The following is a 57671-nucleotide window of genomic DNA, read 5'->3' as shown; positions in this document are numbered from 1 at the left end:
TCAGCACGTGGCGTTCCAGGAAATGCGCGGTCAGCCGCAGCCCGTCGGCCACCGCGGCAGGTCCGCCGCCGCCGCGCCCGGCCAGGAAATCGGGCAGGGGAAGCAGACGGTCGCGGTAGGGTTCCCCCACCGAGGCGGTCACGGCACGGCCGGTGCGCGGACTGACATAGGCGAGGTAGTCGTTGGCCCCCGACACCGCGCAGCGGTCGAGGTTGAGGCCGAATCCAAGCTCGGCCAGCAGCCCGATTTCCCATCGCACATAGGTCTCCGCCCAGGCCGGCCCGTCCAGCAGGCCGAACAGGGCGAGCAGCCCGTCGAACAGGGCGGGGTGCGCCTCCCGCTCCGGCAACGCCGCCTCCACCAGCGCGCAGGCGCTGATGAGCGCGGCCAGCGCCTGGGCGTCGTCGAAGAAGTTGGCGGCATAGCCCTTCACCGACTCCAGCGTGAAATGGCCGAGATGCTCGGGCAGCCGGCCGCGCCAGCGGGCATGGACCAGGGTCCCCGGTTCCAGCGTGCCGCGCTGGCGCACCGAGCGTCCGCCCATCACCATCCCGGCATGGCGGCCGTGTTCGCGCGTCAGCACGGTCGCGACGGCGGACCCTTCCCCCTGGGGGCGGGAGGACAGAACGATTCCCTGATCGGACCAATCCATCGGTGCCGGTTTCGGAAGAAGTGGCGAGCTATCCTAATATAGGAAAAAATTTCGTAGAAGGAACCCTCGGCAACCGCGATAACGGCGTGCCTGGAGCATTTATGGTTTCTTCACCAAAATGCCCATACCATCTGACCCTCAACGGTGGGAGGCCCCACCAATCGCTGACCGCCGACAGGTCCGACGAGGGGTCTTGAACACCAACATCGACCGATATCTGCTGGCGGAAAAGGCCGGAACCGAAGGCGTCTGGGATTGGGACCTGCGCAGCGACACGCTGTACCTCTCCCCCCGCTTCAAGGATTTCCTCGGTCTGCCGCCGGGCGATTCCAGCCGCGAATCCAACCGGCCGAACGACTGGCTTTCGCTGGTCCATCCGGAGGACGTCGACTGGCTGCATGCCTCGTTCGAGGCGCAGATGGTCGGGCTGTCCGTCCCCTTCCAGATCGAACACCGCGTCCGCCGCGCCGATGCGTCCGCTGCGGCGAAGCCGCACTGGCGCTGGCTGGTCTGCCGCGGCATGGCGGTGATGGACGATTCGGGTGAGCCGATCCGGCTGGTCGGGTCGGTCGCCGACATCACCGACCGCAAGCATGCCGAACAGGAGCTGCGCCGCAGCGAGGAACGCTATGCGCTCGCCGCCGCGGCCAGCAACGACGGGCTTTACGACTGGGACTTGGTCACCGACCGCGTCTATTACTCGCCGCGCTGGGCCTCGCTTCTCGGGCTGTCGCCGGCGGACCTGACCGACGAGCCGCAGGAGTGGCTGGGCCGCATCCTTGCGGCCGACCGCGCCATCCTGACCGATGCGATGGCTTCCCTCGGCCGGGCGGAGCCCGAATCGGAAACCGGGGCGGAGGCGGCCTTCCAGGTCGAATACCGCATGCGCAACGCCGCCGGTGCGATCCGCTGGATGGCCTGTCGCGGCATCGCCGTTCTGGACGCCGCCGGCAAACCGATCCGCCTCGTCGGCAGCCAGGCCGACGTGACCGACCGCAAGACCGCCGAACAGCGCCTGCGCCAGAGCGAGGAGCGCTACGCCCTCGCCGCCGCCGGGGCCGCCGACGGGCTGTGGGACTGGCACATCGACAGCGGCGAGGTCTATTACTCGCCGCGCTGGAAGGCGATGCTCGGCTTCGAGGAGGCGGAGATCGCCGGCTCCGTCGACGAATGGTTCAATCGGGTTCTGCCGGGCGACCTCGACGGGCTGCGCACCGCGATCGGCCTGCACCTGGTTGGCGAACGTCCGCACCTGCAGCAGGAGTTCCGCATCCGCGGCAAGGGCGGACAGGAGATGTGGATGCTGGTGCGCGGGCTGGCCGTCCGCAACGACAAGGGCTTTGCGGTCCGCATGGCCGGCTCGATGACCGACATCACGGCGCGCAAGAAGGCCGAACAGCAGATCCTGTTCAACGCCGTTCACGACAGCATGACCGGCCTGCCGAACCGCACGCTTCTGCTGGACCGCATCGGGCAGGCGCTCGACCGCAACCGCCGTGCCGGCTCCCGTCCCTTCGCCACCATCATCATCGACCTCGACCGCTTCAAGGCGATCAACGACGCGCTCGGCACCAGCGCCGGCGACCGCATGCTGCGCATCGTCGCCGAGCGGCTGGACGTCAGCCGCCGCGTCGGCGATACGCTGGCCCGCCTGTCCGCCGACGAGTTCGCCGTGCTGGTGGACGAGATGGACGATGCTGGTGACGCGCTGGAGGCGGCGGAGCGGATGGCCCGCGCCATCTCGCGGCCCGTCACGCTGGCCGAGGGGCACGACGTGGTGCTGACCGCCTCCATCGGCGTGGCCTTGAGCCAGACCGGCTACGAGCGGGCGGAGGACATGTTGCGCGACGCCAGCCTCGCCATGTACCGCGCCAAGAGCGGCGGGCGGGCGCGCATCGACGTGTTCGACGCCAATCTGCGCCGGCAGGCGATGGCCGCGATGCGCATGGAGGCCGACCTGCGCGCCGCGCTGGAGCAGGGGCAGCTCTGCCTGTATTACCAGCCCATCGTCCTGCTGGAGACCGGTGCCATCGCCGGCTTCGAGGCGCTGATGCGGTGGAACCACCCGGACCGCGGTCTGGTGTCTCCGTTGGAGTTCATCCCGCTGGCCGAGGAAACCGGGCTGATCGCGCCGATGGGCCGCTGGGCGCTGGGACAGGCGGTGCGGCAGCTGGCGGCGTGGCAGGCGCGTTTCTCCAGACCCGTGCCGCTGTTCATGAGCGTCAACGTCTCCACCCGACAGTTCCGTGACGACGACATCGTCGGGGCCGTGCGCGACCTGCTGGACGCGGTGCCGATCCCGCCGTCCAGCCTGAAGCTGGAACTGACCGAAAGCCTGCTGGTCCAGGATCCGGACGAATGCCGGATGCTGATGCAGAGCCTGCGCGACATGGACGTGCGGCTGTCGATCGACGATTTCGGCACCGGCTATTCGTCGCTGGCCTATCTGCACAAGCTGCCGGTGGATGTGCTGAAGATCGACCGCAGCTTCGTCCGCGCGGTGTCGACAGGGGAGGGCAACGCCGCCATCGTCCAGGTCATCGCCGGGCTTGCCACCATTTTGCGGCTGGATTGCGTGGCGGAAGGGGTGGAAACGGCGGACGAAGCGGTGTATCTGCGCGGTCTGTGCCAATACGCCCAAGGCTACCACTTCGCCCGTCCCGCCCTGCCGGAAGCGGTGGAGCGGCTTCTGGCCGCGGAGGACGAGCACATCGCCCTGCCAGCACCGGCGTAGAGCCGCTGCGAGCCGTTGTTATTTGGAGTTTCCGTGATGTCCGACCGCACCTGCGGTGAATGCACCCTGTGCTGCAAGCTGATGGGTGTGCCCGAGCTGAAGAAGCCCTCCGCCAAGTGGTGCGCCTCCTGCGACCAGGGCAAAGGCTGCTCGATCTACGAGGAGCGGCCGCAATCCTGCCGGAACTTCCAGTGCTTCTGGCTGATGGACGAGAATTTCCCCGACGAGTTCCGTCCCGACCGCATCCACGCGCTGGCCGCCTTCAACGACGTGAAGGACAGCTGCGTCCTGCATGTCGATCCCGCCAAGCCGCGCGCCATGGGCAGCCCGGAGGTGCAGGCGCTGACCGATGCGTTGCTGAAGGTCTACTCGAAGGTGTTTTTCCTCTGCGGCAAGGAAAGCGCGATGATGCAGCGCTGAGGGGGGCAGGGGGCGTTGCTGCGCGGAAGTCCGCCCCCCGCTTCTGTTACCGTTGAAGGCCGCTGTTGTGTACGTTCACCGCATCCTCGATGCCGACCGCCAGCATGCGGGCGACGCAGTCGTATCCGGCGTCGTTCCCATGGACGCCGTCCGGCCCGATCAGGTCGGCCATGGTCATCCCACGGGTCTCCACCAGCGACCGCATCACGTCATAGCGGTGGAAGAGTCCGACGCGGTTGTCGGCGGCGATTCCGGCGATGCGGGTCAGCATCGGGGCGACGCCGGTCTTTTCCAGCATCTTCGGGGCGTATTGCAGGTCCATCAGCACCACGTCGATCCCGGCGGCGCGCAGCCGCGCCACGCCTTGGCGGACCGACCGCTCGCTCAAGGACTGGTCGCCGTCGCGCAGCACCGTGTTCGCACCCACCTGCCAGATCACCAGATCGGGCTTGGCTGCCAGCGCGTCGGCCTCGATCCGCTTTTCGGTCTGGTCGTCGGTCTCGCCGTTGATCCCGCGGTTCAGGACCGCGATGTCGGCGTTGCGGAACCGCTCGCTCAGGTAATGGTCGAGCCGGGCCGGATAGGCCTTGTCCGGCGCACTCGCCCCCGCCCCGGCGGTGGAGGAGGAGCCGATGGCGACGATGCGGATCGGCACGCCCGTCGCGATGCGTTGCGACAGTTGCGTCAGCGGGATCGAAAGGGCGGACGCGCCCCGCGGAAGCTGGCAATTGGCGGATGCCGCGGACTCTGCTGCCTGGGCCGGAACGGAAACGGCCAGGTTGGCGATGGTCAGAGTGGCGATCAGCGACAGGATGCGGACGGCGGACGGCAGGACAGACCTCAATTGCTCGCTCCGGTGCGCCGGCCGATCGACAGAGGGTCGATCATCGTCGCGACGCTTTGTGCCAGCAATTGTCCGATGCATTGGTGAACGAATTCATAAGAACGCCGTTTCGCTTCGTCCGATTCGTCGGCGAAATCGACCCGGCCGTCCTCCACCCAATGCCGCATGATGTCGTAGCGGGGGAAGTGAAAGACGTCGGAACTCTGGGACAGCCAGGACATGTAGGACACGTAGGGGGCGAAGTCGATCAGCTGCGCGGTGTGCATGCTGTACTGCATGTCCATGATGACGATGTCGGCGCCGCGGCGCTGAACCTCGGCGATGCCCGACTGCAGCGCCGTGCCGAAACTTTCCAGATCCAGGCTGCGCATGGCGTCGACCGTGCCGGTCTGCCAGACGACCAGCGCCGGCCGCTGGTCCTCCACCGCCTGTGTCAGCGGGGCGACCATTGCCGGGGCCGCTTCGCCGGGAAGGCTCAGCACGGCGGTGCTGACCTCGCGGCCGGGCAGGCGGCGCTTCAATTCGCTTTCAAGCCGGGCGGGATAGCCGACGATGCCGGGCTTGGGCGGGGATTTCGCGGAATGGACGACCAGCACCGACAGGGGCCGGCCGGCGGCCAGTTGCGCCGACACCCGCGGCAGACCACTGCCGGGAGCGAGGATGGACTCCGGCACGGTACAGGCGGGGTCGACGGACGGTGCGGCGGATTGGTCCGCCAGGACGCGATCGGGCGAAACGAACAGCACTGCCGCCAGCAGGATCGCCGTGACGGTCAGCAATCGCCGTCCCCGCCTTTGCCCCTGCCTTCGCGCCATGCACCCCTCATGTGCCCATCTTCGTTGTGGCCGGAACCCGGTGGCGCCGCGCCCGTTCTGCCGACTGGTACCAGTTCAGGAAGCGCGCCATCAGCACCATCGTGGCGATGCCCAGCACCGTAACAAGGAACTGGGCGGAAAGCGAGCCGCTGACATGCACAAGCACCGTCTGGCCGGCGAAGGACAGCAGAACGCCCAGGCAGAACACATGCAGCGACTGCTTCCCGCAGGCGAGCAGCGGGGCGGCCAGCGGTCCGCGCAGCCAGGACGCCCCCGCCGGCACCAGCCACAGCACCAGATAGGCCAGTGCGAAGAAATGCAGCAAACGCAGCGGGTCGAGGTCGGTCTTGCTGATGGGATAGAGGATCTCCGTCAGCCACACCGGGATCAGTGCGTGCAGCGGGGCGAATTTCCAGGACAACGTCAGGAACAGGCTGCCCAGCAGGACGGCCCCGGCGGCGACCGCCACCGGCCGGCGGACGCGGGTCAGCGTCGTCCGAAGATCCGGTTGGAACTGCAGTGACGCCCCCAGCACGAACAGGAACTGCCAGGTGAAGGGATTGAAGTACCAGACGCCGCCATCCGGATATGTCGGCAGGTTCCACCCCCACTGACGCGCCGCCAGATAGAGCACCGCCGATCCCGCCAGCACCCCCAGCGGCATGCGGCGCAGGGCCGGCAGGACGAGTGCGAAGGCCAGCAGAAGCACGATGTAGAGCGGCAGCACATCGAGGTTGGCCGGCCGGAATTTCAGCAGGATGGCCTGGGTCAGGGCGGTGACCGGGTCCTGGAAATAGCCGGCGATGCCCATCTCCTCCGCGAACAGCGGACTGTCGAAGGCGCGGGCGGTGTAGGCGATCTGCGCGGTGTAGGCGAAGAACAGGATGATGTAGGTGGCGTACAGCGTCCAGCAGCGGTGGAGCACCTGTGCCGCCGCCATCGGCATTCCCTGCCGGTCCAGCGTCCGGCCATAGACCAGGGCTGCGGTGTAGCCGGAGATGAAGACGAAGATCTCGGTGGCGTCGCTCAGCCCGAAATTCCGCGGCGTGGCCCACGAGATCTGGTTGGCCGGAATGTGGTTCACGAAGATGAACCACAGGGCCAGACCGCGGAAGAAGTCCAGCCGCAGGTCGCGCGCCGCCGTCTCGTTCCCGCTGTCCGCCAAAGTCGCGTTTTTCATGGCCGCGCCCCTCATGGCCGTTCAACCCGCAAGTGTCTGCTCCGCCCTCATCAACAATTCAGCCGGGCCCGGTTCCCGGGGCGCGCCTTGCAAAAGATGGGGGTGCGGGCGCCGGAGTCGAGACACTAAGCGCCGAATGGGTCGGGAATGGGGTTGGGCCGTCGTCGGGGCCAATGGTTGAATGGAACCCGCGGCTTCGCGCCGCAGCCTTAAACCTCTGAAATACAGACCTCAATTCCCGTTCGCACTTGATCCGGACCGTTTGCTTCCTGCATAATCCGGACAGCAAAAGAAAGCTGGGGCGGATCGGCCGGAAGGCCGGCGGCAATCCCGGATGGACGGGAGGAAACGCACACCAACGCCGGGGAACCGCGGGACCGGACGGGATCGCCTTGCGCAGGCGCCCTCCGCTCCCGCGGTTCCCCGCGGTGCGACGTCCGGGCTGGTCGAGCGTGCATCCCACTCATTCCCGCTTTCCCCGCTCACCCGGTTTCGTCCTGTCCTGTGAAGGACCGGGCCTTGACGGGTGCGGCCCGGCCGCCCCCAGCGCGGGGGCTCTGCCGGTCCGGCGACAAGAACTCATAACTCATAACGAGAATGGACAAGGGAGCTTCTGGATGAAACGTCGTGCATTTCTGACCTCCGCCGGTGTGGGCGTCGCCGCCAGCACGCTTGCCGCCCCCGCCATCGCCCAGTCCGCGCCCGAGATCAAGTGGCGCTGCGCCTCCAGCTTCCCCAAGAGCCTCGACACCATCTATGGCGGTGCGGAGTTCGTGGCGAAGCGCGTGGCCGAGCTGACGGACGGCAAGTTCCAGATCCGCGTCTTCGCGGCTGGCGAAATCGTTCCGGCGCTCCAGGTTCTGGACGCGGTGAAGGACAACACCATCGAGTGCGGCCACACCGTCTCCTACTATTACGTCGGCAAGGATCCGACCTTCGCCTTCGATGCGGCGATGCCGTTCGGCCTGAACGCCCGCCAGCAGAACGCCTGGATGACCCATGGCGGCGGCAAGGAGCTGATGGCGGAGTTCTTCGCCGGCCACAACCTCGTCGCCATCGGCGCCGGCAACACCGGAACCCAGATGGGCGGCTGGTTCCGCAAGGAAATCAAGACGGTCGAGGATCTGAAGGGCCTGAAGTTCCGCATCGGCGGCTATGCCGGCACCATCATGGCCAAGCTCGGCGTCGTGCCGCAGCAGATCGGCGGCGGCGACATCTATCCGGCGCTGGAAAAGGGCACCATCGACGGCGCCGAGTTCGTCGGCCCCTATGACGACGAGAAGCTCGGCTTCCAGAAGGTCGCGAAATACTATTATTATCCCGGCTGGTGGGAAGGCGGCCCGCAGGTCTCCATGCTGTTCGGCAAGGAGAAGTTCGAATCGCTGCCGCCCACCTACAAGGCGGCGCTGCAAGCGGCCTGCGCCGACGCGACGCTGGACATGCTGGGCAAGTACGACGTCCAGAACATGACCGCGCTGAAGCGCCTCGTCGCCAGCGGCACCCAGCTGCGCCCCTTCCCGAACGAGGTGATGCAGGCCTGCTATCAGGCGGCCATCGAGGTCTACGAGGACGAAGCGGCGAAGAACGAGAAGTTCCGCAAGATCTACGACGCGTGGAAGAAGTTCCGCGAGGAAGAGTATCTGTGGTTCCGCGTCGCCGAATACAGCTTCGACCGCTTCGTCTATGCGGCGCCGCCGCTTGAGAAGAAGAAGTAAGCGTCTGCTGGGAGGGGGTGGATTTCCACCTCCTCCCGGGCGAGACCTAGAGTCTGTTTGATGCTTATTGAAGCGCCAGACAGACTCTAGGCTTTTGGCCTTCCGTGTGATTCACGCTTCAAGCGATTCCGCTTGAACCGATCACACTCTAGACCTCGATCACCAGCCCATCATATGCCGGCTCGACCCCCTCCGGCAGAATCCGCCGCAGGCTATCGTAGTCCATGCTGTTGTCCATGTGGGTCAGATAGGCCCGCCGCGGCTGCACCCGCTCGATCCATTCCAGCGTCAGCGCCAGATGCGCATGCACGGGATGCGGCGGCTCCAGCCGGCCGCAATCGACCACCCAGGTGTCGATCCCCGCCAGCGCCTCGAACGCCCGGTCGTCCAGCCGCACCACGTCGGTCGAATAGGCAAAGCTGCCGAACCGGTAGCCGACCGTCCGCATATAGCCGTGGTCCTGCTCGAACGGCGCGATCTCCATCCCCTTGACGCTGAACGGTCCGTTAATGCGGTGGGTGTTCAACACCGGTCGGTAGAAGGGATAGCCCTCCGGCAGCGGATCGAAGCAGTAGGGGAAGCGCAGCTCGATGTCGCGCAGATGCTCGTCCCAGCCATAGGCGTCGATCGGCGCATGCATGTGGCGGCAGATCTCGCGCAGCTCGTCGATGCCGTGGCAATGGTCGGCATGCTGGTGCGTCCACAACACGGCGTCCAGCCGCGCGCAGCCGCTGTCCAGCAGCTGCTGACGCAGGTCGGGGGAGGTATCGACCAGCACCGATACACCGTCCCGCTCGACCAGGACCGACGGGCGCATGCGCCGGTTTTTCGGGTTGGCGGGGTCGCAGCGGCCCCACTGGCCGCCGGGCACACCGGCGATCGCCGGCACGCCGCGCGATCCGCCGCAGCCAAGGACGGTTACGCGCGCAGCGCCGGGTGATGCGCCGGCTTCACTCATGCAGCGGCCTTGTGCTGGGCGGCTTTGTCGAACAGGCGGAAGAAGTTGTCGGTGGTGACGCGGGCCAGTTCCTCCGCCGAGACGCCCTTCACCTCTGCCACGCAGGCCGCTGTGTGGGCGACATAGGCAGGCTCGTTGCGCTTGCCGCGGAAGGGGATCGGCGCCAGATAGGGCGCGTCCGTCTCCACCAGGATGCGGTCGAGCGGCACGTCCTTCACGATGGCACGCAGCTCCTCCGACTTCTTGAAGGTGACGATCCCCGACAGCGACAGGGTGAAGCCGTACTCCACCGCCTCCTCCGCCAGCGCCCGGCCGGAGCTGAAGCAGTGCAGCAGCCCCTTTACCGGCTGGCCGGCCGCTTCCTCCTTGACGATGCGCATGGTGTCGTCGTCGGCGTCGCGGGTGTGGATGATCAGTGGCAGGCCGGTCTCCAGGCTGGCGCGGATGTGCCGGCGGAAACACTCCTGCTGCTGGTCGCGCGGGCTCTTGTCGTAGAAATAGTCGAGCCCGGTCTCGCCCAGCCCGATCACCTTGGGATGGTGCGACAGCTCGACCAGCGTGTCGACGGTGGTGATGGCGAACTCCTCCGCCGCCTGATGGGGATGGACCCCCACCGTGCAGAGGATGTCGTCGTAGCGTTCCGCCACCGCCAGGATGCGGTCGAAGCGGCTGATGTAGGTGCAGATGGTGACCATCCGCCCGATGCCAGCCTGCTGGGCGCGGTCGACGACCGCATCCAGCTCTTCGGCGAAATCGGGGAAGTCGAGATGGCAATGGCTGTCGACGAGCATACTGGGAACTCAGACTTTCGGTTCTTCGACATAGCGCGGGAAGACGCCCTGCGGCGTCGGCAGCGGCGTGCCGGCGGCCAGCGCCCCGGACGGACCCAGATTGCCGAATCCACGCGCATCCGGACCCAGCGCCAGCAGGTCGAGGATCTTGGCGGAGGCGTCAGGCATCACCGGCTGGGTCAGGATCGCCAGATGGCGGATCGTCTCGGCCAGTACATAGAGCACGGTCGCCATGCGCGCCGGGTCGGTCTTCTTCAGCGCCCACGGCGCCTGTTCGTCGACATAGCGGTTGGCGTCGCCGACCACGGCCCAGATGGCGTCGAGCGCCTTGTGGAAGGCCTGCGCCCTGATCTCAGCCCGGACGATGTCGAGCATGCCGTAGGCCGAGCCCAGCAGGGCGTTGTCGGCCTCGGTGAACGCACCCGGCGTCGGCACGGCGGCGCCGCAGTTCTTGCCGATCATCGACAGGACGCGCTGCACCAGATTGCCGTAATCGTTGGCGAGGTTGCCGTTGATCCGGTTGACCATCTGCTTGTGCGAGAAGTCGCCGTCGTTTCCGAACGGCACTTCGCGCAGCAGGAAATAGCGGGTCTGGTCGAGACCGTAGGTGTTGACCAGCGAGTCCGGAGCGATGACGTTGCCCAGCGACTTCGACATCTTCTGGCCTTCGATGGTCCACCAGCCATGGGCGAACACGCGGCGGGGGGGCTGCAGGCCGGCGGCCATCAGGAAGGCCGGCCAGTAGACGGCGTGGAAACGCAGGATGTCCTTGCCGACCATGTGCAGGTCGGCCGGCCAGTATTTGGCATAGTCGCCGGTGGTGTCGGGATAGCCGACGGCGGTGATGTAGTTCGCCAGCGCGTCGAGCCAGACATACATGATGTGGGCGTCGTCGCCCGGCACCGGGATGCCCCACTTGAAGGTGGTGCGGCTGACCGACAAATCCTTCAGGCCTGACTTGACGAAGGACATCACCTCGTTGCGCTTGCCGGCCGGCGCGATGAAATCGGGGTTCTGCTCGTAGAACTCGATCAGCCGGTCCTGCCAGGCCGAGAGCTTGAAGAAGTAGGACGGCTCCTCGACCCATTCGCACTCGGCGCCGGTCGGGGCGATCTTCTTGCCCTCGGCATTGGTGGTCAGCTCGTCCTCGCCATAGAAGGCTTCGTCGCGGACCGAATACCAGCCGGCGTAGGAGCCGAGATAGATCTCGCCGCGATCCTTCAGAACCGTCCACAGCGCCTGCACCGACTTGACGTGCCGCGGCTCGGTGGTGCGGATGAAGTCGTCGTTGGAATAATTCATCAGCGACACGAGATCGCGGAAGTTCTGCGACACCCGGTCGGTGAAGTCCTGCGGCGCGATGCCGGCCTTCTCCGCCGACTTCTCCACCTTCTGGCCATGCTCGTCGGTGCCGGTCAGGAACTTCACGTCATAGCCGTCGAGGCGCATGAACCGGGCGAGGACGTCGCAGGCAAGCGTCGTGTAGGCGTGGCCGATGTGCGGCACGTCGTTCACGTAATAGATCGGCGTCGTCAGGTAAAAGGTCTTCGGCCCGGCCATTTGCGGCACTTTCTTTCAAGTCAGGTTCAACCGGCAGGTTCTGAAATAACCCTAGGCGGCTGCCGTTTCCAGCGCCGACAGGGCGTTCAGGACCACCTGCTTGCGGTCCAGGTTTGCGGATTCCGCGCGCGCGAAAAGACGCTGAACCTTTTCCCACACCTCCACCCAACGTTCAAGACCGCGGGCGTTCGCCAATCGGGTCATCAGGGCGGCCTCGCCCGGCACCACCTCTGCCGGCCAGGAGCCGCGGGCGAGCGAGCGGGCGAAGCGGGCGAGCCACCAGACCAGCAGCTCGGTCGCCGTCTCGAACATTCCGTCATCTTGGCGGCGGGTCAGCTTGTCCCCGAAGGCATGCGCCGCGACGATGTCGATGCGCGGAAGGTCGGACAGCAGCCCGATCATCTCGCGGTAGAGCGCCAGCCCACCCGCGTCGGCAAGATCGATGGCGCGGCCGACGCTGCCCTCCGACAGGCGGGCCAGCGCCGGGCGGTCGTCGGCGGCGATATCGGGCCGGTGCTGGCCCAGCAGGTCGATCACCGTGTCTTCGGCCAGCGGCTTCAGCGTCAGCTTGCGGCAGCGCGAGCGGATGGTCGGCAGCATGCCGCCGGGATTGTCGCTGACGAGCAGCAGCAGGGCGCCGGGCGGCGGTTCCTCCAGGATCTTCAGGATGGCGTTCAGGCCGCTGAGATTCATGCGGTCGGCGCCGTCGATCACCGCGACGCGCCAGCCGCCTTCCGCCGAGGTCCGACGCAGGAAGGGGCCGATCTTGCGCACGTCGTCGACGGCGATGTCCCGCTTCAGCCGGCCTTTCTTCTCGTCGCGCTGGCGTTCGATGGTCAGCATGTCGGCATGCCCGCCCGACGCCACCCGGCGGAACACCGGATGGTTGGGACCGATGTGCAGCGAGGTGACTGGAGCCGCGCCACCCAGGGAGTCACCGAACAGGCTGTCGCCGGGCGGCTCCTGGGCCAGGACGAATCGGGCGAAGCGGAAGGCCAGCGTCGCCTTGCCGATGCCCGGGGTGCCGCCGATCAGCCAGGCATGCGGCAGCCGGCCGGAGTTCCAGGCCTCCAGCAGCAGCCGTTCGGCCTCGTCATGCCCGACGAGGTCCGGGTTGCGCCGTGGGGCGAGCGCCTCGTCCGCGGCGGGGCCCGCCGGGGCCGGGGTGCGTGCCTTGCTCACGACGTCTGCCCCTGGGCCAGCCCCAGCCGGCCGGCGACGGTGTCCCAGATGCGCGCCTGCACGGTATCGAGGTCGGCGTCGGCATCCACCACGGCGCAGCGCTCCGGCTCCTGCCGGGCGATGTCGAGGAAGCCGTCGCGCAGCCGCTGGTGGAAGCCGATGTCCATCCGCTCATAGCGGTCCTCACCGCCATGGCGCGCCACGGCGCGGCGCAGGCCGGTTTCCACGTCGATGTCGAGGATCAGCGTCAGGTCGGGACGGAAGCCGCCGAGCGCCGCCGTCTGCAAGGTCTCGACCAGATCGCGCCCCAGCCCCAGCCCATAGCCCTGATAGGCCATGGTGCTGTCGAAGAAGCGGTCGCACAGCACCCAGCTTCCAGTCTCCAGCGCCGGCCACACCGTGCGCTCCAGATGGTCGCGGCGGGCGGCAGTGTGCAGCAGGGCCTCGGTGGTCGCGCTCCAGCGGCCGGTCTCGCCGGTCACCAGCAGGCCGCGGATCTCCTCCGCGCCGGGCGATCCGCCCGGCTCCCGCGTCGTCACAAGCTCGACGTCGCGGGCGCGCAGGGAGACGCGCAAGCTGTCCGCCAGACGGCGCAGCTGCGTCGACTTGCCGGCCCCTTCGCCGCCTTCCAGAGTGATGAAGCGGCCGCGCTTGGCGGAAGGAGCCGGGGCGGTCAGCATCGTCGTCACGGTCACAGGCTGTTGCCGAAGACGAGATACTTGGCGGCGGCGAAGGCGCGGCCGAACATGCCGGCCTTCGGCACGTCCTGGGCGGCCACCACCGGCACCTCCTTGCCCGGGAAGCCGGGGGCGGAGATCACCAGCTTGCCGACCGTGTCGCCCTTCTTGATCGGCGCGGCGACCGGGGCGTTGCTGACCAGCGATACCTTCATGCCGGAGCGGTCGGCGCGGGCCATGGTGACGCTCAGGTTCTGCGGCACGGCGACCGGCACCATGTCCTGCTCGCCCAGCCAGACCGGCACCTGCTCGATGGTCTCCCCACCCTTGTAGAGGGTGTAGGAGGCGAATTCGCGGAAGCCCCACTCGATCAGCCGGGCCGATTCGTCGGCGCGCGCCTGCATGTTCGGCAGGCCGTTGACCACCAGCAGCAGTCGGCGCCCGTCGCGCTCGCCCGACGCGGTCAGGCCGTAACCGCCGGCGTCGGTGTGGCCGGTCTTCAGCCCGTCGACATTCATGTTGCGGTAGAGCAGCGGGTTGCGGTTGCCCTGGGTGATGCCGTGATACTTGAATTCCCGGATTGAATCGTACTTGTAGAATTCGGGAAAGTCCTTGATCAGCCGTTCGGCCAGAAGCGCCAGATCGCGGGCGGTCATATAATGGTTGGGATCGGGCCAGCCGGTGGAATTGGCGAAGTTGCTGTTCTTCAGCCCCAACTCCTTCGCGCGCTTGGTCGCCTGTTCGGCGAAGGACTGCTCCGACCCTGCCAGCCCCTCGGCCAGCACGATGCAGGCGTCGTTGCCGGACTGGACGATCATGCCCTTCAGCAGGTCGTCGACCTTGATGTTGTTGTGAAGCTCGACGAACATCTTCGAGCCCTGCATCCGCCAAGCCCGCTCGCTGACCGGCAGGGTGCTCTCCAGCGTCAGGCGGCCGCCCTTGATCGCCTCGAACACCATGTAGGCGGTCATGATCTTGCTCATCGACGAGGGCGCCATGCGCTCGTCGGCGTTCTTCTCGAACAGCACGGTGTCAGAGGTCAGATCGACAAGGATCGCCTGCTTGGCGATGGTGTCGAGGGTCGCGGCCTGGACCGAGACCGCGGTGAAGCCGGCGCCAATCGTGGCCCCGGCCATCGCTATTCCGGCCGCGACAGCAACGGAACGGCCGAAAACGGCACACAGGCGGACGACAACAGCGTTCATGGCAACAATCCTCCAAGGGCACTCGGTACAGGCATAGGGTCGCCGGCGCTCATAGGGAACGCCGGGGGTGGTGTCGGGTGGCCGGATCAATCCACCACGATTTTGGCCTCCGTAAGGCCGGCCTGGATGATCTGGTTCAACAGGGTATCCGCCCTGTCGACGCTGTCCAGCGGTCCGACGCGGACGCGGTGCAGGGTCAGGCCGGCGGTCCGCGTCTGGCTGACGCTGGCGCGTTGGCCGATGGACGACAGGCGGGCGCGGGCCTTCGCCACATTCTCCTCGCTGCCGAAGGCGCCGACCTGCACATAGATGGCCTCCTGCGCCTTCACCGGCAATTGCGCCACCACCGGGGCCGGCACGAAGCGGCCCTCCGCCATGCTGCCGGCGACGGTGGCCGGCGGCGGGATCGGCGCGCCGACCACCGCCGGGCGGGGCGCACCGGTGGAGGCGGCGAGAGTCGTCGCCGGTCCGGATGGGCCGCTCACCTCGATCCGGCCGCGCGGGGCTGCCTTCGGCGGCGGGCCGTCGACCTCGGCCAGCAGCGGGGCGGGCGTACCCTGGCGCGCGGCAGCGGCGATGGCCCGGCTTTCTTCCGCCAGGATCTGCACGCGCACTTTGGCGGTGCCGGGACCGTCGAAGCCCAGCAGCTGGGCGCCGCGCCGCGACATGTCGATGATGCGGCCGTTGGCGTAGGGGCCGCGGTCGTTGACCCGCACGACGATGGACCGGCCGTTGTCGAGATTGGTGACCCGCACCAGGCTCGGCATCGGCAGCGTCTTGTGCGCGGCGGTCAGCTCGTTCTGGTCGTAGATCTCGCCGTTGGCTGTGTTTTTCTCATGGAAGCCGGGGCCGTACCATGAGGCGATGCCGGTCTCGTCGTAGCTGAAATCTTCCTTGGGGTAGTACCAGACGCCGTTGATCTGGTAGGGCTTTCCCACCTTGTAGACGCCGCTGGTGGGAAGGCCCGGGCCGGTGCCGGTGGGCTTCTGCGCGCAGGCGGCGAGCGCTGCCACGCCGACCAGCACGACGACCCTGCTCACCCCGCGCCAGCGACGCATCCGCCAATTTCCTTCTTTCCTGACCCGCCCCCACCACCAGGGCGGCGGCACTCTAGCGGGTTGCCATCGCCGCGCCAATGGCTCGAACGCGGCGGCGGTACGATGACACAGCCCGCACAAGGGTCGAACCGTCAGGGGGCGGGGAACAGGCTTTCGGTGCGGCCCATCAGCCAATAGGCGGTCAGCCCGATCCACTCGCGCACAGCGTCGTCCAGGATCACCAGATTCTGCCCAAACTCGAAGCGCAGCCAGGGCGTAGCGTCATGCTTGGTGCGGTAGTCGACGGGGTAGGGGGTCACCTCCCACCCGATGGCGCGGAAGATGCCGACCGACCGCGGCATGTGCATGGCCGAGGTGACGAGGACCCAGCGTTCGCCCGGCGCCGGCTTGACCATCTCCTTGCTGAAGACCGCATTTTCCCAGGTGTTGCGCGATTCCGTCTCGTAGAGCACCCGCTCGGCGGGGACGCCGGCCTGGAGCAGGGCGGCGCGGGCGGTCACATCCTCCTTCAGGTCCGGCGCCAGCAGCCGGCCTGATCCGCCGGTGAAGACGGCCTTGGCCTCCGGATAACGGCGGACGAGGTCGGCGAAGCCGAGGATCCGCTCGGCCGCATCGTTCAGCGACGGGTCGCCGCGGTCGGCGGTGATCGGCGGATTTTGGGCGCCGCCCAGCATGATGATGCCGTCGATCCGCCCCTCCGGCTCCGCTCGTGGGAAGCGGTTCTCCAGCGGCAGGGCGACCAGCGCGCCGAGACCGGTGTACATGACCAGCAGAAGCACCACCGCCGCCAGCGTGACCAGCCGCCGTCCGGCACCCTGCCAGCGCCGCGTCCGCAGCAGCAGTGCGCCCAGCGCCACCGCCAGCACCAGGGCATTGCCGGGCGCAAAGACGCCCCACAGCAGCTTCGACAGGATGAAGGACATCGCCGGCAGGCTCACGATGGTGGACGGGAGGGCGGACCATAAGCGCGGCGGTCGGGGCAGGGCAACCGCGCCGGCCCCGCGCTGCCGTCAGCCACCGACCGGCGTGCACAGCTCCACCAGCGTGCCGTCGGGGCAGCGGATGAAGGATACCGTCTGCCCCCACGGCATGGCTTTCGGCGGCGCCAGTTCGCTGGCGCCGGCAGCGAGCGCCGTGGCGTGCGCCGCCTCCACGTCGCCGGTGACCAGCGCGATCTCGACGCCCAGCGGCTTCTCGCTGGCGCTGGCGAAGACATAGCCGGCGGGGTGGTGCGACAGCGCCAGTTCCTGGCTGGCGAAGGACAGGGTGGTGGAGCCGGTGTCCAGCTCGCCATAGTCGCCCGTTTCGGCGAGGAAGCGGCGGCTCAGCCCGAACGCCTTTTCGAAGAAGGCCAGCGACGCCGCGACGTCGGGAACATAGAGGATCGTGTAGCCGAACTTCATGGAGGCTCTCGCTGGTTATGGGTTTCGGGCGCTGGACCCTATCACTCTCCGGCGCGGCGGTATCCCCATACCGACGCCGGCGGCAGATTTCGCAGGGTGAAGCCCAGCCGCTTCCCGGTTAGCCCCAGCGCCTCGCGGTTCAGGGGCGAATGCGGCATGAAGCTGTAGAGCAGGAAGCGCCCGCCCGGCCGCAGGATGCGGAAGGTGGCGTCCAGCACCTCGCGCTGGAACTCCAGCGGGAAGGTGATCATCGGGATGCCGATCACCACCGTGCCGACCTTGCCGCACAGTGCCTCGCCCAGCAGTTCCGGCGCCTTGCGGCAGTCTTCGGCAATGACGGTGACGGCCGGGCAGCGGGCGCGCAGATGGCGGGCAAGGTCCGGGGCGACCTCGAAGCTGTAGAGCCGGTCGGCCGGGATGCCGGCCTCCAGCATCGCCGCGGTGATGGGGCCGGTGCCGCCGCCGAACTCCACCACCGCCTCGTCGGATTCGCGCCGAATCTCGCGGGTGATGCGGCGGCGTAGCGCCTGGGAAGAGGGGGCGACGGACCCCATCGCCCAGGGATCGGCCAGCCAGCGGCGGAAGAACAGCCAGGACTCGGAAAGCGTGGCGGATGCCGTTTCGGTCATGTGGGCCTCCCTGGATCGGGACGACCTGCACCCATGGTTCCGACGCAGCCGTCCTAATGCAGAGTTGCTGCCAGAAGTTGATGACCTGCGTATGACAGGCTGCTCGCCACCAGCGTCAAAAACACCAGCGCCGCCGCGGTCAGCCCCAGCCCGATGCCGATGGCGCCGCCGTCGCGCTCGATCAGCCCCAGCGAGATCAGCACCAGCGCGAAGCCCGGCAGCCAGCCGGTCAGCGGCAGCGGCACGATGCAGGTCAGCGTCAGGATGAACAGCAGCAGACCGAACCAGCGTTCCTCGTCGATGCGGGCGAGGCGGTGCAGCCGCGGCTTTAGCATCCGCTCGATCCAAACCAGCCGCGGCATGGCGGCGTCGAGCGTCCGCGCCGCCAGCCCGCTGCCGATGGAGCGGCGCAGCAGCCAGTCCGGCAGCCCGGCTCCGCGCCGGCCGAAGGCCATCTGCGCGGTGTAGAGCACGATGGGCAGGTCGAACAGGCAGGATACGCCGAGCGGCACCGGGGCGATGGTCGGCAGCGCCAGCGCCAGCAGGATGGTGCCGAGCGAGCGGTCGCCCAGAGCCCGGATCAGGTCGCCCAGTGTAACCCGTCCCGCCGGCAGATTGGCGCGGAAGCGGGCCAGCACGTCGGATGTCCGCTCCTCCTCCTCGCCGTCGCAGACGGTGGGCAAGGCGATGGTGCCGTCATGCTCCATTTCCGCCCGCTCCATCTCCGCCTGACCGTGGGCGCCGGAGTCGTCGATGTGCCTGCGGGCGTTCAAACGCCGGCCTCCGCCGCGGCGCTCTCGTAGAGTTCGAGCGCCTCCAGCCAGGTCTCCTCCGCGGTCGCCAGCTTCTTCTCCACCGTGCCCAGCTCGATCTGCAGCTTGGTCAGCTTGTCGGACGGGCCGGTGTAGAGCGCCGGGTCGGACATCTTCGCCTCGATCTTGCGCTTCTCCTCGCTCAGCTTGGTCACCAGCGCCTCGGCGTCGGTGGCCTTGCGCTTCAGCGGGGCAAGCGCGGTGCGCGCCTCGGCGGCGGCGCGGCGCTGGTCCTTCTTGTTGGGGCCGGCGTCGCGTTCGGCTCCACCCTTCGCCACTGCCCGTTCCGCCTTGGCGCGGTCGAGCAGATAGCGGCGGTAGTCGTCCAGATCGCCGTCATAGGCCTGCACCGTACCGTCGGCGACCAGCAGCAGCCGGTCCACCGTCATCTCGATCAGATGGGGATCGTGGCTGATGACGATGACGGCGCCGGGGAAATCGTTGATCGCCTCGATCAGGGCTTCGCGGCTGTCGATGTCCAGATGGTTGGTCGGTTCGTCCAGCATCAGGATGTGCGGGACTTCCCGGCTCATCAGCGCCAGCAGGAGCCGCGCCTTCTCCCCGCCGGACAGGCTGGAGATCTTGGTCTCCGCCTTCACCTGCGGGAAGCCGAAGCGGCCGAGATGGGCGCGCACCTTCTCCTCCAGCGCCAGCGGCATGATGCGCTGGGTCTGCTGGATCGGCGTCAGCGACAGGTCCAGCTCCTCGGCCTGATGCTGGGCGAAATAGCCGATGCGCAGCTTGGACGGGCGCCGCATCTCGCCGGCCATCGGTTGGAGCCGGTTGGCCAGCAGCTTGACCAGCGTCGATTTGCCGTTGCCATTGGCACCCAGGAGGCCGATGCGGTCCTCCATGTCGATGCGCAGGTTGACCCGCCGCAGGATCACCTTGTCGCCATAGCCGATGCTAACTCCCTCCAGCGCGATCAGCGGCGGCGCCAGCTCGTCCGGGGCGGGGAAGTTGAAGACGACCTCGGGATCGTCCTCCATCAGCGTGATCGACTCCATCTTCTCCAGCAGCTTCAGGCGGCTCTGCGCTTGGCGGGCCTTGCTGGCTTTGAAGCGGAAGCGGTCGACATAGGCCATCATGTGCTTGCGCCGCGCGTCCTGCTTGGCAGCCATCGAGGCCAGCCGTTCCTGGTTGGCACGGCGCTGCGCCAGGAACTGGTCGTAATTGCCGCTGTAGGTGACGAGCTTGCCCTGGTCGATGTGGATCGTCGTGGTCGGCACCGCGTTCAGCAACTCGCGGTCGTGGCTGACCAGCAGGATGGTGTGCGGATAGTTCTTCAGATAGCCCTCGAGCCAGATGGTGGCTTCGAGGTCGAGGTGGTTGGTCGGCTCGTCCAGCAGCAGCAGGTCGGGGCGGGAGAACAGCACGCCGGCCAGCGCCACGCGCATCCGCCAGCCACCGGAGAAGTCGGAGCAGGGCCGTTGCTGCGCTTCGGCGTCGAAGCCCAGGCCGGACAGCACCTGCGCCGCGCGCGACGGGGCGGAATGCGCCTCGATGTCGGCGAGCCTTGCATGGACCTCGCCGATGCGCATCGGGTCGGTGACGGTCTCCGCCTCCGCCAGCAGGGCGGTGCGTTCGGTGTCGGCGGCCAGCACGGCGTCGATCAGCGTGGTCGGGCCGCTGGGGGCCTCCTGCGCCACCATGCCCATCCGCATGCCGGCCGGCAGAGTGATGGCGCCGGCATCCGTTTGCAGCTGGCCCGAGATCAGCTTCAGCAGGGTCGATTTCCCGGTGCCGTTGCGCCCGACCAGCGCCACGCGATGCCCCTTGGGCACCACCGCCGTCGCATGGTCGAACAACACTCGGCCGCCGAAGCGGAAGGTCAGGTCATTGATGTGCAGCATAGCGCGCGAGGATGTAGCACGAGGGGCCACCGATTTGAAGCGGGGCAGGGCGGATGGCGCGCGAATGGCACGGCTTTGTCCCGCGCAGGTCAGCCCGTTCCGCCCTGCTTGGGCTTGGTGCCGGCCATCGGGTTTGTTTGAACACGACCAATTCAAGGAACGGAATCGCCACCCGTTCTTTTTTAATTGAACGTTCAATCAATAAAAACCACGCTGACTCCGGCAATCGAATTGCTGCCATTCACTGCACCCTCTGGACCTCGGATCGGGGAGACGCGACATGACGCGGTTCGGACGTCTGGCCCATTATATCCACGGCCGTCCCATCGAAGACGAGGGAGCGGAGCGTTTCGCCACCGTCAACCCGGCGACCGGAGAGGTGTTGGCCGACGTTGCGCAAGCGACATCCGCGGACGTGGACCGCGCCGTCGACAGCGCGCGGGCCGGACAGGCGGTATGGGGGGCGATGACGGCGATGGAGCGCGCGCGGGTGCTGCGCCGGGCCGTTGCCCTGCTGCGTGAGCGCAACGAAGCGTTGGCCGAGATCGAGACGCTCGACACCGGCAAGCCGCTGAGCGAGACGCGCGCGGTCGACATCGTCACCGGCGCCGACGTGCTGGAATATTACGCCGGCCTCGCCCCGGCGCTGGAAGGGCGGCAGATCCCGCTGCGCCCGACCTCCTTCGTCTACACCCGGCGCGAGCCGCTGGGCGTGGTCGCCGGCATCGGCGCCTGGAACTATCCGATCCAGATCGCGCTGTGGAAATCGGCCCCGGCGCTGGCCGCCGGCAACGCCATGATCTTCAAGCCGAGCGAGGTGACGCCGCTGACCGCGCTGCATCTGGCGGCGATCTACAGCGAGGCCGGGCTGCCCGCCGGTGTGTTCAACGTCGTCCAGGGCGACGGCCGGGTCGGCGCCCTGCTGGCCGCCCATCCCGGCATTGAGAAGCTGTCCTTCACCGGCGGGGTGGAGACCGGCAAGCGGGTGATGGCCGCGGCCGGCGGATCGACGCTGAAGGAGGTGACGATGGAGCTTGGCGGAAAGTCGCCGCTGATCGTCTTCGCCGACGCCGACCTCGACCGCGCCGCCGACATCGCCATGATGGCGAACTTCTATAGCTCCGGTCAGGTCTGCACCAACGGCACCCGCGTGTTCGTCCACCGCAGCATCGCCGCGGCGTTCGAAGAGCGGCTGATGGTCCGGGTGCGCCGCATCCGCATGGGCGATCCGCTGAATCCCGACACCAATTTCGGCCCGCTCGCCAGCTTCCCCCACCGCGACAAGGTGCTGCGCTACATCGAGGCCGGCAAGGCGGAGGGCGCGCGGCTGCTGGCCGGCGGTGGGGTTCCGGAAGGCGCCGCCTTCGCGCCCGGCGCCTATGTGGCGCCCACCGTCTTCACCGACTGCCACGACGGCATGACCATCGTTCGCGAGGAGATTTTCGGTCCGGTCCTGTCGATCCTGACCTTCGACGAGGAGGACGAGGTCGTCGCGCGCGCCAACGCCACGAGCTACGGCCTCGCCGCCGGGCTGGTCACCAGCGATCTGGCCCGCGCCCACCGGGTGATCCACCGGCTGGAGGCCGGCATCTGCTGGATCAACGCCTGGGGCGAATCGCCGCCGGAGATGCCGGTCGGCGGCTACAAGCAATCGGGCATCGGCCGTGAGAACGGCGTCGAGACGCTCGACCATTACACGCGCCTCAAATCGGTCCAGGTCGAGTTGGGATCCTACTCGTCGGTGTTCTGAAACCGTCTTTCAGGGAAGCCCGCTTTTTCAAAGAAGGGGTGTTCGATGTCGAACCAACCGACCTCCGGAGCCGCTGCGCCGGAGAACGGCGCCGCTATGCCCGCCGCCACATCCTCCTTCGCCCCTGCGGTGCGCGAGTACGACTACATCGTCGTCGGCGCCGGTTCGGCGGGCAACGTCCTCGCCTGCCGCCTGACCGAGGATGCCGGCGTCAGCGTCCTGCTGCTGGAGGCCGGCGGACCCGACCACCGGCTCGACTACCGCACCCAGATGCCGGCGGCGCTGGCCTTCCCGCTCCAGGGCCGCCGTTACAACTGGGCCTATGAGACCGAACCCGAACCGCACATGGACAACCGCCGGATGGAGTGCGGGCGCGGCAAGGGGCTGGGCGGGTCGTCGCTGATCAACGGCATGTGCTACATCCGCGGCAACGCGCTGGACTATGACGGCTGGGCCGGGCTGCCGGGTCTGGAGGACTGGAGCTATCTCGACTGCCTGCCCTATTTCCGTAAGGCGGAGACGCGCGACATCGGTCCCGACGCCTATCACGGCGGCGACGGCCCGCTGTTCGTCACCACCGCCAAGCCGGGCGTCAACCCGCTGTACGAGGCGATGGTGGAGGCGGGGGCGCAGGCCGGCTACGGCCGCACCGCCGACCTGAACGGCTACCGCCAGGAGGGCTTCGGTCCGATGGACCGCACGGTGACGGCGCAGGGGCGGCGGTGCAGCACGGCCCGCGGCTATCTCGACCGGGCGCGGGAGCGGCCGGGGCTGACCATCGTCACCCACGCGCTGACCGACCGCATCCTGTTCGACGGACAGCGTGCCGTCGGCGTCGCCTATCTGCGCAACGGCAGGCCGGTGACGGCGCGGGCGCGGCGGGAGGTGCTGCTGTGCGCCGGGGCCATCGCCTCGCCGGCGATCCTGCAACGGTCGGGGGTGGGACCGTCGCCGCTGCTGCGCGAGCTGGGGGTGGAGACGGTGATCGACCTTCCGGGCGTCGGCGGCGATCTCCAGGACCATCTGGAGATGTATATCCAGTATCACTGCCGTCAGCCGGTGTCGCTCTATCCCGCGCTGAAATGGTGGAACCAGCCGGCCATCGGCGCCGAATGGCTGTTCCTGGGCACCGGCATCGGCGCCAGCAACCAGTTCGAGGCCGGCGGCTTCATCCGCACCGGCGACGATGTGCCCTGGCCCAACATCCAGTATCACTTTCTCCCCGTCGCCATCAGCTACAACGGCACCAACGCGGTGGAGGCGCACGGTTTCCAGGCCCATGTCGGCTCCATGCGTTCGCCCAGCAAGGGGCGCGTCCATGCCCGCTCGCGCGATCCGGGGCAGGCGCCCAGCATCCTGTTCAACTACATGGCCGATCCGCAGGACTGGCGGGAGTTCCGCGCCGGCATCCGCATCACGCGCGACATCATGCGGCAGCGCGCCCTGGCGCCCTATCGCGGCGAGGAGATAAGCCCCGGTGCCGATTGCGTCACCGACGCCGACCTCGACGCCTTCGTCCGCCATCACGCCGAGACCGCCTACCACCCCTGCGGCACCTGCCGGATGGGGACCGACGACGGCGCGGTGGTCGACGGTCAGGGCCGGGTGCATGGGCTGGAGTCCTTGCGCGTCATCGACGCCTCGATCATGCCGCGGATCATCACCGGCAACCTGAACGCACCCACCATCATGATGGCGGAGAAGCTGGCCGACGCGGTGCGCGGCCGTCCGCCGCTGCCGCGCGCCGACGTGCCCTATTACGTCGCAGATGCCGCCATGACGCAGAAGGAGATGCAGAAGGACCAGCGTCTGCGGGCCTGAGACCCGCACGCCCACAATGATAACCACAAGCAAGGAGAACAGGGACATGGCCAAGACATTCGGTAAATTCTCTGCCGGTAAATTCTCCGCCGCCAAATTCTCCGGCCTCGCCGTCGGCCTTATGCTGGCGGCCGGGTCCGCCGTCCTGCCGGCAGGGACGGCGCTTGCCGCCGATCCGGCCTCCTGCAAGGCGGTGCGTTTCGGTGACGTGGGATGGACCGACATCGCGGCGACGACGGCGCTCGCCTCCGTCACGCTCGACGCGCTGGGCTACAAGCCGTCCACAAGCGTCTCGTCGGTGCCGGTCGTCTATCTGGGGCTGAAGACCAAGTCGCTGGACGTGTTCCTCGGCAACTGGATGCCCACCATGGAGACCTTCATCAAGCCTGTGCTGGAGGACGGCTCGGTCGAGGTGACGCGCGTCAACCTGGAGGGCGCCAAATACACGCTGGCCGTCCCCACTTACGCCGCTGAGGCCGGGCTGAAGAGCTTCAAGGATCTGGCGAAATACAAGGACAAGCTGGACGGCAAGATCTACGGCATCGAGGCCGGTAACGACGGCAACCTGATCATCGACAAGATGCTGAAGGCCGACGCCTTCGGTCTCAAGGATTTCAAGATGGTCGAGTCCAGCGAGGCCGGCATGCTGGCCGAGGTGAAGCGGGCGGTCCGGGCCAAGAAATGGATTGCCTTCCTGGGCTGGGCGCCGCATCCGATGAACAAGACGATGGACATCACCTACCTGTCCGACGGCGACGACTGGTTCGGCCCGAATTACGGCGGCGCCACCGTCAGCACCAACGTGCGCAAGGGCTACGCCGCCGAATGCCCGAACATCGGCAAGTTCCTGTCCAATCTGGTCTTCACCGTGGACATGGAAAACTCGGTGATGGACGGCATCATGAACGGCGGCCGCAAGCCCGAAGCGGTTGCGGCCGACTGGCTGAAGAAGAATCCCGCCGTCCTGAAGACTTGGCTGTCCGGCGTCACCACGCTGGACGGCAAGGACGGTCTGGCCGCTGCTCAGGCCAAGCTGGGTGCCGCCAAATCCTGACCTGACGACTGCTTTCCCAAAGCCTCCTCGACTCCGGCCGCGCTGGGATGCCATCGCGGCCGTATTTTTTGCGAGGATCGGGGAGTGTGGCCCCAAACGAACGCCTTGCCGCGCCGTGAAAGCGCCTCTATAAAGCCGCCCATCCGGCGCCCCGGTCATCCGGCGGCGCCTGCGAGTTTTTCAATCGGCGAAAAGCCCCATTCCCGCAGGAGTCACCACCATGGCCGTCGAACGGACCCTCTCGATCATCAAGCCCGATGCCACCCGCCGCAACCTGACCGGCAAGATCAACGCCAAGTTCGAAGACGGCGGCCTGCGCATCGTTGCCCAGAAGCGCGTCCAGCTGTCGAAGGCCCAGGCCGAGCAGTTCTACGGCGTGCACCGCGAGCGTCCGTTCTTCGGCGATCTGGTCTCCTTCATGATCTCCGGCCCGGTGGTCCTGCAGGTTCTGGAAGGCGAGAACGCCATCGCCCGCAACCGCGAGATCATGGGCGCCACCAACCCGGCCAACGCCGCCGAAGGCACCATCCGCAAGGAGTTCGCCGAGTCGATCGAGGCCAACTCGGTCCACGGTTCGGACGCCCCGGAGACCGCCGCCCAGGAGATCGCCTTCTTCTTCGCCGGCATCGAGCTGGTGGGCTGATCTTTCGGGTCTGACCTCCCGTCAGGCTTGGCGAAAGGGCCGCTCCCGATAAGGGGGCGGCCTTTTTTGCGTTTTGCGTCAGGCTCTGTCAGTATCGGGAGCCGTGAACCTTTTGCCCCGCAGATGCCGGGGTCGATCCCGACAGGAGTTGCCCGCGATGGAATCCCAATCCGCAAAGCCGATCATCGCGGCGCTGCTGCAACCGCTGCCGGTGCTGACCCAGCCGCAGGCCCGCAACGACCTGTCCGACGAATCCGTGGTCCGGCTGCTGGTCCGCCAGTTCATCGACCTCAGCCTGGACGCCTTCAATCAGGTTCTCCAGGGCAACCTCGACCAGGACGAGGCGGTCGACGGCATCAACCGTCAGGCCATCGCACTGAACTCCGTCTTCCTCGGCACCAGCGGCTTCGAGACCGTCATCACCCACCCCTGGAATTCGCCGGACCAGCTCGGCGCTTTCCTGAAGGACGTGGTTGCGCTTGAGTATCCGGAAGACGACTGCGTCCGCGCCATGCTGATCCATCTGGCGACCCAGCTGATGCACGCGCTGCGCCTGCCCGACGAGGAGCGCAACGAGGAGGTCGAGGCACTGACCCTCGATGCCGCCGACCTGCTGCTGGGCCGGGCGCCGGAAGACGACGACGAGATCGACATCGATATCGGCGTCTGACCTCACCCTGCCGGGTTCAAATTCACCTCGATCAGCACGGTATCCTCGACGAAATCGGCGCTGTGCCAGGCACCGGGGTCGAAGCGGATGACCATGCCCGGCCGCAGATCCACCGGCCCCGCTTCGCAGGTCAGCAGGGCGCGGCCTTCCACGACGATGACGAACTGCTCATGCGGGTGGTCGTGGCGTGGGGCGGAGGTGCCGGCCTTGATGACGATATGCTTCAGCGATGCGCCGGTGCCGGGAAGGCTGCGGCGCTCTACCCCTTCGGCGGTCTGGGCCGGCAGATTGCTCCACGTAATCACGTCTGCTTTTGGGGGAGCCTCGGGAGTGGCCCCAGGAGTCATGGGCGGCATGGCGTGGTCCTTTCGAAACCGGCCGGCTTTGGAGCGGCAATCGGTTTTTACGTGTTTTGCAGCCTCCCGGATCTCCTCCCCATCGCCCCTACCGCTTCCGGCTGTCGCGGCTGTGCGAAAGCTTAGCTACTAAACCTGCTGTTAACGCCTGACAGCCTAAGACGGGACGATCCGGTGATGATGTCACCGGACAACAGCTCTTCCGGCACCCTTTCGGACAGACGGAGGCCCCGTGGACGTTGCAGGCACCGACCGACCGCATCCCACCGGGGGTGCCGCCAGACCGGTGTCCGGTCCGTCGGGTCTTTCCGCATCGTTTCCCGGCCTGCTGGCCGGACTGACCGGCATCGGCACCCTGGCGGCGCTGTCTGCAAGCGGGCAGGTCGGCTGGCCGGTCGCCGGCGCGCTGGCCGCCGCCGGCGGTCTGGCCCTGTGGAGCGCCCGGCGTGCCGGGGCCGCCGCCACCGCCCTGGCCCGTTCCGACGCCGCACTGCGCCGGGCGAAGGACGAGTTGGAGGGGCTGCGCGACCGCACCCGCGACTTCGCCGTCGTGACGCCCGGCTGGTTCTGGGAAACCGGGTCGGACCACCGCTATCTCTCGCTGTCGGGCGGGCTTACCACGCTGCTCGGCTGCGATCCGCGGACGGTGTTCGGCGATTCCCTTCTCGACCTCGGGGTGCTGGTCGCCGACGAGGCGACCTGGGCCGAATACCGTGCCGACATCGAGGCCGGCCGGGCCTTCCGCGACCTGGAGCTGAGCTTCGAGGGGGTGGACGGGCGCGACCTCGTGCTGCGGCTCAGCGCCGTGCCGGTGCGCGGCGCCGACGGGCGTTTCCGCGGCTATCGCGGCTGCGGCGTCGATGCCACCGCCGAGACGCTGGCGCTGGTGGAGGCGCGCTTCATGCAGGCGGTGGTGCATGACGCCATCGACAGCGTGTCGGAAGGATTCGTGCTGTTCAGCGCCGACGGCCGGCTGCTGATCTGCAACGAGCAGTATCGCCGCGCCTATCCCACCATCGCCGATATGCTGACCCCCGGCCGCAGCTTCGCCGAGATCCTGCGCGCCGCCGCCGAGCGCGGCGGGTACGAGGGGGAGGGCGACATCGGCGCCTGGGTGGAGCAGCGGCTGACCCGCCATCTCCAGCACTCCACCCCGGTCGACGGTCGGCTGTCCGACGGGCGCTGGTACCGCATCAGCGAGCATGCCACCGGCACCGGCGGCGTGGTGAAGATCCTGATGGACATCACCGAGCTTAAAACGCGGGAAGAGCAACTGGCCGGCCAGACCGCACGGCTGGAGCAGACCGTCGGCGCCCTGCGGGAAAGCGAGTTGCGCTACCGCCAGCTCGTCGAGCTGGCCCCCTACGGAATCGTCATCTGGGACTGCGCCGCCATCCGCTTTGTCAATGGTGCCGCCGCGGCGATTCTTGGCGTCGCCGCCGATGCGTTGGAAGGCCAACTGCTTGCCGGATTTCTGGCGGAGGGCGAGGCGTTGGCCGAGACGCTCGCCGCCGCTGCCGAGGGGGAGGAGCGCCGGCTGGAATGCGATGCCCTCCGCCCGACCGGCGAGCGCCGCCGGCTGGAGGTCGCGGCCAGTCAGGCCGTCTATGGCGGTGGGCCGGCAGTGCTGCTGGTGCTGAACGACATCACCGACCGCCGCCGGGTGGAGGGCGAGCTTCAGCGCGCCCAGAAGATGGAGGCGGTGGGCCGCATGGCCGGCGGCATCGCCCATGAATTCAACAACATGCTGACCGCCATCGGCGGCTTCGCCCGGCTGGCGGAGCGCAATCCGGCCGATCCCGACCGCGTGCTGACCTGCGTGCAGGAGATCGCCAAGGCATCCGAACGGGCGGCGGCGCTGACTGCCCAGCTCTTGGACTTCTCCCACCGCCGGGTGACCGATGAGCGCGAGGTGGTTGCCGTCGCCCCGCTGGTGCGCGATCTGCGCGTCTTCCTCAAGCCCCTGCTCAGCGCCGGCATCGACGTGGCGATCCTGGCCAATGACGAAAGCGCACACGCGCTGGTCAACCCGGTGACGCTGAACCAGGCTCTGCTGAACCTTGCGCTGAACGGGCGCGATGCCATGCCCCACGGCGGCACCCTGACCATCGCCCTGGCGGTGGAGGCGCCGGACGACGCTTTCTTCGCCCGTCACCGCGGCCTGAAGCCGGGCCGCTACGTCGCGATCCGTGTCAGCGACCAGGGGCCGGGCGTGCCGGCGGAGATTCGCGACCGGGTCTGGGAGCCCTTTTTCACCACCAAGGAGCCGGGGAAGGGCACCGGGCTCGGCTTGTGGATGGTCTATGGCACGGCGCAGCAGTCGGGCGGCGCGGTCGAACTGGAGGGCGAGGAGGGGCAGGGTGCCACCTTCGCGCTCTATCTGCCCGCCGTCGAGCCGCCGGCATCCCCGGTTGGACTCGACCCCCTGCAGGTGGCGGAGGGGGAGGGGGCGGTCATTTTGCTGGTCGATGATGAGGACTCGGTGCGCCGTTACCTCCGCCTCGTGCTGGAAGAGGCCGGCTGCACGGTGGTGGAGGCGTCCGACGGGCAGGAGGCGCTTACCCGTTACGACGAGGCCGGCGGCCTGTTCGACGCGGTGGTCAGCGACGTGTCGATGCCGCGGATGAACGGGCTGGAGCTTGCCAGTGAACTGGAGAGCCGCAACCAGCTTCTGCCCATCCTGTTCCTGACCGGCTACGCCTCGCGCGAGACGGCGGCCGGGCTGACGGCGCAGGAGGGGCGGCAGATCGTGATGAAGCCGGTGGCGCCCGAGCGGCTGCTCGGCGCGCTCCGCGACCTGCTGGCCCTGTGAGGGCGGCGATGGAGGAGTCCCGCCACGACACCCCCGCTGCGGAACCGGCCCTGGAGGAGGGTTCGGCCCCCGCCGCATGCCGCGAGCCGGCCGATTTCTACACCCCGGCCGGCCGGGACGGAGTCGGCCGCTTCTGCCGCCGCTTCCTCGACGAGAACGCGCTGACCGCAACGGAGCTGCTGCACCACCCGCGCCACCAGACCGGGCTGTCCAACACCGCCACCTTCGTCGCCATCCTGACCCAGGCCGAGCGGGCGATGGACCGTAAGGGCGGTATGACGCCGCTGGTCAACGAGATCGCCCGGCTGACGCGCGAGCGGCTGAAGGAACACCCGCCGCCCGATTTCCTGTCCGCCGACTATCCCGGCACGGCGGCGGAGCTGCTGTCCGTGGGCGGCTTCCTCGGCCGTTTCCTTCTCGACGCCGCCGTCACCCAGCACATCGCCGTCTGCCGCAGCTTCGCCGAGAAGGCGGAGGCGCTGCTGAACCTCGCCGAGACCACCGAGCATCCCGACGCGCTGACGCCGGTCGAACGGCTGCTGGGAGAGATCCTGCTGAGCGACGCCGGCACCGCGTCCTGCGCGCGGGATGCCCCCTTCACCACCCTGATCGACCTGATCGTGACGCTGATCGCCACCGACCGGCCGATGGCGGACGATGCCCCATCGGTGTTCCGCCGGCTGGACGCGCTGATGCGCCGCGTGCCGATGCCGGGCTTGCGCGACGCGCTGGCCGCCGCCTTCCGCCGCGAGATGGCCAAGCCGGCCTGCTTCACCATCGCCAGTGCCGGCGACATGTTCGGCATCGAGGCGGTGCAACGCGAGATTCTGGCGCTGAGCGACCTGTCCGCCCGCCTGCGCGACCGCGAGGGCGCCTATGTCGGCGGTGCGAGGACGGAGGCGGCTCTGCAACGCCGCACCGCCCTGCTGGTCAACGAGGACACGGTCCCGGAGATCACCCGTGGCCGCAACTTCGTGCAGAAGCTGCGCATCCTGTTCGTGCTCCAGAAGATGCCGCTGTCGCCCACCGCGGCCAAGGCGGTGGCCGATTACCTGAAGAGCTTTTTCGACAGCCGCGACTTCGCCGGCCGGCTTCTGGACTGCTGGAAGGACCGGAACGAGAAGCTGAAGGGGCTGGCGGAGGTTCAGCGCCTTGTGCTGTCAAGCGCCTTCCCCGACGAGGAGCGCGAGTATCTCGGCGGCCAGCTCGACGACATCCAGAACGCCTTCCTGCGCACCCAGCGCGTGCTGACCCCGCTGATCCAGGCCAAGGACGACCCGCCGGCCGACACCGTGCTCGACATCGTCCGGTTGGCGGGGGAGGGGGCTTTCTGCTCCGGCAAAAGCCGGCTGGCGGTGGCCCGCGTGCTCTACCGCCACTGCCACCGGCCGCGCTTCGTCCGCCATGTTCTGCTGAACGCGCCGGGGCCGAAGGAACGGCTGGCGCGTGCCAACTGGCTGCGGCAGGCGCTGGGCATGGTCGGCGTGCCCTTCATCGATCTGTCCTCCCACCGCGTCCTGGTGGTGGATGACGAGGCAGGGCCGCGCGCCTTCGTCACCTCCGTCCTTCAGGAACTGGGCATCGGCCACATCGTCACCGCCGCCGACGGCCAGGAGGCGCTGGAGCGCTTCCAGGCCGACGGTGCGGCCTATGACCTGATCGTCTGCGACTGGATGATGCCGCGGCTGAGCGGCCTCGACCTGCTGAAGCAGGTGCGCGAGATCCGCAGCGACCTGCCTTTCCTGATGGTCACGGCGCTGGCGACTCTGGATGCGGTGAAGAAGGCGCTGGCCCATCAGGTCAGCGGCTACATTGCCAAGCCCTTCACGCCCGACCAGTTGGAGGAGAAGATCTTCCTAGTCCTGGCGCAGAAGGGTTTTGGCGATTAGGGGCGGGAACTCCGGTCAGCGGAACAGGCCGGGCATGATCTCCACGATGATACCGGTGGTGGAAACGACCAGAACGGCGTCATGGTCGACGCGGACCCAGCGATGGCCCCGCGGCGGGCGGTGCAGATGATAGGCAGCGGGGCGTGCAATCACGTGACGGGGGGCGCGCCACTCCTGCGGCAGACGTTCGCCGGCCCGCCAGCCATACGCCTTCGGCGGACCGGGGCGGTGGACCGGCTGGCGGCCGGGATGCTCGTACCGCGGGCCATGATCGTACCCGCGGGGCGGTTGCGGCTGCGGGTACTGGTGGCCGGGCGGACGGTCGTCCGGGCCGGGCTGCCATCCCTGGGCCATTGCGGGCGTGCCGGTCGCCGCGGTTACGGCGAGGATAGCGGCGGCCACGGCGAGCAGGGTCTTTTTCATGCTGTCCATCCTATCGCATTCGGTGCTCCCCGGTCCTGCCGGGGGCGTTCCTGGCGATCAGGATGGCACCCTATCGTTGCCGGCCTGTGTCCGACGGTCATGGATTCGGTAACAGAGTGTATCCGGGACGAATGTCGGCAGCCGCCTGTTGTGATGGAATCATCCGACGGAAGGAGCGATGCCATGGCAGACCAGAAACCCGACAGCGGCAAGATCCTGTCAAACGAGCCCGACCGCGACATCGCCGACCCGCTCGAGGCGGCCAGGGAGGTATCCGACACCGGCAAGCCGATCACCCCTGACACCGAATCGGCCAAGCACATCGACCGCCCGGCGGAGAAGGGCAAGGCGAGGAAAACGAGCTGAGAGAATGAGTTGGCGGAGTGGAGACTGGCCCTTCTCCCGTCCCGGGAGAGGGGCCTTCCATTATCGCAGTTCCAGACCTGCCTGTTTGAAGGCGCGGGCGAGCGCGTCCACGATGGCCGGGTCGACTTCACCCGTGCCGTAATCGAGGTTCATCACGGCGTACCACGGAACGCCAGCCTTGTTCGCCAGCATCCGTGTCGACCAGCCAAGGCGCAGCCGTGCCTCTTGGCACTGCGTCCCTGTCATGATGCGTCGACTCCACACGTTAGCGTCCGCCTTCCATGCTCCTGCCCCGATCCGCGTCGGCTTACCCGAACGGCCGGTCCCGGCCGCAACCTGGGGCTATCCACAATAGTGCAAGAATTTGACTCCCTTGTCATGTGTCGGTTTGTTGCAGAGCGAAACGCTCTGCTTTGCCGGATTGTCATGGATGGCAACTCGCGGACATTTGATGAAAAACATGTAAGGTTCGCCTGTCCATCTATATGACCCTGTCAATATTGGGGACTTGGCGTTCACGACGTCGCATGGATCGGAGCTCGAGACGAACAAGGCTTCCATGAAGATTTTTTGAAGCGGGATTGTTCCGAGGCTGCCCTTTGCGGTCGCGCTCCGCCGCCGATCGTCAGGCGATGCGCTTGGCGAGCAGGGTGAGATTACGGCCGCCTTCGCGCCGGTGGCTGGCGCGGTCCATCATTTTGCCGACCAGAAAGATGCCCAGCCCGCCAACCCGCCGGCTCTCCAGATCGCCGCCGAGGTCGGGCGGCGGGGCGTCGGCGAAAGGATCGAAGGCGTCGGCATCGTCCTCCACCTCCGCCCGCAGCTCCAGCCCATCGGTTTCCAGCCGCACCCGGATGCCACGCCCGCCGGCACCGCCGCAGCCATGGGAGACGATGTTGGTGACGAGTTCATCGAGGCAGAGCGTGAAGCGGAAAGTGAGGTCCGGGGGCAAGTGGTTGTGCGCGATGAAGTCCTCCACCGCGGCGGCAAGCCGGCCGAGTTCCGATAACTCGCTGCGCAGGACCACCTCCAGGCGATTCACCGCTTTTCCGTCCATCCGCGTCCGCCTCCCGGTCCCACTTTTTCCCCTATGCCTCCGGGTATCACGGGGGCGCGAAGGGATGGTCATTCTTAACCGATGGCGTCGGCGTGACAATTCCTCGACCGCCGGCTGGGGAGGTTGAACGGGCGGCGGCAGGGGGACAGACTCGGGCAGAGGGGTTCGGCCACAACGCTGCGGCGACCGGAATAAAGCCGGTTCGCGCGGTGTTGGTGGAACGGAACCCCGGGGGGACAATCGACGAAGGTGCCGGCGCCATGTCCATGCTTGCCAAGCCCATGCTTGCCACGCCCACGCTCTGGACCCGGATGAAGGCCGAACTGGGCGACAGCGACGCGCAATACCGGCTGGCGGAGGCCGTTCGGACGGCTGACGTTGCCGCTTCCGTTTCCTGGTACCGCCGCGCCGCCCGCCAGGGCCATGTCGCGGCGCAGACCATGCTGGCCTTCCTGCTCGCCAACGGCATCGGCGTGCCACCCGACCCACGCCGGGCGGTGTCCTGGTATCGCCGCGCCGCCGCAAAGGGCGATGTCGGTGCGCAGAACAATCTGGGCTATATGCACGAACATGGCGCCGGCGTTGCCCGCGATCCGGCCAAGGCGGCGCTGTGGTACCGGCTTGCCGCGCTCCAGCACTCCGCCCCCGCCCAGGTCAACCTCGCCCTGCTGCTGCTCGATGGCCGCGGGGTCGACCGTGACGAAGCCGAAGCGGTGCGCTGGCTGCGTGCCGCTGCCGAACAGGGACATCCTGCCGCGCAATACCGCCTCGGCCTGTGCCTGCGCGAGGGAGTCGGCGCCGCCCGCGATCCGGCCGAAGCCGCCCTTTGGCTTCAGGCGGCGGCAGCGGCCGGCGACCGCGACGCGCTGGTGGCCCTGGCCGAGCTGCGGCAAACCGTCATCCCCGACCTGCGCCCGGACCTGTCCCTCGACTGGCCGGACGCCGCGGAGGATGAGGACGACGCAGCGCCATGGCGCCCAGAGCAGCGCCGCATGCAGGAAATCCCCATGCAGAGCGCCCATGCCGGCGCAATGCCGCCCGGCTGAGGCCGCCCGGATGGCCGCCGGCCCGTTATATCAGTACAAGCTGGAAAACCCTTTGCAAGCTCTGGCGGAATCGCGGTTCATCTGACGGGTGGCATCCTGCGAAGGGACACCCGTCGGATGACGCTGGAGCTTTGGGCGGCCCGTGGTTGATGCATCGGCGTTTCATGACGGCGCCGTGCCAGGAGGCTGGGCAGCGCGCTCGGCCCGGCGGCGCCCACGGTCCGGCCGCAGGAGGCATGGCCATGATGCGTTTCGGAGACGAATTTCGTGTCATCCGACGCCGCTCTCTCCTGGGCAGTCATGAGCATCCTGCCTCCCGCAACCCCACCATATGGCGCCATTCCCCTGGATGGCGGTGCTGCGCGCGCGGTGGCCGCCGTCCGCTTGGATGCGCTGGCCGCCGACCTGCCGGACGGCTTGACCGTCCGCCTGGTGGCCCCCGCGGCGCTGGTACGCGCCGTGCGGGCCGCAGCGGGAGGCGCGATGAGCGCGGTTCCTGCCGCACTGCGAAGGCATCGTCGGCACTCTGCCGACATGCTATAACCAGGGGCCTGGAAGGATGTGGCGGGAGCCGGGTATGCACATTGCCGAGCGAACAGAGAATGGCGTCACGGTGCTGCACCCGGTCGGACGCATCGACAGCGGCAGCACAGGCGAATTCGAACGCGTTCTGATGTCCGCCATCGGCGATGAGGGCACGCGGATCGTTGTCGATATGGCCCAGCTTGCCTACATCAGTTCGGCCGGGCTTCGGTCCCTGCTGGTCGCCGCCAAGGCGGCCCGGGCGAAGCGCGGCTCGATCGTCCTGTCCACGATGGCGCCGAATATCCGCGAGATGTTCGATGTCAGCGGATTTTCGTCCCTGTTCCAGATCCATGCCGATGCGGCTGCGGCCGTCGCGGCAATGGGTGGGTGAGGGGCGCGCGTAGACTTCCGCCGGCCGCGGCCGGCTTTTCGATAAGGCGGTTCCCAAAAGGAACCGGGTGCATGATGGGAAGTGCCAATCGCCCCAACATCCTGGTCGTCGAGGATTCGCCGGCCGTGCGGCTGTCCGTCGCCGGGTATCTCGAGGGGCGCGGTTTCGACGTGACGGAGGCGGAGAACGGACGGGCGGCGATCCGCGCCCTCGATCGCCGCAGTTTCGACCTGATCGTCACCGACGTGCTGATGCCGGAGGTGGACGGGATCGAATTGATCAAGGCCGCCCGCAGCACCCAGCCGGACGTGAAGATCCTCGCCATGTCCGGCGGCGCGCCCAACATGCCGGCCGGCTATCTGCTGAAGATGACCCGCATGTTCAATGCGGATGAGATCATCTACAAGCCGTTCCTCAACGAGGAGTTGGGGGCCGCGGTTGCCCGTTTGCTCGACCAGTCGCTGCCGAATTAAGCAGATTGAAGTGTCTGCCCAATAAAAGGGCGCAAAAGAAAACGGCTTCGGTGCATGAAGCGCCGAAGCCGTAAGTGATGCGTGGAACCAACCGCGGTTCCCTTCGCAAGCCCCGTGCCAGAACTCTCCATTTTCCCTGTCACCGGCCGCTGAATTTCCGGAACGCCGTTTGACCGCCCCTGTTGTTCGGGACAGACGGGCGTGGCGACGCCATGCGTGACGCTGCCCGCCCAATCAAGAATCCTGAAAAGAGGGAGTCGACCACGATGGCGCAGTACGAGAATCGGTGGCGAGGCGAGGGCCGCGACTGGCGCGACGAGGACCGTGAACCCAACCGGCACCGCGACTGGGGCGAGGGGCCGAGCCGCACCGGCGTCTACGGCCAGGACCGGAGCCGTGAACAGGGAGGGGACTGGAGCCGGTCCCAGAGCGGGGACGACAGCCGCCAGCACGAGAGCATGTATCGCACCCAGGCCCACCGCCATCAGGACGAGCAGGGCCGCGATTATCGCGACGCCGGCTATGGCGGGCGAGTCGGCAACGAATCGGGCGGTTACAGCCGCGATTCCCACTATGACGACGACCGCCGCGACAATTCCCGCGAGATGGAGCGGGTCTATGATCGCAACCTCGGTGGCGGGCGCGACATGAACCGCGGCGGCTATGGTGCCGGCTATGGCGGCCGGTCGGGCTCCAGCGGCTATGGCGGTTATGCCGGGGCCGGCAATGCCGGAACCGAAGGCAACTACACCAGCCGCGACGTCGGTAGCGCCGGTTACCGTGACCGCGACTATGGCGTCCGCCCCTATGGCGAGCGGAATTACGGCGACCGCAGCTCTGGAGGCAGCGACCACCGCAACCGCGATTACGGGTCCCACACTTACGGTCCCCAATCCAGCGGTTATGGCGGCGGTTACGAATCCGGCCGCGACCGTGGCGATTGGAACCGCGGCGACTGGAGCCGGCGCGATCTCGGCGGCAGTTCCTCCACCAGCTACGGGGCGGGCTACGACCGCGACGATTACCGCAACCGATCCTGGGGCGAGGACCGCGGCGCCATGTACCGCAGCCAGGAAGGCCGCGGCTATGGCGAGGACCGCGGCCGGGGTGAACAGCGCGGCTTCTGGGAACAGGCCGGCGACGAGATCGCTTCCTGGTTCGGCGACGACGATGCGGAACGCCGCCGTCACGAGGACCAGGCGCGTGCCTCCCAGCATCGCGGCCGTGGCCCGCGCGGCTACAGCCGTTCCGACGAGCGCGTGCGCGAGGATGTCAGCGACCGGCTGACCGACGACGCCTACATCGACGCCTCCGACATCGAGGTGGCGGTCAGCGGCGGCGAGGTGACGCTGAGCGGCATGGTTCCCGATCGCAGCACCAAGCGCCGGGCCGAGGATGTCGCCGAATCCGTCTCCGGCGTGTCGCATGTGCAGAACAACCTGCGCGTCCGTACGCAGACCGGAAGCCAGGGCGGCTCCACCTGGGGCAGTTCCACCGGCGCCGGCGCTTCGGCGATGGCGAGCGCCGGCACCGGCTCGACTCCCGGTGGCACCTCCTCGTCAATGAGGGCCGACAACAGCGGTCTCCAGGGTTCCGACACCACCGGCGCCGGCACTGCCGCCGGCCTTGGCGTCGGCACCGGCAGCAACACCGGTTCCAGCAGCCCGTCGGTCACCGGCACCGGCGCCGGAACCAGCGGCGGCCCGGCCGGCGCATCGGCGGGCACCGGTTCGATGGCAGGCTCGACCACCGGCGTGACCGGCTCGACCGGCATCGGCCGCACCACCAACACGCGGAGCTGACGCCCCGTTTCACCGCCATAAATTGAATGGGCGCGAAGCCCGGCCTCCCAGGTAATTCCCCCCTGGGCAGGTCGGGCTTCGCGCCTTTTTACGTTTTATGCACCGTCAATCCGCTCGATCCGGTCATGGAAAGGAAACAGTTCCCCCACATGACGCCGAATTCATTTTTATTGGAAACAGGTTCCTTGACACTCTAAGGATCTCGACTATCGTCAGTTTTTGAAACCCGTGAGTTCCATTCATGCCTCTTGATGCGGAAGAGATACCCGACTGGCGCGCTCGGCGGCGCGAGGTGATCCTCAACGCCGCGGCGGAGCTTTTCGCCGGCCGCGACTATGCCTCGGTCCAGGTGGAAGAGGTGGCGAAACGGGCCGGCGTGGGCAAAGCCACGCTCTATCGCTACTTCCCCTCAAAGGAAGAGCTGTATCTGGAATCGCTGGAACGCGCGTTGGGCGGGCTGGAGCACAAGCTGAACGCCGAGCTGGCGCCGCAGCAGGTGCCGGCATCGGTCCGGCTGTCCGCCATGGTCTCGGCATTGGTCGACACCTTGAGCGAGCAGTTGCAGACGCTGAAGCTGCTGGGCGGCGACCAGTCCGATCTGGCCGACCGCACCCGCCGCATCCTGCGCCGCCGCAGCCAGCGCACCGCCACCGCATTGCAGCAGGTGCTGGCCGACGGCATGGCGTCCGGCGAGTTCCGCAAGATCGACCTGGAGGTCGTGCCGCTGCTGATCATCGGTATGGTCCGCGGCGGCATCATGCAGCTGGGCGAACGCCCGCGCGAGGCGCTGGAGCGCTCCGTCATCGATATCCTGATGTCCGGCATCACCAATCTGCCCCCCTTTATCTAAGCCTGTGCCGGCCCCTGGCTCCGGCGTTTGGAGTCCCATCGGATGAGACGGTTTTTCCTGGTCCTGCTGCTGGCCGCTGTGATCGGCGGCGGCGGGTACTATTGGTATGCGACCCACAATGCCGGGGCGGATGGCAGGACGGCGGCGGCGGACGGCCAGAAGCCGCAGTCCAAGGCGGCGCCGGCCGGTGCCGGCCGGACGGTTCCCGTGGTGACGCAGACGGTGGCGGTTCAGGCCGTGCCCGAACAGATCGTCACCATCGGCAGCGTCCAGCCCATCGCCGCCATCGCCATCAAGGCCCGCGTCGACAGCGCGGTGGAAACCGTCAACTTCACCGAAGGGCAGGAGGTGAAGACCGGCGACACCCTCTTCACCCTCGACAGCCGGTCGCTCGATGCCCAGCTGCGTCAGGCCCAGGCCAATCTGGAGCGCGACCGCGCCAATCTGGAAAAGGCCAAGGGCGATGTGAAGCGCTATGCCGAGCTGGTGCGGACCAGCGCCATCTCCCGCACCACCTATGACGCCGCCGTCGCCACCGCCGACGCGCTGGAGGGCACGGTGAAGGCCGACCTCGCGGCCATCGAGGCGGCGAAGGTCTCGCTCAGCTTCACCCGCATCACCGCCCCGATGGACGGCCGCACCGGCACCGTCGCCGCCAAGGTCGGCACGATGGTCCGCGCCGCCGACACCAACCCGCTGGTCACCCTGACACAGCTGCGCCCGATCAACGTCTCCTTCAATGTCCCGGAAAAGCATCTGCCGGCGATCCGCGCCGCGATGGCCAGCGGCTCGCTTCCCGTGACCGCCACCATCGCCGGGGGCCATGGCGAGAAGGCCGAGGGCAAGCTGTCCTTCGTCGACAGCCAGGTCGACCAGCAGACCGGCACCATTCTGGTCAAAGGCGAGTTTCCGAACGCCGACACCCGACTGTGGCCCGGCCAGTTCGTCGACACCGTCCTGACCCTGCGTGTCGAGCAGAACGCCCTGACCATCGCCGACCTCGCCGTCCAGACCGGCCAGAAGGGCCGCTTCGTCTATGTCGTCAAGGCCGATGAGACGGTTGAGGTCCGCCCGGTCACCGTCGAGCGCAGCCATGGCGGCCTCAGCGTCGTCGCCTCCGGCCTGAAGGCGGGCGAGCGGGTGGTGGTCGACGGCCAGTCGCGCCTGTTCCCCGGCGCCAGGATCACCGAGAAGGCCGGCGGCAAGCCCGCCGCCCCAACCGGCTCCACCGGGGGCGGCGAGACTGCCGAGGGTGGGCGCCAGCAGGGCTCTGCCACCCAGGACGCTGCCGCCCGCAGCGCAGCGACCAATGGATCGACCAATGGGGCGGTCAGCGGCCAGTCCGCCGAGGGCAAGAGCACCGGGGGTGCCACGTGAACCTCTCCGAACTCTGCATCCGCCGTCCGGTGATGACCATTCTCCTGACGGCGGCCCTGGTGCTGAGCGGTCTGGCGGCCTACCGCCAGCTGCCCACCGCGGCGTTGCCGCGGGTGGATTTCCCGGTGGTCAGCGTCACCGCCACCCTGCCGGGCGCCTCGCCGGAGACGATGGCGGCGTCGGTCGCCAGCCCGCTGGAGCGCGAGTTCTCGACCATCGCCGGCATCGACACCATCACGTCGAACAGCACGCTCGGCAATACCAGCATCACCATCCAGTTCGTGCTGGAACGCGATATCGATGCGGCGGCGGCCGACGTGCAGGCGGCCATCGCCCGCACCCAGCGCCGGCTGCCGGCGGAGATGACGACCCCGCCCAGCTACCGCAAGGTCAATCCGGCCGACCAGCCGATCCTGTTCCTGTCGCTGAATTCGCCGACCCTGCCGCTGGCGCAGCTGAATGATATTGCCGAAACGCTGATCCAGCCCAAGGTCGCCACCTTGCCGGGCGTGGCCCAGGTGCAGATCTACGGTTCGCAGAAATACGCGGTCCGGGTCCAGGTCAACCCCAACGCGCTGGCGCTGCGCGGCATCGGCATCGACGAGTTGCAGAAGGCGCTGGCCGCCGCCAACGCCAACACGCCGGTCGGCACGCTGACCGGCCAGCAGCAGCAGCTGGTGATCGCAGCCAACCCGCAGCTTCCCGACGCCGCCGCCTTCCGCCAGCTGATCGTCGCCTACCGCAACAGCGCGCCCGTCCGCCTGGGCGACGTGGCGCAGGTGCTGGACAGCGTCGAGAACGACCGCACCGCCAGCTGGCTGAACGGCACCCGCAGCATCATGCTGGCGGTCCAGCGCCAGCCCGACGCCAACACCGTCGACGTGGTCGACCGCGTGCGCGAGCTGGTCCCGGTCTTCCAGACCCAGCTTCCCGCCGCCGCCGCCATCCAAGTGGTCAATGACCGCTCCGAATCGATCCGTCAGGCGGTGGAGGACGTGCAGTTCACGCTGGGCCTGACCATCGTGCTGGTCGTCATGGTGATCTTCCTGTTCCTGCGCCGGCTGTCGGCGACGCTGATCCCGGCGCTGGCCGTGCCGATCTCACTGATCGCGACGGCCGGCGGCATGCATCTGCTGGGCTTCTCCGTCGACAACATCTCGCTGATGGCACTGACGCTGGCGGTCGGCCTCGTGGTGGACGACGCCATCGTCATGATGGAGAACATCGTCCGCTACGTCGAAGAGGGGATGAAGCCGTTCGAGGCCGCCATCAAGGGCTCTCGCGAGATCGGTTTCACCATCCTGTCGATCACCCTGTCGCTGGTCGCGGTCTTCATCCCGATCCTGCTGATGGGCGGCGTGGTCGGGCGGTTGTTCCACGAGTTCGCCCTGGTCGTCACCATGTCCATCGGCGCATCGGCCTTCGTGTCGCTGACGCTGACTCCGATGATGTGCTCGCGCTTCCTCACCCATGCCCACGACCAGAAGGAAGGCTGGTTCGGCCGCATGCTGGAGGGCGGCTTCTCCGCGGTGCTGAACGGCTATGCCCGCACGCTGCGCTGGACCCTGCGCCACCGCCCGCTGATGGGGCTGGTGATGATCGGCACCGTCATCGGTACGGCGCTGCTCTACCAGGCGATCCCAAAGGGCTTCTTCCCGACCGAGGACATCGGCCAGATCCAGGTGACGACCGAGGCGCGGGCCGACATCGCCTTCCCGTCGATGGCGGAGCGGCAGCAGCAGGTCGCCGCCATCATCAAGGCCAATCCGGCGGTGGTGGACGTCATCTCCTCCGTCGGCGTCGGCGGCAGCACCGGCAACCAGGGCCGCATGTTCATCACCCTGAAGCCGCGCGACGAACGTCCGTCGGCGACCGAGGTGATCCAGCAGATTCGCCGGCAGGTCAACGGCATCCCCGGCATGGCCGTCTACATGCAGCCGGTGCAGAACCTGCGCATCGGCGGCCGTTCGTCCAAGAGCCTCTACCAGTACACCATTCAGGGCCTCGACCTCGACGAGCTGTACCAGTGGTCGGGCCGGCTGGAGCAAACGCTGCGCGGCATTCCGATCCTGCAGGACGTCACCAGCGACCTTCAGCTCAACAACCCGCAGGCCTATGTCCACATCGACCGCGAGAAGGCGGCCACGCTGGGCCTTGGCGTCGATCAGGTGCGCTCGACCCTCTACAGCGCCTTCGGCCAGCGGCAGGTCTCGACCATCTACACGCCCAGTAACGACTATCAGGTGCTGATCGAACTGGAGCCGAAATACCAGGGCGACGACAGCTCGCTGTCGCGCATCTATGTCCGCTCCACCACCACCGGCAAGCTGGTTCCGCTCGACGCCTTTGCGCGGGTGGAGCGCACCGCCGGGCCGCTGGCGGTCAACCACCAGGGCCAGCTTCCGGCCGTCACCCTGTCCTTCAACCTGGCGCCCGGCGCCTCGCTGGGGCAGGCGGTCGATCTGATCCGCGCGTCGGAGCGCGAGATGGGCCTGCCGCCCACCATCACCACCGGCTTCGCAGGTACCGCCCAGGTGTTCCAAGATGCCCAGGCCGGTCAGGCGCTGCTGCTCTCCGCTGCGGTGCTGGTGATCTACATCGTGCTGGGCGTGCTGTACGAGAGCTTCATCCACCCGCTGACCATCCTGTCCGGCCTGCCATCGGCGGCCATCGGCGCGCTGGCCACGCTGATGCTGTTCGACGTCGAACTCAGCGTCATCGCCATCATCGGCATCCTGATGCTGATCGGCATCGTGAAGAAGAACGCGATCATGATGATCGACTTCGCGGTGGACGCCCGGCGCAACGGCATGTCGGCGCGCGACGCCATCGAGCAGGCCTGCCTGCTGCGCTTCCGCCCGATCATCATGACGACGATGGCGGCGATCATGGGCACCCTGCCCATCGCCATCGCCCATGGCGCGGCGGCCGAACTGCGCCAGCCGCTGGGTCTCGCCGTGGTCGGCGGCCTGTGCGTGTCGCAGGTGTTGACGCTCTATATCACGCCGTCGCTCTACCTTTACATGGAGGATTTCGGTCACTTCATGAGCAACCTGTTCCGCAGCCGGAAGGCGGACATCCCGCACGGCCCCCCGCATGGCCCGATGCCGGCGGGTGGCGACGATTGAGTTCCGAGGAGTTTTCCCTCTCCCGCCCGCCGGGAGAGGGGAGTTCACGCCACGGCCTTAAACCGCGATCTGCGTGACCATCGGCGTGTTCACCCCGGCATCGGCGCGGCGGTAGGCGTCGATGGCTTCGGACCAGGGTTCGATGGTCAGGCCGCTGCCCATCGCTTCCTGATGGATGCTCTGGGCGACATAGCCGGCGTTGGACAATGCTGTCAGCGGAACCGGGCCGCCGTTGACCGGGCCGGCGCCGTCTGCCGCACCGCCGATGGTAAATCCACCGGATGAACCGGCAGCCGTCCGCGTCCGTGTTGCCGTCGACTCTCCGTCGGCGCGGCCGCTGCCCTGCAGGGCGTCGCCGGTCGCCTCGGTGCCTTCCTTACCGCGCTTGCGTTCCTCATCACCAGGAATGCGGCGGATCGGCTGGACTGCCGAGGCATCACTCGCCAGCATCTGACGCAGCTTCGCAAGGCCCGAACTGGGCATCGCGCTGGTCGGTGCGGGAAGGGCGGCCAGTCCGGACAAGGGGCGGTTACCTCACGGGAGCAGGAAACGCGGGGTGAGCGAAATGCAGGACAGCACAGTATCGCTCATCGGACGATCTTGCACAAACCTGTCGCCACCCGAAACAGACTAGTGCGGCAAAGGTTCCGAAATGCTTAAAATGTCCCACAAATGTCGCATGGTTGCGACGCCGTAGCGCAGACGAAAGCTCGGCAGGATTGGGCGCGGCTGTTACAGTGGGACGTTCGATTGTGGACACGCGTAACGAAGGATGGCGCGCCGACCTTGCCAGCCCGGATCCCCGACCTCCCGACGAACCAGTCCCCTGCGGCTGCCGCTCCCGGACCGGAGCCCGTGAGCGGCGACGATCTTGCCGTGCTGGCGCTGGAACAGATGGACCAGGGCGTGATGCTGGTCGATGCCGACCTCAGGGTCCGCGTGATCAACCCCCGGCTCTACGAGATGTTCGACGTGCCGATGGGCTATATGCCCGGCGACGACTATGCCCGCATGGTCCGTTACCTCGCCCGCCGTGGCGAGTATGGTCCTGGCGACCCCGATGTCCTCGCGGCCAGTCATCTGGAACGGACACGCCGGGCCGATCCGCCGCTCTATGAGCACCGCCGCCCCGACGGCCGCGTGCTGGAGGTGCGGACCCGCCGCACCTCCGCCGGCGGGTTCGTACGCACCTACTCCGACGTGACCGAGCGCCGCCGGGCGGAGGACGACCTCGCGACGCAGCGCCACATGCTGCGCCTGACGCTGGAGAATATGGGGCAGGGCATCGTCCTGCTGGACCGCGACCTGCGCTATATCGCCTGGAACCGCCATGCGCTGGACATCCTCGGCGTGTCGGAGGAGGTGATGTGCAGCAAGCCGGCGCTGTCCGACATCGTGCGCCACCAGATCTCCTCAGGCTTGGTCTCCATGCCGGCGGGTGCCCCCGATTTCGGCGACGATCTGGATGCCAAGACCAGGTATCTGATGGACCGCCTGGGCCGGCCGGAGCGGGAGTTCGTCTATGCCCGCCCCCAGGGCGACGGCCGCTTTATCGAGGTGCGGGTGGTGCCGCTGCCGGACGGCGGGCAGGTGCGGACTTTCACCGACATCACCGACCGTGTCATCGCAGACGAGGCGCTGCGCCAGAGTCGCGAAATCCTGACCGGGGTGATCGACGCCATCCCGGCGCTGATCGACGTGAAGGAACGCGACGGCACGGTGCGGCTGACCAATCGCTTCTACCGCGAAACCTACGGTCCTGCCGCCGCCCCGCCGCCGGGGCCCGCGGCCGACCGAGCCGCGGCGCTTGACCGGCTGGTGGTGGACAGCAGCCAGGGTGTTCCTTTCCACGAGGACCGCGCGCCCGACGGCGACGGCGCGACGCGCGATTGGCTGACCACCAAGATGCCGCTGACCGACGAGGAGGGCGAGGTCACCCATATCGTCACGGTGGCGCTGGACATCACCGCGCGCAAGCGGGCGGAGGCCGAACTGCGTGATGCCCAGGCCAGCCTGATCCAGGCGGAGAAGCTGTCTTCGCTGGCCCAACTGGTCGCCGGCGTCGCGCATGAGGTGAACACCCCCATCGGCGTCACCCTGACCGCCATTTCCCATCTGGGCGAGGAGGTCGGCCGCATCCGCGCTCTGTTCGAGGAGAATCGCATCCGGCGCAGCGATTTCCAGGACTTCCTGGACGTCGCCTGGGAATCGACGCGGATGATCCTGTCGAACGTCGAGCGCGCCACCGGCCTGATCCAGAGCTTCAAGCAGGTCGCCTCCGACCAAGCGAGCGGCGAGCGCCGCCCCTTCGACCTCGCCGCCTATGTCGACGAAGTGCTGCTGAGCCTGCGCCCCCGCCTGCGCCGCACCCGGGTGACGGTGGATCTCGACATTCCCGCCGGCCTGATCGTGGACGGCTATCCCGGGTCCTTCGCGCAGGTGCTGTCCAACTTGATCATCAATGCCCTGGTCCATGCCTATGACGAGGGCGAGGCCGGCCGCATTCTGCTTTCCGCCCGCGAGCAACCGGCCGGCTGGATCGAGATGCACTATGCCGACGACGGCAAGGGCATCCCCGCCGACATCCGCCCCCGCATCTTCGAACCTTTCTTCACCACTAAGCGCGGCATGGGTGCCAGCGGTCTGGGCCTCAGCATCTGCGCCAACATCATGACCGGCACGATGCGCGGCAGCATCGCGCTGGAGGATGGCGGGGATAAGGGGACGCGGTTCCTGCTGCGCTTTCCGGTGGGATAGGAGTCTCAGCTCACTTCCAATTTTAGTTCAAATCCGTATATAGATATAATATATCAAAGAGTAAGGGGGTGAATCCTACACAACCTCAATGCCAATCAACCTATTGAGAGTTCTTTTATTGCTTACTTGAAATTTCAATAGGAAATTTCCGAGCTTTCTGAAGTAAAATGAGGGGAACTCATGTCTGTGACAAAAATTGCGGCAGAGATACGTGAGCAGCGTAGAACTGTTGGCTTTGATACCTATGACATTACAGTAAAACAACTAGTAGATATGGTTGCAGAAGGGCAGATCCATGTTGCTCCTGCTTATCAAAGGCATTTCGTTTGGGATGATGTTCGTCAATCAAATCTTATAGAGTCAATTTTTCTAGGAATTCCTATACCTAGCCTTTTTATGGCAACTAATGACGACTCAACTTGGGAGGTAATTGATGGGTTGCAGCGTGTAACAACGTTGATAAATTTTGTTAGGCCAGTTTTTCGTTCTGGAATTACCGATATTTCGCAAGAAACTCTAACGATTTCGGGAATAGAAAAGGTAAAGTCTTTGAATAAATTTTCTTTTGAAGAACTTCCGGATACGTTAAAGCTCAGCTTTCTTACTAGGCCCATTAGAATTACCGTACTTAATGATTTGAGCGATTTTCAGGTTAGATTTGACCTGTTTGAAAGGCTCAATACTGGAGGGATTGTTCTGCATGAACAAGAAATCCGAAATTGCGTATTTCAGGGAAAATTTAATGATTTCCTAAAACAATGCGCAAGTGATCAAAGATTGGATCAACTTGTCCGCCGATCTGATAGGCAGGGAAGGGGAAATATTGAGGAGCTTGTCTTAAAATTCTTCGCATATTTTGAAGAACGTTCAGAATTCCAGCACTCTGTAAAGAGGTTTCTTAACGATTACATGGAGGATAAAACAAAGCACTTTAGGAACCGTGAGCAGCTAAAAAATATCTTTGACAAGACGCTTAAAGTCATGTCTGAGGCGCTTCCAAATGGTGTAGTTCGTCGTGACAGACCTAACACTACTCCACTTGTGTTGTTTGAAGCTGTTTCCGTCGGTGTCGCTGATGCTATCAAATCTGGCCAAAAGATCAATAAAAATGCACTTCTAGAAGTTCTTGATGATCAAGAACTAAAAAAATACACAACTGGCGCAACTAATAGTAATCTTAAGCTAATCAAGCGGATCGATATAGTTCGAGAGGCTATATGCAAATGATATTGCAACAATCGTATTTGGAAATAAGACAGCATTTCACTGAAACACTGCAGCTTTTAAATCATCTTGAATCTACGGATGCGGGGAAAGTTGTAGAAATAACATCTCCACAAAATGCCTTGAAAGGTCTCTTTCTGGTTGCTTTGTACGGATCGTTTGAGCGTGCAACTAACGCCATTGTTGAGGAGGCACTATCGGAAATAAATTCCCATAGTGCATCAAGCGCTTTGTGCGATCCAGCTATTTTTACGGTATTTCATCATTCTTTGATTCAATCTTTGCGATCATGCTCGGGAGATAATCTTTTTGAGAAATCTTATGACTTATTCACAGAGATTAACAGTGAAAACAAAATATTCGTGAGGAGTAATCCGATAGCAAAAATGTTGATGAACGTTGATGGAGCAACTTTAATTGATGTTACAAGATATTTTGGTATTGGAAACTATCAAATTGATAAATCTTCTCTTGGAAGGCTGAACAATCTCAGAGAACGGCGCAATGCAGTTGCACATGGCCGTGAATCCGCTGCTACCGCTGGTGAGCGATTTAAATACCCCGAACTTAGGAGGGTTTACGAAATTGCTGACAAAGAAATAACGCGGTTTCATGCAGTTATTTCAAATCAGTGCGAAGAAAGATTGTACTTAAAGAAAATTGCTTAAAACAAAAATTATAATCCGCTAAGTCTTCGCAAGAAAGGAGAATGATTGTTCGTCAGATAATAAGAATGCAAATTAGAACTGGTCTGGGATCGAGGTATATAAACTGCTTCAGCGTGTCAGACCGGGGTTTTGATAGGCACTCTTGCTCTGTCGAAAGCCTCGCGGTCTGACGGTGTGATGCCCATCTGCCGGGTATCATGGAAAATCATCTGCTGTGCTTTGCGCGGCTGGCCCATGCTGTGGCGCGCCGCGCGCTCCCCGTACTTCTGAGCAAGTACGCCCGCCCTGCCTATCGGCCTTCCAGCCTGTTTGCCGCTCTGCTGGTGAAAGAGCATCTCCGCCTGAACTATCGCGGCTTGGAGGACCTCTTGCGGATCTCAGGTCAACTTCGGCGCCTGTTCGGCTTCCTGAGCGTCCCCGACCACTCCACATTCTGGTGGTTCGCCCGCCGTTGGCTCAGCGCCGAACTGGTGGCGTCGCCTTTGGCGGAGACCGTGCGCCGGGTCAAGCGCGATGGCCAGCGGTGCCAGGTTGCCCTGGACAGCACGGGGCTCTGGCTCAGCCATACCTCACAGTATTTCGAGTGGCGGGCCAAACGCGAGCGTGGCCAGCGTGGATGGCTGAAGTGGGCGTTGGCGATGTGGGTGGGCCCGCAGATGCTCTTGGCGCAACGGGTTCGTCCAGGACCAGCGGGCGATTTCCCCGATCTGGTCCCGCTGGCGACTGACGCCTCTGCGGTGATGGCCTTCGACGAGGTAATCGCGGATGCCGGATACGACAGCGAGGCCAATCATCGCTTCTGCCGTGAGACATTGGGCGTCCACTCCCTCATCCCAGCGAAGAAGCGGCGCTCGGCCAAGGTCATCGCAACCACCCCATACCGGCAGGAGATGCACCGACTGCTCAATGACCCAGGGGATGCTGCCAGCAAGCGTGCTTACCGGCAGCGTTGGAAGGTCGAAACCGTCATGTCCGTCGCGAAGCGGAGGTGGGGCGAGGCTCTATCCGCCCGCACCGACTTCACGCAACGGTCTCAGGCGCTGCTCAGAGGCGTCGTCTACAACGTCAACCGCCTTGTTCTCCTTGGTATTTCCGCCTGAGGCTTTCGACAGAGCAAGGCACTCTAACTCTATATCAATTGAATATTTATCTATTATGTATTAATATTTTGATATATTAGGTTCTCGATTGGGTAAAAGCAAGCCGTTATCTCGACAATTGCTGCTTCACCCCGCGATCAGTTCCCTGATCCTTGCGGCCAGCACATCCATGGCGAAGGGCTTGGTCAGCACCGACATGCCCGGTTCGAGCTGGCCGTTGTTCAGCAGCGCGTTCTCGGCGAAGCCGGTGATGAACAGTGTCTTCAGCTTTGGACGGCCGACGCGGGCCAGATCGATCATCTGGCGGCCGTTCATGCCGCCCGGCAGGCCGACGTCGGTCACCACCAGATCGATGCGCGCATCCGATTGCAGAACCCGCAGGCCGGCGGCGCCGTCCGCCGCCTCAATTGCCGCATAGCCCAGGTCGCTCAGCAAATCCATCACCATCAGGCGCAGGCTCGGCTCGTCGTCCACCACCAGAACGGTCTCGCCTTGCCGTGCCGGCTGGGTCGTGGCCAGCTCGTCGCGAATTTCTTCCTCCGCCGCCTCGCCGCGGTGGCGGGGCAAATACAGGCACACCATGGTGCCCTCGCCGACCTCTGAATAGATTTTCACATGGCCGCCGGACTGCTTGGCGAAGCCGTAGATCATCGACAGCCCCAGTCCGGTGCCCTGGCCGATGGGCTTGGTGGTGAAGAAGGGGTCGAAGGCCTTCTCGATCACGTCCGGCGTCATGCCGGTGCCGTTGTCCGATACGCAGAGCGAGACATACTGGCCCTCCTGCATGTCCTGCTGCCGCGCGCCCTCGCGGTCGATCCAGCGGTTTCCGGTCTCGATGGTGATCCGGCCGCCGCCCGGCATGGCGTCGCGGGCGTTGATGCACAGGTTCAGCAACGAGTTTTCCAGCTGCGACGGGTCGACCATCGTCGCCCACAGCCCGGACATGCCGACCATCTCCACCTGGATGCCCGGTCCCACCGTGCGCTGGATCAGCTCCAGCATGCCGCCGACCAGCCGGTTGGCGTTGACCGCCTTCGGCGCCAGCGTCTGCTGGCGGGAGAAGGCGAGCAGCCGGTGGGTCAGCGCCGCCGCGCGCCGCACCGCGCCCTGGGCGGCGATGATGAACTTGTCCAGCTCGTTGACGCGGCCCTGATCGACGCGGGCGGCGATGCGTTCCAGGGCGCCCGAGATGCCGGCCAGCAGGTTGTTGAAGTCATGCGCCAGCCCGCCGGTCAGCTGCCCGACCGCTTCCATTTTCTGCGACTGGCGCAGCTGCTCCTCGGCGCGCATCAACTCGGCTGTGCGCTCGGCGACGCGCTGCTCCAGTGTTTCGTTCAACGCGCGCAAAGCCGCCGCCGCCCGGTCGCGCTCGGCCTCCACCGCGCGGCGTTCCTGGACATCCATCAGCACGCCGGGGAAGCTCAGCGCCTTGCCGTCCGGCCCAAGCTCGACCCGTCCGTTGGCCTCGATCCAATAGTAATTTCCGTCCGCCCGCTTCACCCGGTACTGGTGGGCATAAGCGCCGCCGCGGGCGAGGGCGTCTTCCACCGCGATGACCAGCCCCGGCTTGTCGTCGGGATGGACGTTGACGATCACCTGCTCAAGGCTCAGCCCGTCACGGCCCAGCGACGGATCGAGGCCGAAGGCTTCGGCGAAGGGCTTGTCGACGGTGAAGCGGTTGCCGGGGATTTCCCAAATCCAGGTGCCGATGATGGCGCCGGCCGCCAGGGCCAGCTGGACGCGCTGCACATTCTCCCGTGCCAGCGCCTCGCTGACGCGCAGGGCTTCTTCGGCGCGGCGCCGCGCGGTGATGTCGCGGAACAGGACGGAGACCTGGCGCAGGCTGGCCGGCTCCAGCCTTGCCGCCGACACTTCGATATAGCGCTCCACCAGTGCAAATTGGCGCTCGAATCTGATCGGCTCGCCGGTGCGCAGGACATTGCCGTACAGCTCGATCCAGCCATCCGCCTCGGCCGGTGCCAGATCGCGCACCGCCATGCCGACGATGTTGCGGATGCCGGTCTGGCGCTCGTACCCGTCGTTGGCCTCGATGTGGATGTAATCGGTAAGGGTGCCCTCGGCATCCTCGATGAACTCGATGATGCAGAAGCCGTCGTCGAGAGTGTTAAACAGAGCGCGATACCGGTCCTCGCTCCGGTCCGACTCATCGGACATCAACCGCTGTTCCGCCACCCAACTCTCCCTCGTCCGGCCGGCCCCGCAAGCTCCGGCGCCCTGTTCTATCGGCCGGCAGGCGCTCGAGAGCAACTCGACGTATTAAATATGCGAAAAGGATAATCCCCCGGCAAAATATGGGTTGGGACAGACGTCCCATGCAATGGCGCAGTCCTGGGAAAACGCTGCGCAGAGATTTACAACCGCAGAGCTACTGGGGGGCGGCTCCGACCATTCCACTTATCGAAGCGGAAGGGCAGCCGAAGCTGCCCTCTTTTTAAGGCGGGGGGCGTTTTTACCCACCGGTCCCATCGGCGGTGGAGGATGCGGGTCCATTCTCCCGTCCTCCGCACTGTCCTCACGCCGCGCGGATACCGGCCAGGAAGCGCTCGACCTCGGCCTTCATCTGTTCGGACTGCCGCGACAGTTCACCTGCGGCTCCCAGCACCTGGGTCGCCGCGCTGCCGGTCTGGGTGGCGCCCTGGCTGACCTCGGCGATGTTCGCGGTCACCACTTCGGTTCCCCGCGCCGCCTCCTGGACGTTGCGGGCGATCTCGCCGGTGGCGGCCCCCTGTTCCTCGATGGCCGACGCGATGGAGGTGGCGATCTCGTTGATTACGGTGATGGTGCCGCCGATCCCGGTGATGGCGTTCGCGGCTTCGCCGGTCGCCTGCTGCATCGCCTGGATCTGGCCGGCGATTTCCTCCGTCGCCTTGGCGGTCTGGGTGGCGAGGTTCTTCACCTCGCTGGCCACCACGGCGAAACCCTTGCCGGCCTCACCGGCGCGGGCCGCCTCGATGGTGGCGTTCAGCGCCAGCAGATTGGTCTGGCTGGCGATATCGGTGATCAGCTTCACCACGTCGCCGATTCGCTGGGCCGCCTCGACCAGCCCCTGGACCTGCCGGTTGGTGGCCTGTGCCTCGCCGACCGCCTGGGCGGCGATGGTGGTGGAGCGCGAGACCTGCGCGCTGATTTCCGAGATCGACGCCGTCAGCTCGTCGGTTGCCGACGCCACCGTCTGCACGTTGACGGAGGCCTGTTCCGCCGCCGCTGCCGTGCTGGCGGCCTGGCTGTTGGTCTGTTCGGCGGTGTGGGACATGCTCTGCGCGGTGGCGTCCAGTTCGGTGGCGGCGGCGCTGACGGTGCGCAGGATGCCAGACATGCTGCTGTCGAAGCCCGCGACCAGCCTTTCCACCGCGGCGGTGCGCCGCTCCTTGTCCAGCCGCTCCGCCTCCTCGGCCGCCGCCATCCGTGCACGGTCCAGCGCGTTCTGGCGGAAGACCTCGACCGCGCGGGCCATGCCGCCGATCTCGTCGCCGCGGTCCTTGCCCGCGACCTCGACCGACAGGTCGCCGTCGGCGAGGCGGGACATCGTTCCGGTGATACCGGTGATCGGCTTGACGATGCCGGAGCGCGACACGGCGACGCTGGCCGCGACCGCCATGCCGATGCCGCCGATGCCGACCACAAGCATCAGGGTGATCATGTGGGTGCTGAAGGCGTCGAGTTCGTCGTTCGCCTGCTGGATGCTGTCCATGTTCCGCTGTGCCGCCGCCTCCAGGGCCTTGCCCAGCGCGGTGCGACCGGCGCGGCTTTCCGGTGTGTCGCCGTGCTTCTGCGCCGCCTCCGGAGAGACCTCGACGCCGAGCCGGGCGACCTCGTTGCGGATGGCGATGAACTCGTTGGCGCTGGCCGTCATCTTCTGGAAGTCGGCTTTGCGGTCGGGCGTCAGCAGACGTTCCCAGTCCGCCATCCGCTTGCCGATCGATTCGGTCGACTCCCTGATCCCCTTGCTGAACAGCTGCGCGTCGTCCTTCGACTTGACGGCATAGAGGCCGCGGCTGTCCATCACCGTCTTGTAGATCAGGCTGCTGACCTGTTCGGCAAGCAGCGCCCGCTGCGAGCGGACCTGGATGTCGTCAACCCTGCCGCCGAAAGTCTGGATTGCGAGGAACCCGATGGTGCCGATTACGGACGCGATCAGCGCCATCAGGATAACGATGGCGGAGATTTTGCGGCTGATGCTGATGCGGGTTAGCAGGGTGCCCATGGGCCGGCTCATCTTTGGCAGGGGGATATTCCCATCATCATACGGCCGTATGCGTATGACCCCGTCAAGCCAAGTTGCAGCGAATTCAGTCTGGATTAGCCTTGCGGCACCGAATTCCGTCCAGAAATTTGGGGACTATTTAACGATTGCGCCACAATTCGTCACTTGTCTGCGGTGCTTGTGACGTTTCTGAAATGGGATTGCGGTGCTGCTCGCGGAGTTAACATGAACAAAATCCGTCGCCTTCGCTATGAGACTTTGGTTGCCTGTTCATGGGGCAATGAAAGAGCCACTGCTCGGATAGGCCGATTCCGTCGGTTTCTCTGATTGTGGCTTGCCTCCAAGCCGACAGATGGCATGCGATCCACCAGCCCCACCGGCTCCCATGGGCTTGGACAGAGGCGGCGGGCCCTTCCCGCGATTGGGAAGGGCGCCGTTATCGATGGTTCAACCGGTCACCCGGCCAGCCTCACTCCGCCGCCAGCGGCTGCGGGGTGGCGACCGGGGCGCGGAAGTCGGCCAGCAGCTTGGCCTCCTTTGCCTTCGCCGCCGTGACGTTGCGGACCTTCACCGGGCCGTAGCCGCGCATCTCCATCGGCAGCTTGGCGATTTTCACCGCCAGTTCGAGCTTCTCGCGGGTCAGGCCGTTCAGCAGTTCGCCCACCACCGCCTCATAGTCGGCAATCAGCTGGCGCTCCTGGCGCCGCTCGGCGGTGCGGCCGAACGGGTCGAGCCGGGTACCGCGCAGGCGCTTGCCCTTGGCCAGCAGGCGCAGCACCGGCAGCATCCACGGCCCGAAGCTCTTCTTCTTCGGCTCAGCCCCATCCGCTTCGGCCTCGCCCATCACCGGCGGGGCCATGTGGAAGGTCAGCTTCCAGTCGCCCTCGAACATGCGCTGGACATTCTCGACGAAGCCGCTGTCGGTGTAGAGCCGCGCCACCTCATACTCGTCCTTGTAGGCCATCAGCTTGAAGTGGGCGCGGGCGACCGCCTCGGTCAGCGTGGTTGAGCCTGGGATCTTCTGCTGTTCCGTCCGGCGGGTCCAGTCGACCAGAGCGTGGAAGCGGGCGGCATAGGCGGCATCCTGGTAATCGACCAGGAAGCGGTGGCGGCGCTCGATCACCTCGTCCAGGCTGCCGGACGGACGGCGCTGGTCGAGCAGCAGCGACTGCGCGGCCTGCGCCACTTCCTGCGGCTTCGCGGCGGCCTCCACCGCAGCCAGATCGACGGCGGCGCGGCGGCCCCACTGGAAGGCGTCGAGGTTCAGCTTCACCGACACGCCGTTCAGCTCGATGGCCTTCAGGATCGACTCCTCGCTCAGCGGGATCAGCCCCTTCTGCCAAGCATAGCCCATCAGGAACGGGTTGGCGTAGAGGCTGTCGCCCAGCAGCGCGGTGGCGAGCTTCGTCGCGTCGAAGGCATCGACATTCGCTTCGCCGCCGCAGGCCTTGCGGATGTCGCCGACCAGATCGCGGACCGGGATCACCATGTCCGGCTTCTTGATAAAGTCGGCGGTGATGCTGTCATGGGTGTTGATGACGGCCCGCGTGCGGCCGGCGGTCATCTTTGACAGGCCGTCGCCCGCCGCCGCGACGATCAGATCGCAGCCCAGCACCGCATCGGCCCCGCCGGCGGCGATGCGGACGGAATGGATGTCCTCCGGCGTGTTGGCGATGCGGATGTGGCTGGTGACGGCGCCCCCCTTCTGCGCCAGCCCGGTCATGTCGAGCACGCCGACGCCCTTGCCCTCGATGTGGGCGGCCATGCCCAGCAGCGCGCCGATGGTGACGACGCCGGTGCCGCCGACGCCGGTGACATACAGGCTCCAGGTCTTGTCGAAGGCCGGAACGACCGGGGTGGGCAGGGCGGTGGCGTCGGCCGACTTCGCTGCTGCCGGCTTCGGCTTGCGCAAGGACCCGCCTTCCACCGTCACGAAGCTGGGGCAGAAGCCCTTGGTGCAGGAATAGTCCTTGTTGCAACTGGACTGGTCGATCTGGCGCTTGCGGCCGAATTCGGTCTCCTGCGGGATAACCGACACGCAGGACGACTTGGCAGAGCAGTCGCCGCAGCCTTCGCAGACCAGCTCGTTGATCACCACGCGCTTGGCCGGGTCGACCATCTTGCCGCGCTTGCGGCGGCGGCGCTTCTCGGTGGCGCAGGTCTGGTCATAAATCAGGACGCTGACGCCGGGGACCTCGCGCATCTCCTTCTGCACGCGGTCGAGGTCGTCGCGATGCTCGACGGTGGTGAATTGCGGCAGGCCGTTGCCGATGCCGTACTTCTCCGGCTCGTCGCTGACGACGGTGATGCGCTGCACGCCCTCCGCCCGCAGCACATGGGCGATGGACTGCACGGTCAGCGAGCCGTCAAAGGGCTGGCCGCCGGTCATGGCGACGGCGTCGTTGAACAGGATCTTGTAGGTGATGTTCACCTTGGCGGCGATGGCCTGACGGATCGCCAGGATGCCGGAATGGAAATAGGTGCCGTCGCCCAGATTGGCGAAGATGTGCTTTTCCTCGGTGAAGGCGGCCTGGCCGACCCACGGCACGCCCTCGCCGCCCATCTGGGTGAAGGTGTCGGTCGAGCGGTCGAGCCACGTCGCCATGTAATGGCAGCCGATGCCGCCCAGCGCCCGGCTGCCCTCCGGCACGACGGTGGAGGTGTTGTGCGGGCAGCCCGAGCAGAAGGTCGGCTTGCGCACCACGCGCGCCACATGGGCCTTCTGCTTCTCCTGCGCATCGAGGAAGGCGATGCGGCGGGCGAGGTTCTCGTTCTCGATGAAGCGCTGCAGGCGGCGGCCGATCACCACGGCGATCTGCGCCGGGGTCAGCTCGCCGGCGCTGGGCAGGATCCACTCGCCCTGCTCGTCGAACTTGCCGACCACCTTCGGGCGGACGTCGGGGTTCCAGTTGTACAGCTGTTCCTTCAACTGGTTCTCGATGACCGCGCGCTTTTCCTCGACCACGACGATCTCTTCCAGACCCTCGGCGAAGTGGCGGACGCCGTCGCGCTCCAGCGGCCAGGGCATGCCGACCTTGTAGATGGTGATGCCCCAGTCGGCGGCCATCTCCTCGCTGATGCCGAGCTCGTCGAAGGCCTGACGGACGTCGAGATAGCTCTTGCCGGTGGTGACGATGCCAAAGCGCGGACGCGGGCTCTCCATCACCACCCGGTCCAGCTTGTTGGCACGCGCGAAAGCCAGGGCGGCGTACAGCTTGTGCTTCATCAGCCGGTATTCCTGCTCCAGCGGCGGGTCGGGCCAGCGGATGTTCAGGCCGCCCGGCGGCATCGGGAAGTCGGCGGGGATGACCGGTGCCACGCGATGCGGGTCGATGTAGACCGACGCCGAGGTGTCCACCGTCTCGGCGATGGTCTTCATCGCGATCCAGCAGCCGGAATAGCGGCTCATCTGCCAGCCGATCAGGCCGTAATCCAGGATCTCCTGCACCCCCGACGGGTTCAGCACCGGAATCATCGAGTGCATATAGGCGTGTTCGGACTGGTGCGGGAAGGTGGAGGACTTGCAGTTGTGGTCGTCGCCGGTCAGCACCAGCACGCCGCCGTGGCGAGAGGTGCCGGCGGCGTTGGCATGCTTGAACACGTCGCCCGAGCGGTCAACGCCGGGGCCCTTGCCGTACCACATGGCAAATACGCCGTCATATTTGGCGCCCTTGAACATGCCGACCTGCTGGCTGCCCCAGACCGCGGTGGCGCCCAGTTCCTCGTTCACGCCGGGCTGAAACTGGATGTGGTTCTTTTCCAGGAACTTGCGGGCATTCCACAGATTCTGGTCGAACCCGCCCAGCGGCGAGCCGCGATAGCCGGAAATGAAGCAGCCGGTGTTCAGCCCGGCGGCGAGGTCGCGCTGGCGCTGCATCATCGGCAGGCGGACCAGCGCCTGTGTGCCGGTGAGGTAAACACGGCCCTGTTCGAGCGCGTACTTGTCTTCGAGAGACACTGTTGCGAGCGCCATTCTTCATTCCCTCCCATCGGTCGGCAGCCTGGCAAACTCCTGGACGGAGTGCTGGGGAACCGATTTGTTCGCTGGGCAAAAAGGTAATGAAGGCTGTCTTATATCGCAACGGCTGTGGCCGGGCGTCCTGCAAAAAGCAAGGAACGGCGCGGCAACTGCCGGTCTTCCGTAACGGAGCGTATGGAATGCCCTGCCTTGCGGAAATTCCCTCTCCGTCCCTCTCTCACCCAGAACCGTCTTCAGACGATATGGGGAGGGACTCAGCGCCCCGTCAGGGGGATTTGCCCGGTGGGGTCGGGCTGCCGCCGTCCGGCCAGTTGCCGAAGTCGCTGTGGCCGCGGGCGGCCAGCGTGCGGACACTGGCCCGCAGGGTGCGGATCAGACACAGCGCCACCGCCATCGACTGGGCGCCGCCGTCCGATCCCGCCAGCCAGCGCAGGGCCGCGGCATGGGCCTGGAGCGCATCGACATAGCCTTCGATGTCCGGCTCCACCCAGGTCACGCAGGTGGACAGCGACGCGACGACCGAGGACGCGGCGGAATCGCCGGCGGTGGCGATCTGCACATCCGACAGGGCATGGCGCAGCCGGCTGCCGATCGGGTCGGGCCGCTCGATTGCCGCCTCCAGCTTGTCGAGCGCCAGCAGCATCCGCATCCGCTTGGGATCGTCGCTGCGCATGGCGGCGGCACTACGGTCGGGCGGCATGGCGGCGGCTGGAACCGCGGTCGGCGGCACCGGGGTCGTCGGTGTCGTGGGCGGCGTTGCGGTGAGCGGTATGGCACATCTACCCCCTCCCGCAACG

At 66.4% G+C, this 57671-nt stretch carries 47 protein-coding genes (1 of these 47 running past the window's edge); 22 read left to right on the top strand and 25 right to left on the bottom strand.

Annotation, left to right across the window (positions count from 1 at the left end; translation table 11 throughout):
* Positions 1 to 652, bottom strand: partial view of a DNA repair protein RecO gene (gene recO, locus GBZ48_RS20810; protein ID WP_174472743.1) — the 5' portion only. 71 nt of this gene lie to the left of the window's left edge; only the first 652 of its 723 coding nucleotides appear in the window; its start codon is at positions 650 to 652; the stop codon falls past the left edge of the window.
* A 193-nt stretch (positions 653 to 845) separates the two neighbouring features.
* Between recO and GBZ48_RS20805 the strand changes: the two genes are divergently transcribed.
* Together GBZ48_RS20805 and GBZ48_RS20800 are read left to right on the top strand one after the other, a co-directional pair.
* On the top strand, positions 846 to 3386 hold the full coding sequence (locus GBZ48_RS20805; RefSeq protein WP_246307352.1) for a sensor domain-containing protein: 2541 nt from the start codon (positions 846 to 848) through the stop codon (positions 3384 to 3386).
* 36 nt (positions 3387 to 3422) lie between these two features.
* Positions 3423 to 3806 carry a hypothetical protein gene (locus GBZ48_RS20800; RefSeq protein ID WP_109096859.1) on the top strand — a complete coding sequence of 128 codons (384 nt, stop codon included), beginning with the start codon at positions 3423 to 3425 and terminating at the stop codon, positions 3804 to 3806.
* Positions 3807 to 3852: 46 nt separating this feature from the next.
* On the opposite strand, the gene GBZ48_RS20795 is transcribed toward GBZ48_RS20800, so the two are convergent.
* From GBZ48_RS20795 to GBZ48_RS20785, 3 genes are read right to left on the bottom strand one after another with little or no spacing between them, the layout of a single operon-like run.
* Positions 3853 to 4650, bottom strand: a complete 798-nt coding sequence (locus GBZ48_RS20795) for an SGNH/GDSL hydrolase family protein (protein ID WP_246307351.1) — start codon at positions 4648 to 4650, stop codon at positions 3853 to 3855.
* Positions 4647 to 5429 carry an SGNH/GDSL hydrolase family protein gene (locus GBZ48_RS20790; protein ID WP_174472741.1) on the bottom strand — a complete coding sequence of 261 codons (783 nt, stop codon included), beginning with the start codon at positions 5427 to 5429 and terminating at the stop codon, positions 4647 to 4649. Before GBZ48_RS20790 ends, GBZ48_RS20795 begins: the two co-directional genes overlap by 4 nt.
* Before the next feature lie 43 nt (positions 5430 to 5472).
* Positions 5473 to 6645: an OpgC family protein gene (locus GBZ48_RS20785; RefSeq protein WP_174472740.1), complete on the bottom strand. Its 1173-nt coding sequence runs from the start codon at positions 6643 to 6645 to the stop codon at positions 5473 to 5475.
* Positions 6646 to 7262: 617 nt separating this feature from the next.
* On the opposite strand from GBZ48_RS20785, the gene GBZ48_RS20780 reads away from it, so the two are divergent.
* Positions 7263 to 8360, top strand: a complete 1098-nt coding sequence (locus GBZ48_RS20780) for a TRAP transporter substrate-binding protein (RefSeq protein ID WP_174472739.1) — start codon at positions 7263 to 7265, stop codon at positions 8358 to 8360.
* Positions 8361 to 8508: 148 nt separating this feature from the next.
* On the opposite strand, the gene GBZ48_RS20775 is transcribed toward GBZ48_RS20780, so the two are convergent.
* The 12 genes from GBZ48_RS20775 to GBZ48_RS20720 form a co-directional block, all read right to left on the bottom strand.
* Positions 8509 to 9318 carry an MBL fold metallo-hydrolase gene (locus GBZ48_RS20775; RefSeq protein ID WP_174472738.1) on the bottom strand — a complete coding sequence of 270 codons (810 nt, stop codon included), beginning with the start codon at positions 9316 to 9318 and terminating at the stop codon, positions 8509 to 8511.
* On the bottom strand, positions 9315 to 10109 hold the full coding sequence (locus GBZ48_RS20770) for a TatD family hydrolase (protein ID WP_174472737.1): 795 nt from the start codon (positions 10107 to 10109) through the stop codon (positions 9315 to 9317). The genes GBZ48_RS20775 and GBZ48_RS20770 overlap by 4 nt, the downstream gene beginning before the upstream one ends.
* Before the next feature lie 9 nt (positions 10110 to 10118).
* Positions 10119 to 11669, bottom strand: a complete 1551-nt coding sequence (gene metG, locus GBZ48_RS20765; RefSeq protein WP_174472736.1) for a methionine--tRNA ligase — start codon at positions 11667 to 11669, stop codon at positions 10119 to 10121.
* Positions 11670 to 11720: 51 nt separating this feature from the next.
* Positions 11721 to 12851, bottom strand: coding sequence for a DNA polymerase III subunit delta' (locus tag GBZ48_RS20760; RefSeq protein WP_174472735.1), 1131 nt, complete (start codon positions 12849 to 12851; stop codon positions 11721 to 11723).
* Positions 12848 to 13531 (bottom strand): dTMP kinase, encoded by a 684-nt coding sequence (gene tmk, locus GBZ48_RS20755; RefSeq protein ID WP_174472776.1) that lies wholly within the window; start codon positions 13529 to 13531, stop codon positions 12848 to 12850. The genes GBZ48_RS20760 and tmk overlap by 4 nt, the downstream gene beginning before the upstream one ends.
* Before the next feature lie 11 nt (positions 13532 to 13542).
* Positions 13543 to 14733: a D-alanyl-D-alanine carboxypeptidase family protein gene (locus tag GBZ48_RS20750; protein WP_174472734.1), complete on the bottom strand. Its 1191-nt coding sequence runs from the start codon at positions 14731 to 14733 to the stop codon at positions 13543 to 13545.
* Between the two features lie 86 nt (positions 14734 to 14819).
* The gene (locus GBZ48_RS20745) at positions 14820 to 15791 is read right to left on the bottom strand and encodes a septal ring lytic transglycosylase RlpA family protein (protein WP_174472733.1); all 972 of its coding nucleotides are present in this window, start codon (positions 15789 to 15791) and stop codon (positions 14820 to 14822) included.
* A 131-nt stretch (positions 15792 to 15922) separates the two neighbouring features.
* Positions 15923 to 16714, bottom strand: coding sequence for a YdcF family protein (locus GBZ48_RS20740; RefSeq protein ID WP_174472732.1), 792 nt, complete (start codon positions 16712 to 16714; stop codon positions 15923 to 15925).
* 87 nt (positions 16715 to 16801) lie between these two features.
* Positions 16802 to 17194, bottom strand: coding sequence for a VOC family protein (locus tag GBZ48_RS20735; RefSeq protein ID WP_109047818.1), 393 nt, complete (start codon positions 17192 to 17194; stop codon positions 16802 to 16804).
* 41 nt (positions 17195 to 17235) lie between these two features.
* On the bottom strand, positions 17236 to 17823 hold the full coding sequence (locus tag GBZ48_RS20730) for a class I SAM-dependent methyltransferase (protein ID WP_174472731.1): 588 nt from the start codon (positions 17821 to 17823) through the stop codon (positions 17236 to 17238).
* Between the two features lie 53 nt (positions 17824 to 17876).
* Positions 17877 to 18596 (bottom strand): exopolysaccharide biosynthesis protein, encoded by a 720-nt coding sequence (locus GBZ48_RS20725; RefSeq protein ID WP_246307350.1) that lies wholly within the window; start codon positions 18594 to 18596, stop codon positions 17877 to 17879.
* Positions 18593 to 20488: an ABC-F family ATP-binding cassette domain-containing protein gene (locus GBZ48_RS20720; RefSeq protein WP_109047820.1), complete on the bottom strand. Its 1896-nt coding sequence runs from the start codon at positions 20486 to 20488 to the stop codon at positions 18593 to 18595. The genes GBZ48_RS20725 and GBZ48_RS20720 overlap by 4 nt, the downstream gene beginning before the upstream one ends.
* Before the next feature lie 280 nt (positions 20489 to 20768).
* Between GBZ48_RS20720 and betB the strand changes: the two genes are divergently transcribed.
* The 5 genes from betB to GBZ48_RS20695 all read left to right on the top strand — a co-directional run bounded on the left by betB (position 20769) and on the right by GBZ48_RS20695 (position 26426).
* Positions 20769 to 22238 carry a betaine-aldehyde dehydrogenase gene (betB, locus tag GBZ48_RS20715; protein ID WP_174472730.1) on the top strand — a complete coding sequence of 490 codons (1470 nt, stop codon included), beginning with the start codon at positions 20769 to 20771 and terminating at the stop codon, positions 22236 to 22238.
* 96 nt (positions 22239 to 22334) lie between these two features.
* On the top strand, positions 22335 to 24059 hold the full coding sequence (gene betA, locus GBZ48_RS20710; protein ID WP_174472774.1) for a choline dehydrogenase: 1725 nt from the start codon (positions 22335 to 22337) through the stop codon (positions 24057 to 24059).
* A gap of 46 nt (positions 24060 to 24105) precedes the next feature.
* Positions 24106 to 25113, top strand: coding sequence for a choline ABC transporter substrate-binding protein (locus GBZ48_RS20705; protein ID WP_174472729.1), 1008 nt, complete (start codon positions 24106 to 24108; stop codon positions 25111 to 25113).
* A 220-nt stretch (positions 25114 to 25333) separates the two neighbouring features.
* The gene (gene ndk / locus GBZ48_RS20700) at positions 25334 to 25756 is read left to right on the top strand and encodes a nucleoside-diphosphate kinase (RefSeq protein WP_012974418.1); all 423 of its coding nucleotides are present in this window, start codon (positions 25334 to 25336) and stop codon (positions 25754 to 25756) included.
* A 157-nt stretch (positions 25757 to 25913) separates the two neighbouring features.
* Positions 25914 to 26426 carry a hypothetical protein gene (locus tag GBZ48_RS20695; protein ID WP_109048496.1) on the top strand — a complete coding sequence of 171 codons (513 nt, stop codon included), beginning with the start codon at positions 25914 to 25916 and terminating at the stop codon, positions 26424 to 26426.
* Between the two features lie 2 nt (positions 26427 to 26428).
* On the opposite strand, the gene GBZ48_RS20690 is transcribed toward GBZ48_RS20695, so the two are convergent.
* Positions 26429 to 26731 carry a cupin domain-containing protein gene (locus tag GBZ48_RS20690; RefSeq protein WP_209798146.1) on the bottom strand — a complete coding sequence of 101 codons (303 nt, stop codon included), beginning with the start codon at positions 26729 to 26731 and terminating at the stop codon, positions 26429 to 26431.
* A gap of 283 nt (positions 26732 to 27014) precedes the next feature.
* On the opposite strand from GBZ48_RS20690, the gene GBZ48_RS20685 reads away from it, so the two are divergent.
* Both GBZ48_RS20685 and GBZ48_RS20680 read left to right on the top strand, forming a co-directional pair.
* Complete coding sequence (locus tag GBZ48_RS20685) at positions 27015 to 29594, top strand: response regulator (RefSeq protein ID WP_174472728.1); 2580 nt, start codon at positions 27015 to 27017, stop codon at positions 29592 to 29594.
* 8 nt (positions 29595 to 29602) lie between these two features.
* Positions 29603 to 31483 (top strand): response regulator, encoded by a 1881-nt coding sequence (locus GBZ48_RS20680; RefSeq protein ID WP_174472727.1) that lies wholly within the window; start codon positions 29603 to 29605, stop codon positions 31481 to 31483.
* Between the two features lie 15 nt (positions 31484 to 31498).
* Here GBZ48_RS20680 and GBZ48_RS20675 read toward each other — a convergent pair whose 3' ends face one another.
* The gene (locus GBZ48_RS20675; protein WP_174472726.1) at positions 31499 to 31906 is read right to left on the bottom strand and encodes an RcnB family protein; all 408 of its coding nucleotides are present in this window, start codon (positions 31904 to 31906) and stop codon (positions 31499 to 31501) included.
* A 183-nt stretch (positions 31907 to 32089) separates the two neighbouring features.
* Between GBZ48_RS20675 and GBZ48_RS20670 the strand changes: the two genes are divergently transcribed.
* On the top strand, positions 32090 to 32272 hold the full coding sequence (locus GBZ48_RS20670; RefSeq protein ID WP_174472725.1) for a hypothetical protein: 183 nt from the start codon (positions 32090 to 32092) through the stop codon (positions 32270 to 32272).
* A gap of 60 nt (positions 32273 to 32332) precedes the next feature.
* On the opposite strand, the gene GBZ48_RS20665 is transcribed toward GBZ48_RS20670, so the two are convergent.
* Positions 32333 to 32518, bottom strand: a complete 186-nt coding sequence (locus GBZ48_RS20665) for a hypothetical protein (protein WP_143273396.1) — start codon at positions 32516 to 32518, stop codon at positions 32333 to 32335.
* A gap of 379 nt (positions 32519 to 32897) precedes the next feature.
* Positions 32898 to 33329, bottom strand: a complete 432-nt coding sequence (locus GBZ48_RS20660) for an ATP-binding protein (RefSeq protein WP_174472724.1) — start codon at positions 33327 to 33329, stop codon at positions 32898 to 32900.
* A 260-nt stretch (positions 33330 to 33589) separates the two neighbouring features.
* On the opposite strand from GBZ48_RS20660, the gene GBZ48_RS20655 reads away from it, so the two are divergent.
* The 7 genes from GBZ48_RS20655 to GBZ48_RS20625 all read left to right on the top strand — a co-directional run bounded on the left by GBZ48_RS20655 (position 33590) and on the right by GBZ48_RS20625 (position 42921).
* The gene (locus GBZ48_RS20655) at positions 33590 to 34375 is read left to right on the top strand and encodes a tetratricopeptide repeat protein (RefSeq protein WP_246307349.1); all 786 of its coding nucleotides are present in this window, start codon (positions 33590 to 33592) and stop codon (positions 34373 to 34375) included.
* 577 nt (positions 34376 to 34952) lie between these two features.
* Positions 34953 to 35291, top strand: a complete 339-nt coding sequence (locus GBZ48_RS20650) for an STAS domain-containing protein (protein WP_174472723.1) — start codon at positions 34953 to 34955, stop codon at positions 35289 to 35291.
* Between the two features lie 71 nt (positions 35292 to 35362).
* On the top strand, positions 35363 to 35764 hold the full coding sequence (locus GBZ48_RS20645; RefSeq protein ID WP_098739611.1) for a response regulator: 402 nt from the start codon (positions 35363 to 35365) through the stop codon (positions 35762 to 35764).
* Positions 35765 to 36030: 266 nt separating this feature from the next.
* On the top strand, positions 36031 to 37566 hold the full coding sequence (locus GBZ48_RS20640; protein ID WP_174472722.1) for a BON domain-containing protein: 1536 nt from the start codon (positions 36031 to 36033) through the stop codon (positions 37564 to 37566).
* Positions 37567 to 37807: 241 nt separating this feature from the next.
* Positions 37808 to 38416 carry a TetR/AcrR family transcriptional regulator gene (locus GBZ48_RS20635; protein WP_098739613.1) on the top strand — a complete coding sequence of 203 codons (609 nt, stop codon included), beginning with the start codon at positions 37808 to 37810 and terminating at the stop codon, positions 38414 to 38416.
* A gap of 42 nt (positions 38417 to 38458) precedes the next feature.
* Positions 38459 to 39793 carry an efflux RND transporter periplasmic adaptor subunit gene (locus GBZ48_RS20630; RefSeq protein WP_174472721.1) on the top strand — a complete coding sequence of 445 codons (1335 nt, stop codon included), beginning with the start codon at positions 38459 to 38461 and terminating at the stop codon, positions 39791 to 39793.
* Entirely contained in the window at positions 39790 to 42921 is a 3132-nt protein-coding gene (locus GBZ48_RS20625; protein WP_174472720.1) for an efflux RND transporter permease subunit, read from the top strand. The genes GBZ48_RS20630 and GBZ48_RS20625 overlap by 4 nt, the downstream gene beginning before the upstream one ends.
* Before the next feature lie 57 nt (positions 42922 to 42978).
* On the opposite strand, the gene GBZ48_RS20620 is transcribed toward GBZ48_RS20625, so the two are convergent.
* The gene (locus tag GBZ48_RS20620) at positions 42979 to 43443 is read right to left on the bottom strand and encodes a hypothetical protein (protein ID WP_246307348.1); all 465 of its coding nucleotides are present in this window, start codon (positions 43441 to 43443) and stop codon (positions 42979 to 42981) included.
* Positions 43444 to 43776: 333 nt separating this feature from the next.
* Here GBZ48_RS20620 and GBZ48_RS20615 point away from each other — a divergent pair, with 333 nt between their 5' ends.
* The 4 genes from GBZ48_RS20615 (at position 43777) to GBZ48_RS20600 (ending at position 48670) form a co-directional block, all read left to right on the top strand.
* Positions 43777 to 45678 (top strand): PAS-domain containing protein, encoded by a 1902-nt coding sequence (locus tag GBZ48_RS20615; protein WP_343049612.1) that lies wholly within the window; start codon positions 43777 to 43779, stop codon positions 45676 to 45678.
* Positions 45679 to 45858: 180 nt separating this feature from the next.
* A complete protein-coding gene (locus tag GBZ48_RS20610; RefSeq protein ID WP_174472718.1) occupies positions 45859 to 46905 on the top strand; it encodes a DUF262 domain-containing protein in 1047 nt (348 codons plus the stop codon).
* On the top strand, positions 46896 to 47570 hold the full coding sequence (locus GBZ48_RS20605) for a HEPN domain-containing protein (protein WP_174472717.1): 675 nt from the start codon (positions 46896 to 46898) through the stop codon (positions 47568 to 47570). Before GBZ48_RS20610 ends, GBZ48_RS20605 begins: the two co-directional genes overlap by 10 nt.
* A 197-nt stretch (positions 47571 to 47767) precedes the next feature.
* On the top strand, positions 47768 to 48670 hold the full coding sequence (locus GBZ48_RS20600; protein WP_174472716.1) for a transposase: 903 nt from the start codon (positions 47768 to 47770) through the stop codon (positions 48668 to 48670).
* Between the two features lie 126 nt (positions 48671 to 48796).
* Here GBZ48_RS20600 and GBZ48_RS20595 read toward each other — a convergent pair whose 3' ends face one another.
* From GBZ48_RS20595 to GBZ48_RS20580, 4 genes are all read right to left on the bottom strand, one after another.
* Positions 48797 to 50845, bottom strand: coding sequence for an ATP-binding protein (locus GBZ48_RS20595; protein WP_174472715.1), 2049 nt, complete (start codon positions 50843 to 50845; stop codon positions 48797 to 48799).
* 358 nt (positions 50846 to 51203) lie between these two features.
* A complete protein-coding gene (locus GBZ48_RS20590; protein WP_174472714.1) occupies positions 51204 to 52895 on the bottom strand; it encodes a methyl-accepting chemotaxis protein in 1692 nt (563 codons plus the stop codon).
* A 469-nt stretch (positions 52896 to 53364) separates the two neighbouring features.
* The gene (locus tag GBZ48_RS20585) at positions 53365 to 56868 is read right to left on the bottom strand and encodes an indolepyruvate ferredoxin oxidoreductase family protein (protein ID WP_174472713.1); all 3504 of its coding nucleotides are present in this window, start codon (positions 56866 to 56868) and stop codon (positions 53365 to 53367) included.
* Between the two features lie 271 nt (positions 56869 to 57139).
* Positions 57140 to 57574 carry a hypothetical protein gene (locus GBZ48_RS20580; protein WP_246307346.1) on the bottom strand — a complete coding sequence of 145 codons (435 nt, stop codon included), beginning with the start codon at positions 57572 to 57574 and terminating at the stop codon, positions 57140 to 57142.
* Between the last annotated feature and the right edge of the window lie 97 nt (positions 57575 to 57671).

The sequence above is a fragment of the Azospirillum melinis genome (genome assembly GCF_013340935.1).
In the GTDB taxonomy this organism is placed as follows: domain Bacteria; phylum Pseudomonadota; class Alphaproteobacteria; order Azospirillales; family Azospirillaceae; genus Azospirillum; species Azospirillum melinis.
This window is presented reverse-complemented; position numbering and strand designations above follow the sequence as displayed.

Coding starts and splice junctions, on each gene's coding strand:
- metG (WP_174472736.1), bottom strand. CDS start 11,669: ATGGCCGGGCCGAAGACCTTTTACCTGACGACGCCGATCTATTACGTG.
- betA (WP_174472774.1), top strand. CDS start 22,335: ATGCCCGCCGCCACATCCTCCTTCGCCCCTGCGGTGCGCGAGTACGAC.
- GBZ48_RS20610 (WP_174472718.1), top strand. CDS start 45,859: ATGTCTGTGACAAAAATTGCGGCAGAGATACGTGAGCAGCGTAGAACT.
- GBZ48_RS20705 (WP_174472729.1), top strand. CDS start 24,106: ATGGCCAAGACATTCGGTAAATTCTCTGCCGGTAAATTCTCCGCCGCC.
- GBZ48_RS20655 (WP_246307349.1), top strand. CDS start 33,590: ATGTCCATGCTTGCCAAGCCCATGCTTGCCACGCCCACGCTCTGGACC.
- tmk (WP_174472776.1), bottom strand. CDS start 13,531: ATGCTGACCGCCCCGGCTCCTTCCGCCAAGCGCGGCCGCTTCATCACT.
- GBZ48_RS20730 (WP_174472731.1), bottom strand. CDS start 17,823: ATGACCGAAACGGCATCCGCCACGCTTTCCGAGTCCTGGCTGTTCTTC.
- GBZ48_RS20745 (WP_174472733.1), bottom strand. CDS start 15,791: ATGCGTCGCTGGCGCGGGGTGAGCAGGGTCGTCGTGCTGGTCGGCGTG.
- GBZ48_RS20650 (WP_174472723.1), top strand. CDS start 34,953: ATGCACATTGCCGAGCGAACAGAGAATGGCGTCACGGTGCTGCACCCG.
- GBZ48_RS20630 (WP_174472721.1), top strand. CDS start 38,459: ATGAGACGGTTTTTCCTGGTCCTGCTGCTGGCCGCTGTGATCGGCGGC.
- GBZ48_RS20800 (WP_109096859.1), top strand. CDS start 3,423: ATGTCCGACCGCACCTGCGGTGAATGCACCCTGTGCTGCAAGCTGATG.
- GBZ48_RS20775 (WP_174472738.1), bottom strand. CDS start 9,318: ATGAGTGAAGCCGGCGCATCACCCGGCGCTGCGCGCGTAACCGTCCTT.
- GBZ48_RS20720 (WP_109047820.1), bottom strand. CDS start 20,488: ATGCTGCACATCAATGACCTGACCTTCCGCTTCGGCGGCCGAGTGTTG.
- GBZ48_RS20580 (WP_246307346.1), bottom strand. CDS start 57,574: ATGCCGCCCGACCGTAGTGCCGCCGCCATGCGCAGCGACGATCCCAAG.
- GBZ48_RS20740 (WP_174472732.1), bottom strand. CDS start 16,714: ATGTCCTTCATCCTGTCGAAGCTGCTGTGGGGCGTCTTTGCGCCCGGC.
- GBZ48_RS20595 (WP_174472715.1), bottom strand. CDS start 50,845: ATGTCCGATGAGTCGGACCGGAGCGAGGACCGGTATCGCGCTCTGTTT.
- GBZ48_RS20770 (WP_174472737.1), bottom strand. CDS start 10,109: ATGCTCGTCGACAGCCATTGCCATCTCGACTTCCCCGATTTCGCCGAA.
- GBZ48_RS20600 (WP_174472716.1), top strand. CDS start 47,768: ATGGAAAATCATCTGCTGTGCTTTGCGCGGCTGGCCCATGCTGTGGCG.
- GBZ48_RS20675 (WP_174472726.1), bottom strand. CDS start 31,906: ATGAAAAAGACCCTGCTCGCCGTGGCCGCCGCTATCCTCGCCGTAACC.
- GBZ48_RS20645 (WP_098739611.1), top strand. CDS start 35,363: ATGATGGGAAGTGCCAATCGCCCCAACATCCTGGTCGTCGAGGATTCG.
- ndk (WP_012974418.1), top strand. CDS start 25,334: ATGGCCGTCGAACGGACCCTCTCGATCATCAAGCCCGATGCCACCCGC.
- GBZ48_RS20735 (WP_109047818.1), bottom strand. CDS start 17,194: ATGAAGTTCGGCTACACGATCCTCTATGTTCCCGACGTCGCGGCGTCG.
- GBZ48_RS20680 (WP_174472727.1), top strand. CDS start 29,603: ATGGAGGAGTCCCGCCACGACACCCCCGCTGCGGAACCGGCCCTGGAG.
- GBZ48_RS20605 (WP_174472717.1), top strand. CDS start 46,896: ATGCAAATGATATTGCAACAATCGTATTTGGAAATAAGACAGCATTTC.
- GBZ48_RS20660 (WP_174472724.1), bottom strand. CDS start 33,329: ATGGACGGAAAAGCGGTGAATCGCCTGGAGGTGGTCCTGCGCAGCGAG.
- GBZ48_RS20665 (WP_143273396.1), bottom strand. CDS start 32,518: ATGACAGGGACGCAGTGCCAAGAGGCACGGCTGCGCCTTGGCTGGTCG.
- GBZ48_RS20635 (WP_098739613.1), top strand. CDS start 37,808: ATGCCTCTTGATGCGGAAGAGATACCCGACTGGCGCGCTCGGCGGCGC.
- GBZ48_RS20695 (WP_109048496.1), top strand. CDS start 25,914: ATGGAATCCCAATCCGCAAAGCCGATCATCGCGGCGCTGCTGCAACCG.
- GBZ48_RS20670 (WP_174472725.1), top strand. CDS start 32,090: ATGGCAGACCAGAAACCCGACAGCGGCAAGATCCTGTCAAACGAGCCC.
- GBZ48_RS20750 (WP_174472734.1), bottom strand. CDS start 14,733: ATGAACGCTGTTGTCGTCCGCCTGTGTGCCGTTTTCGGCCGTTCCGTT.
- betB (WP_174472730.1), top strand. CDS start 20,769: ATGACGCGGTTCGGACGTCTGGCCCATTATATCCACGGCCGTCCCATC.
- GBZ48_RS20585 (WP_174472713.1), bottom strand. CDS start 56,868: ATGGCGCTCGCAACAGTGTCTCTCGAAGACAAGTACGCGCTCGAACAG.
- GBZ48_RS20590 (WP_174472714.1), bottom strand. CDS start 52,895: ATGGGCACCCTGCTAACCCGCATCAGCATCAGCCGCAAAATCTCCGCC.
- GBZ48_RS20780 (WP_174472739.1), top strand. CDS start 7,263: ATGAAACGTCGTGCATTTCTGACCTCCGCCGGTGTGGGCGTCGCCGCC.
- GBZ48_RS20640 (WP_174472722.1), top strand. CDS start 36,031: ATGGCGCAGTACGAGAATCGGTGGCGAGGCGAGGGCCGCGACTGGCGC.
- GBZ48_RS20785 (WP_174472740.1), bottom strand. CDS start 6,645: ATGAAAAACGCGACTTTGGCGGACAGCGGGAACGAGACGGCGGCGCGC.